We start from the raw sequence: 54568 nt of genomic DNA, 5'->3' as shown, positions 1-54568 counted from the left end.
CCGGCCGCCCGGGCGCGTTCGAGCACCGCCTGGCGTTCTCGGGCCAGGCTGGGATGGGTCAGGTTGACGCCGATGTCGATGAGTTGCATGGTGCTACCTCGCAAGCCGAGCGGGGCAGCATAGCAGAGCCTTGCTTTATGTAATAAACCAAGTAATTACAGGTGGTTATGTATGCTTGTTAATGTTTATTACCAGCTCGGGCTGGCAGATTGACGGTCGCTGTGACAACCTCCGCGCCCCTCGCGATGGAACCATCCGTCGCCGGGATGCTCTCAGTCGGCCGGGTCGTTCCTTGACCCGGCACCACCCGGAGGTCCGATGACGCGAGCGCTGCTCCTGCTGCTCTGCTGCCTGGCAGTCCTGCCGGCCCATGCGCGCCTGAGCGGCCTCGGCGGCAACCTGCCGCAGGCCACGAGCCAGCGCGACCTGGCGCAGATCCGCAAGAGCGGCGAGCTGCGCGTGCTGGTCAACCAGAGCCGCAACAGCTCCGGCGAGATCAAGGGCCAGGCCATCGGCATCGAATACCAGCGCCTGCGCGCCTTCGAGCAGTACCTCAACCGTACCGCGCGCGATGGTCGTGAGCTGCGCCTGAAACTCATCCCCAAGGCCAAGGACCAGCTGGTGGCCGCCCTGCAGAAGGGCGAGGGCGACCTGGTGGCGCCCGGTGAACTGCTCGATGCCCATCCGGGCCTCGGTATCAGCGCCAGCACGGCGATCCGCCGCGACGTACCGCTGGTGGTGGTCGGCAACCTGCGCAACCGCCACTACAAGAGGCTCGCGGACATGTCCGGGCGCAGCCTGACCCTGCCGATGGGCAGCGCCGTCGCCGATGCCCTGCGCGAGGTCAACCAGCAGCTGGCGCAACAGGGCAAGCCGCCGGTGGTGGTGGAATGGGCCGATCCCAGCCTGGCCGTCGAGGACGTGCTGGAGATGGTGCAGGCCGGCATCTACCCCTGGACGGCGGTGGAGTTGCCGATTGCCGAGCGCTGGCGCAAGGTGATGCCGCGCCTGCGCATCGAGCGCCACCTGGTGGTGGGCGCCGGGGGCGACATGAGCTGGTTCGTGCGCCGCGAGTCTCCCATGCTGCGCGCCAGCATCGACCGTTTCCTCGAGGGTTACCGCACGCCGGGCGATCAGGACTCCACCCTGCAGCGTGTCTATCGGCGCTCCTACAAGGTGCGCAATCCGTTGGCCCAGGCCGACCGGCAGCGTCTGGAGCGAGTGCGCGCGGTGTTGCAGAAGCACGGTGCGCAGCAGAACCTGGACTGGCTGCAGCTGGCGGCGGTGGCCTACAAGGAGTCCACCCTCAACCCGGCCGCGCGCGGCGCCTCCGGCGCTACCGGGCTGATGCAGATCACCCCCGCAGCGGCGCGCAGCGTCGGCGTCGGCAATATCCACGCGCTGGACAACAACGTGCTGGCCGCGACCCGCTACATGGCGTGGATTCGCCGCGAGTTCTTCTCCAGCCGGCAGATCGCCGAGAGCGAGCGCATGGCCTTCGTCCTGGCCGCTTACAACATGGGGCCGCAGCGGGTCCAGGGACTGCGCGCCGAGGCGCGGCGACGTGGGCTGAATGCCAACCAGTGGTTCTTCCAGGTGGAGCGTGTTGCGCTGGAGCAGATCGGCATGGGCGTGGTCAGCTATGTCAACAGCGTGAATAAGTACTACCTTGCTTATGACCGCGAGCGCTTTCTGCTGGAGCCCCGCAAGCAGAAGCTCAGTGTCAAAGACTGATCGAATTAATTGATTTTAATATGCGCAAAATTGCGCTTTCAATATCGCTTAATTCGAATAGTATGTGCCTCACCAACAGCACACACCCCCTCACAAGGAACTGGCACATGAACAACCTGATCAAGACCCTGATGTCCACCAACGCCGGCTATGGCATCACCCTGCTGCGTGTCGTCACCGGCCTGACCTTCGCCGCCCATGGAGCGCAGAAGCTGTTCGGCTGGTTCGGCGGCTACGGCCTGGAAGGTGTGGGCCAGTGGATGGAGAGCATCGGCATCACCCCCGGCTACCTGATGGCTCTGCTTGCCGGTAGCGCCGAGTTCTTCGGCGGCCTGGCCCTGGTGGTCGGCCTGCTGGTCCGCCCGGCGGCACTGTCCCTGCTGGTATCCATGCTGGTGGCGGTATTCGCCGTGCACTGGGCCAATGGCTTCTTCATGGCCAACAACGGCTACGAGTACGCCATGATCCTCGCCGTGATCAGCGCGGCGCTGATGGTCGAGGGCGCCGGCAAGCTGTCGCTGGATCGCCGCATCGCCGGCTGAGACGGTTGCACGGAGACAAGGCCCGCGAAAGCGGGCCTTTTTGCATTCAGGGTGTCTCCTCCCGGCTCTGCGCCAGCTGTTCAGCTGCTTCCAGGCGCAGGCGCTCGCTGTCGTCGAAGCGCTGCGCGGCCAGTTCGGCAATTGCTGCCTGTTTGTCACTTTCGCTCAAACCGTCGTTGGCCAGCACCCTGGCCTTTTCCCGACGGTAGTCGGCGAGGCGCTGGCGCCATTGCTGGCGCTGCTGGTCCAGCGCTTCCAGGCGCGCGGTGGCCTCGGCGCCGACCAGTTGCAGGCGCAGCTGCTGGATTTGCGCGGCGCTGGCGCCCTGGGCCTGCAGGGCTGCGGTCTGCTGGCGCAGCTCGGCTTGCAGCTGCGGGGCCAGCACTGCCTGTAGCTCCTCCGGCAGGCCGGCACGCAGGCGGTCGAGCGCCTCGGCCTTCTGCCGGTCGTCCAGCGTCTGGTCGTGACGGATCGCCAGGCGCTGCAGGGTGAAGCCGTTGTAGGCCTCTTCCTCGGCGAAGAAGGCCTGGTGCGTTTCGGCGCTGAACAGGCTGGCACGCAGGCTCTGCACCGCCTGCTCGCGCTGGCGCAGGGCATCCAGGCTGGCCATCTGCGGCAGGTCCTTCTCCAGTTGCACCAGTTGGCGCTTGTATTCCAGGTACTGCTCCAGCAGCGCCAGGGCCTGGCTTTCGGCCGGCTCGTCGAGCTGGCTGCGGACATAGGCCTGTAGGCGCTCGATGGTGGCTGTGAGGCTGTCCTCGCCATAGGCGCTGAGGAAGTAGTCGAAGATGCGCCGGATATCCCGCTCGATCAGCAGGTTGCCGGCCGCATCGAGGCGGAACTGGCCATCCACCTGGGTTCCGGCGAAGGAGGGTGGCAGGGGTGCGATTTCGGCAGCCAGGGGCGGTGCTGCAGGTGCGTCGTCGAGGGTTTGCTGCAGCGCTGGCGACGGCAGCGGTGCGCCAGGCGCAGTCGATAGCGCCGCTGGGCTGGGTGCTGGAGTCAGTGGGTTGAGGGCGAGGGTGACGGCGATGCCGGCCCCGATCAGCAGGGGAACGGCCAGAAGCAAGGCTTTGTTCACGGCGAGACTCGGCGGGGGAAAACATCGGGGCCCTGTGGGCCCCGATCCATGGCTCAGAGGCCGGCCAGTTTGAGGCGGTTGGCCTGCTGGCGGTACACGGTGACCGGATCGGTCTCGAACAGGCTGGTCAGGCCGAAGGTCTGGTTGACCTCGTCGAGGTGGTTCATCCGGTAGTTGTCGCGGATTACCTTGCCCAGGTGCGAGCTGCAGCGCCCGACCAGGCCGTCGTTGGGCTCGTCGAAGGTCAGCGAGCTGGCGCCCATCAGCAGGTCGCTGACGTCGAGCACATTGGTCAGCGGGCTGGTGCCGCTCCAGGAGTAGTAGCTGACGCCATTGACCTTGTAGGCACCTTCGCCGCAGGCGCTGGTCGGGATGCCCTGCGGATACTTGGCGTTGAACGCGGCGGCGCCCTGGCTGTTGAGCGATTCGAGGGCGCCCAGGGCGTTCTGCGGGCTGGTGCTGGAGCTGCCGGAGAGGAAGTTGATCAGCGCACCCAGGCCGTTGACGATGCCGGCGACTATCGCCTCACCGGCCGAGCCCGGGGGAATCTGGCGGATGAAGTCGGCGGTGTCCGAGCCCTTGTGCGGGGCGCCGACGCTGGTCACCGAGGCCACCAGGTCCGGGCGTACGGCGGCCACGTAGCGGATGGTCGGGCCGCCATGGCTGTGGCCGACCAGGTTGACCTTGCCCTTGCCGCTGATGGCGGCGATCTCTTCCACCTGCTCCAGCAGTTCCTCGCCGCGCAGCTCGGAGGTGTTGAGCTGGCTGACTTCGGTGATGTAGACGCTGGCGCCGTCGGAGCGCAGCGAGGACGGGATGCCGTACCAGTAGTCGACGCCGAGGATGCTGTCGAAGCCGAGCATGCCGTGGGTCAGGACGATCGGGTACTTGGTCTTGGTGTAGCCGGTGGAGCCGAACAGGCCGGCTTCGGCTGTGCCGGACAGCAGCAGGCTGCTGCCGATGCAGAGGGCGAGCAGGGTTTTCTTGTTATTCATGTTTTGCTCTCGAGCGAAGGGTTGGGCATTGATCCATCCTTGCATCCAGCCATCCGGCGCTTCCCGGGCCGGTACTTCAGCAGGCTCGGTGGGGCAGGATCTGTGCCAGGAACGAGGTGGATTAGAACAAAGGCTCTAAACGGGCGTTTGTGACGAAAGCCAGCGGCGGCAAGGGCTCTGCTATCACCTAGGGGATGTTACCGAGGGAAACAGGAGCGTTTCTCGACGCCCCTGTAGGACCTGGGTTGCCGCCTGCCAGTCCACTGCGCTCACTGCTCCTGCGCGCTTCCCAGTGGCCAGCGGCACAGCGCCTGGTAGCGACCGTCGAGCGAGCGGTACAGGCGTAATTCCTCGACCCGCCAGGAAAAGGTGGCGGGTATCGCGGCGCAGGGCATGCGGCTGCGGCGTGCCAGGGTCAGGTGCGGGCGATAGGGGCGCGACTCCGTGGGCAGCCCGGCCAGGGCCAGCTGCTCGTTCAGGCCGCGCACCAGTTCGAGCAGGGTCGCGGGTGGCTGGCTCGGCGCCAGATGGAGCAGGCCGCCGGGCCAGCACTGCAGGCGATCCAGGCTCAGGTCGAAGCCCAGCTGGGGCAGTGGCAGGCGTGGCGGCAGCTGCTCCAGCAGGGGCAGCATGCTGGCTGGCAGCTGGCCGAGAAAGGCCAGGGTCAGGTGCAGGTTGCCCCGTGCGGTGGGCACCCCGGAAAAGCCCTGGGCCAGGCGCCAGGTGTCCAGGCGCCTGGCAATGTGCGCCGGACAGGGTAGGGCGAAGAACAGTCTGAGGCTCGTATCCGGCATGGCTTCACCTTGACAGCACTGGGCGCCATTCCTAGGATCGCACCTCATGGCGCCGATTTAAGAGCAACTTGCGGGGCGCCGCCCGGTTGGGCGAATACCGCTAAAGCGCTGGCCGGTGTCGCCTCCCACCGCAGTCCGGCGGGACTATGAGGCCGAGACTGCACCCATGAGTTGCCCACGCACCCATCTGCATTTTTCCCCCCTGCCGCGTACGGCGGTCAATCGCCACCCGCATGTGTTGCTGGTCGGCAGTCATCAGGCGCGTCTGCTCAAGAGCCTGGAAGGCTGGCCCAAGCACTGGCCGGGCGCCCGCAACTTCCTGATCCGCTTCTCCGGCGCCGAGGCGCAGGACCTGGCGCGCCTGCCTGCCGATGCCTTCGATCTGGTGGTGGTCGGCGCCGAGGCGCGCCCGGTGAGCGGCGCGCTGATCGGAGAACTGGTGCGGGTGGCTCGCCAGGGGCTGATCAGCCTGCGCTGAAATCCGGGTAGTCGATGGCGGTGATGTAGAACGCCTGCTCGCCACCGGGCGTGTGCACGCGCACTTCGGCATCCAGCGTCTTGCCCACCAGGGCACGGGCCAGCGGCGAGTCGATGCTGATCAGCCCCTGCTTGAGATCCAGTTCGTCGGGACCGACGATGCGGTAGCGCGACTCGCCGCCATCCTCGTCCTCCAGGGTCACCCAGGCGCCGAAGTAGACCTTGCCCGGGTCGGCCGGACGGGCGTCGACCACCTTGAGGTTTTCCAGGCGCTTGGTGAGGAAGCGCACGCGGCTGTCGATCTCGCGCAGCATCTTCTTGCCGTAGATGTACTCGGCATTTTCCGAACGGTCGCCAAGGGCGGCGGCCTCGCTGACCGCCTGGGTCACCTGGGGCCGGCGCACGTGCCACAGCTCGTGCAGTTCGGCGCGCAGGCGCGCCTCGCCTTCGGGGGTGATCAGCGGGGTGCCGGCGGTGCGGGGCGGTCGATAACGGCTCATGGTGCTCGCGAAGTATTGAGGTCGGGCGATTCTACAAGCTCAGACTTCGCGCAGCACCGTCAGCGGCGAGGCGTTCAGCGCCCTGCGCGTGCCCCAGACGCCGGCGCTGCCGACCAGCAGGGCGCCGATCAGCGGCAACAGCAGCAGCCAGGGATGCGGCTGCCATTGCAGCTCCAGCGCATAGCGATACAGCAGGAAGCTGACCAGCTCGCAGCCGAGCGCCGCCAGCAGCCCGCTGCCGGCGCCGAGCAGGCCGAACTCGGCACGACGGGCGCGCAGCAACAGGCGGCGCTCGGCGCCCAGGGCGCGCAGCAGGGCACCCTGGCGCAGGCGTTCGTCGAGGGTCGCCTGCAGCCCGGCGAACAGCACCGCCAGGCCGGCGGCGAGAACGAACAGCAGCACGTATTCCACCGCCAGGCTGACCTGGGCCATGATGCTGCGCAGCTGCTCCAGCAGCGCCTCGACCTGCAGCAGGGTGACGGCCGGGAACTGGCGCGACAGCTCCACCAGCTGCCGCTCGCTGTGCGGTGGCAGGTAGAAGCTGGTCAGGTAGGTGGCGGGCAGGTCCTGGAGGGTCTGGGGTTCGAAGATCATGTAGAAGTTCGGCTGGAAGCTGTCCCAGTCCACCTCGCGCAGGCTAGCGACCCTGGCCTCGCGCTCGAGGCCGCCCACGCTGAAGGTCAGGCGGTCGCCGAGTTGCAGGCCGAGGCTCTCGGCCAGCTTGGACTCCACCGAAACGCCGGGCAGATCCCCGGGCGTGCCGGCCTGCCACCACTGGCCGGCCAGCAACTGGTTGCCCTCTGGCAGCTCGGCGGCCCAGGTCAGGCTGAGGTCGCGCTGGATGGCACGCTCGCCCTGGCTGTCCTTGCTGACGATGGACTTTACCGGCTCGCCGTTGATCAGCGTCAGGCGCCCGGCGACTATCGGGTAGAGCGGCGCCGGTTGTGGCGACAGCTCGGCGAGGCGGGCGGCGAAGGCATCCTTCTCGGCCGGCAGCACGTTGAGGGCGAAATGGTTGGGCGCCTGCTCGGGGAGCTGCTCCTGCCAGGTGTCGAGCAGTTCGCCACGCAGCAGGGCGATCAGCGCCATGGCCAGCAGGATCAGGCCGAAGGCCAGCGACTGGCCGGCGGCCGCCAGCGGATGGCGCAGCAGTTGGCCGAGGCCGAGGCGCCAGGGCAGAGCGGCACGGGCCAGCAGGCGGCGCAGGGCGTTGAGGCCGAGCAGCAGGGCGCCGCCCAGCAGCAGGGTGGCGAGCAGGCCGCCGCCGAGCAGGCCGAGGGTCAGCTTCAGGTCCAGGCTCAGGCGCCACATGATCAGGCCCAGCGCCAGCAGGGCGCCGCCATACACCAGCCAGGAGCTGGGTGGCACTGGCAGCAGGTCGCGGCGCAGCACCCGCAGCGGCGGCACGCGGCCGAGGGCGGCCAGCGGCGGCAGGGCGAAGCCGGACAGGGCCACCAGGCCGGTGGCGATCCCCGCCAGCGCCGGCAGCAGCCCGCCCGGCGGCACGCCCGGTGGCAGCAGGCCCTGCAGCAACTTGAACAGCACCAGTTGGCCGATCCAGCCGAGCAGGGCGCCGAGCAGGCTGGCGAGCAGGCCGAGCATGGCCAGTTGCAGGGCGAATAGCCCGAGGGCCTCGCGCCGCGACAGGCCCAGGCAGCGCAGCAGGGCGCTGGCATCGAAGCGGCGCGCCGCGAAGCGTGCGGCGGAGAGGGCCACGGCGACGCCGGCGAGCAGTACGGCGGCCAGGCTGGCCAGGTTCAGGTAGCGCTCGGCGCGGCCCAGGGCGCCACCGATCTGCCGGTTGCCGTCGCGGGCATCCTCCAGGCGCTGGTGGGCGGCCAGCGTCTGTTCCATCGTCTGCCGGTAGCGGGCCAGCACCTCGCCATCGCCGCGCCACAGCTCGCGGTAGCGCACCCGGCTGCCCGGTTGCACCACGCCGGTGGCATCCAGGTCGTCCAGGTGCATCAGCACGCGCGGGGTGAGGCTGTAGAAGTCGCCGGCGCGATCCGGCTCGTGGGTCAGCACGCGGGTCAGCCGCAGGCTCAGGTTGCCGACCTCGATACGGTCACCGACTTCGAGGTTCAGTGCAGCGAACAGCCGCGCTTCGGCCCAGGCCTCGCCCGGGCGCGGGCCGGGGCCGCTTTCCTCCGCCGCATAGGGTTGCGCCGCGCTCTTCAGCTCGCCGCGCAGCGGGTAGCCATCGCCGGCGGCCTTGACGCTGGCCAGCTGGATGCCCTGGTCGCCGGCGATCACGCTGGAGAATTCGACCACCCGGGCGAGCTCCAGGCCCAGGCGTCGCCCGCTCTCCACCTGCTCCGGCGTCGCCGGTGCGCTGCCATTGAGGACCAGGTCGGCGCCGAGGAATTCGGTGGCTCGCAGCAGCATGGCGCCATTGAGGCGGGCGCCGAAGTAGCCGATGGCGGTGCTGGCGGCCACCGCCACCAGCAGGGCGAAAAACAGCACGCGCAACTCGCCGGCGCGGGCGTCGCGCAGCAGTTGGCGCCAGGCCAGGACGAACAGGCGGGCGAACATCGATCAGGGCTCCACGCTGTCGACCAGGCGCCCGGCTTCCAGGCGGATCAGGCGCCGGCAGCGATGGGCCAGACGCTCGTCATGGGTGACCAGCACCAGCGTGGTGCCGCGCTCCTGGTTGAGCTCGAACAACAGGTCGCTGATGCGCTCGCCGGTGTGGCTGTCGAGGTTGCCGGTTGGCTCGTCGGCGAACAGGATCGCCGGCTCGGCGGCGAAGGCGCGCGCGATGGCCACGCGCTGCTGCTCGCCGCCGGATAGTTGCCGAGGATAGTGGCCGAAGCGCTGGCCCAGGCCGACCCGCTCCAGCAGCGAGGCGGCGCGCTGGCGGGCATCGCCGCGGCCTTCCAGCTCCAGCGGCAACATGACGTTCTCCAGCGCGTTGAGGTTGTCCAGCAACTGGAAGGACTGGAACACGAAGCCGACATGCTCGGCACGCACCCGCGCGCGGCTGTCTTCGTCGAGGGTCTGCAAGGGGTGGCCGGCCAGCTCGACCGCGCCGGCGCTGGGCAGGTCGAGGCCGGCCAGCAGGCCGAGCAGGGTCGACTTGCCCGAACCCGAGCTGCCGACGATGGCCAGGCTGTCGCCGCGCTCCAGGTCGAAGGACAGGTCGTGGAGGATGGCCAGCTCGCCTTCCGTGCTGGGAACCACTTTGCTAAGGTGCCGCGCAGATAGAATGCTTGCGCTCATGGAGAGTCCGATGCGTGCATTGTGGATGAGCGGTGCGCTGACCCTGCTGCTGTGGGCACAAGGCGCACTGGCCGGCACCGTACTGGTGGTCGGGGATAGTATCAGCGCCGCTTTCGGCCTGGATACCCGCCAGGGCTGGGTCGCCCTGTTGCAACAGCGCCTGCAGGAGGGCGGTTTCGAGCACCGGGTGGTGAACGCCTCGATCAGCGGCGACACCAGCGCAGGCGGCGCCGCACGGCTGCCGGCGCTGCTTGCGCAGCATCGACCGCAGCTGGTGATCATCGAGCTGGGCGGCAACGATGGCCTGCGTGGTCAGTCGCCCGCGCAATTGCAACAGAATCTTGCGCGCATGGTGGATGCCTCCCGCGAGGCCGGTGCCGGGGTGTTGCTGCTGGGCATGCGCCTGCCACCCAACTATGGCCAGCGTTACACCCAGGCCTTTGCCCAGGTCTATGCCGATCTGGCGATGGATAAGGAGGTGGCGCTGGTGCCCTTCTTTCTCGAGGGGGTCGGCGGGGTGGCCGGGATGATGCAGGCCGACGGCATTCACCCCACGGCCGCGGCCCAGCCGCTGATGCTGGACAACGTCTGGCCGACCCTGCAGCCGTTGCTCTGAGCCTTCCCCGAGTGCCGGCTTTCGGCTATCGTGGCGGCCCCGCCCCGGAGCCCTGAATGCCGCGTCCTGCCTGGTCCCTATACGCCTACCAACTGATCGTGCCCGACGAGCAGCTCGACCTGTTCGCCTGCCGCGAGGCGCGGGTACATCTGGTGGCGCGCCAGCTGGAACTGGGCGGTTTCGCCGATCGCACCCTGTGCGGCGGATTGCTGCCGGCACTGCCGGTGATGCGCGACGTGGATCGTGACGGCCTGCGTGACAAGCGCCTGTGTCCGTCCTGCAAGGGCGCCCTCGAGGCGCACAAGCGCGGCGAACGGCTCCTGTGGCCCGACGCCTGAACCCTCCCGGCTCGCGGGGTGTCGGTGTACAATCCCGAGTCTTTCCATCAGCCATTCTTGCCAAGGATTTAAGGATGTTGCCGCTCGCCCGTTCCCTGAGCCTCGCCAGCCTGATCGTGGCCGGCCCCGTCGCCGCCCTCGAACTCCCTCTGCCGCCCCCCGGCGAAGACATCGTCGGTCAGATCCAGGTGATCAAGGCCAAGTACGAGGATACGTTCGCCGACCTGGGAACCGCCAACGATCTGGGATATCTGGAGATGGTCGCCGCCAACCCGGGCGTCGATCCCTGGCTGCCGGGCGAGGGTGCCGAAATCATCCTGCCGACCCGCTACATCCTGCCGCCGGGGCCGCGCGAAGGTATCGTCATCAACCTGGCCGAATACCGCATGTACTACTTCCCGAAAGGGCAGAACGTGGTGCACACCTTCCCGCTGGGTATCGGCCGCGAAGGCTGGGGCTCGCCCATCGCCACCACCACCATCACCGGCAAGACGCCCAACCCGGGCTGGACTCCGCCGGCTTCGATCCGGGCCGAGCATGCCGCCGACGGCGATCCGCTGCCGGCCTACGTGCCGCCGGGGCCGGACAATCCGCTGGGCCCGTTCAAGTTCAACCTGGGCACGCCGGGCTACCTCATCCATGGTTCGAACAAGAAGTTCGGCATCGGTATGCGTGTCAGTCACGGCTGCTTCCGCATGCTCAACCACAACGTGCTGGAGCTGGCCAAGATGGCGCCGGTGGGCACCAAGGTGCGCATCATCAATGAGCCCTACAAGTTCGGCGTGAGTGGTGGCAAGGTCTATCTGGAGGCGCATGCGCCCCTGAGCGACAGCGAGGAGCCGTCCGTGGTGGACAAGCATGCTGCGGTGATCAACGCTCTGCTTAAGAACGAGCAGCTCGGCACCAGCATGCGTCTGGACTGGGAAATGGTCCGTGAGGTGGTGGCTTCCGAGGACGGCATGCCGATCGAGATCGCCCAGCCCCAGGAGGCCGTGGCCAGCCAGGACAGCGTGCCGCTGGAAATCTGACCGGCTCATTGCAGAAGCCCGCCAGGCGAGAGCCTCGCGGGCTTTTTGTTGTGCGCAATAATCGCGGGCATTAAAAAAGCCGACCCGGCGAACCGGGTCGGCTTCTTCAAAGCCTCGGCAAGTATTACTTGCGGCTGGCTTTTTCCAGCATGCGCAGAGCGCGCTCGTTGGCTTCGTCAGCGGTCTGCTGAGCCTTCTGAGCAGCAGCCAGAGCTTCGTCAGCCTTGCGGTAGGCTTCGTCAGCACGAGCCTGAGCGCGGGCAGCGGCGTCTTCGGTAGCGGTCAGACGGGCTTCGGTTTCTTTGGACATGCTGCTGCAACCGGTAGCCAGAACGGCGGCCAGGGCCAGAGCAGAGAATTTCAGAACGTTGTTCATCGTGTTCCCCTTAAGGTGGACTTTCCATGAAAAGCAATTTCCCGAGCGTGGGAAATTAGCCGGGCTACATACTACCCATTACTTTTAGTAAGTAAACCGACCTGAGGCAAGCGAAGCAAAAATTTTTTCGGTCTGTTCAAGTTCGACTCTTTTTTGTTTAAAAAACATACAGTTCGCTCTTTCAAAGAGCCTCTGGCGCGACACTTCATCTGGAACGGCAGTGCATATCGGATGCATGGTCTGGCGTCCGGGCAGTTGTTAAGATCAGTGTTGTCGTATCCGGCAGGATGCAATTCCCGGACAGTTCAAGGAAGTACGGATGTCGAAACTCATCAAGTGGGGTCTGTTGGCCGTTTTGGCCGTGGCCGTGTTGATCAAGGTCTCATTGTGGCTCTCGGTGCGTTCCATCATGAACGAGGCGATCGAGCAAATGGCGCCGATGATGCGGATGAGCTACGAGGGCATCACCTCATCCTTCGATGGCCGGGTCGGCATCGAGGGTATCCGGGTGGACATCCCCATGTTTCGCGACCAGTTCCGCATTGCCCATGCCGAACTGCAGTTCAAGGGGCTCAGGGATCTGCTGTCCTTCAAGGAGCGCCTGGAACAGGGCAAGTTCCCCGAACAGATGGCCGTCAACATCCGCGGGCTCGAACTGGATGTGCATGGCCCGTTCATGGAAATGATCCACCAGGCTCCGCAGCAGCCGGACCTGCAGACGGCCATCAGCAGTGTCGCTTGTGGCAGCTCCAGGCAGATCGGTGTCGATGAGTTGCTGGAAATGGGCTATCGCACCCTGGAAACCGATGGCCAGTTCTCCTACCTGTTCCAGCCCGGCGCGCAGAAGCTGACCTTCACCCTGAATGCCGACACCCGCGACATGGGCGACTATCGCGTCAGCTTCGCCCTGGCCAACATGTCGGAGAAGCCGGGCGACCTGCGGGTGAATCCACCACGGATTGCGTCGATCACCCTGGAGATCAATGACAACCAGTATCAGCGCAAGGTCAACGATTACTGCGCCGGCAAGCTTGGGCAGTCGGCGGAGGAGTACCTGCAGACTTCCGTCGATCATCTGGATGGAGCGCTGCGTGCACAGCGTATCGCCCTGGATCCGGCGTTGCTGGAGTCGCTCAAGGATTACTACCGCGATCCCCAGGCGTTACGCATGGAGCTGCTGCCGACCGAGGGCGTTGCCTGGAACGGTTTGCAGTTTTTCGAGCCCAAGGACGTGATCGCGATGCTGCGTCCGGTGCTGCTGATCAATCAGCAGGCGGTGGAACCTCTGGCGTTTTCCTGGGTCGATCCCCAGGCAGTCGCTGCACCTGAGCCGGACGAGCTGGTGCGTGCGCAAGAGCAAGAGCAGGAAGATGTGGGGCCGCGATACGAGTTCGTCAGTGTGGCGAGCCTACCCAGTCACGCAGGCAAGCGGCTACAGTTCATTACGCATGACGGCACCTACTATCAGGGGGTGCTGCACAAGGTGGAGAACGGCAGGGCCTTCCTGAGCGTGCAATTCGGTTCGGGATCTGCCGAGATGTTTCTTCGTCTGAAAAAGATCGATAAGGTAAGGGTTCTGCTCTAGAACCTGACGAGGAGATGAAATGAGCGAGGGGTTGTCCATCCACCATGACCAGGCGGGTCATCAGTTCGAGGCTGTCATCGACGGCCACCGCGCCTATCTGGCCTACATGGATCTGGGCAAGCAGACGCTCGACATCTATCGGACCTTCGTGCCCAACGCTCTGCGCGGGCGTGGTATCGCGGCGGCACTGACCCAGCAGGCGCTGGAGTATGCCGAGGCCATGGGCTATACGGTCATTCCGTCCTGCTCCTATGTGGAGCGCTATCTGGAGCGCCGCCAGCGCCAGCAGCTCAAGCACTGAGCGCAGGCGCACAGAAAAACGCCGGGCATTGCCCGGCGTTTTCGTCTCTGCTGCGGATCAGCCGCGCTGGCGCTTGGGCAGCACGTCCTTGAGCTTGGCATGCATGCTGCGCAGGGTCTTCTCGGTGGTGTCCCAGTCGATGCAGGCATCGGTGATGGAGACGCCGTACTTGAGATCGCCGAGGTCCTTCGGAATCGCCTGGTTGCCCCAGCCCAGGTGGCTCTCCACCATCAGGCCGACGATAGAGTTGTTGCCCTCGAGGATCTGATTGGCGACGTTCTCCATGACCAGCGGCTGCAGGGCCGGGTCCTTGTTGGAGTTGGCGTGACTGCAGTCGACCATGATGTTCGGGCGGATCTTGGCCTTGCTCAGTTCCTGTTCGCAGATGGCCACGCTCACCGAGTCGTAGTTCGGCTTGCCGTTGCCGCCGCGCAGCACCACATGGCCGTAGGCATTACCCTTGGTGGTGACGATGGAGACGCCGCCTTCCTGGTTGATGCCGAGGAAACGGTGCGGGCTGGATACCGACTGCAGGGCGTTGATCGCCACGGTCAGGCCGCCGTCGGTGCCGTTCTTGAAGCCCACGGCGGAGGACAGACCCGAGGCCATCTCGCGGTGGGTCTGGGATTCGGTGGTGCGCGCGCCGATGGCCGACCAGCTGATCAGGTCCTGCAGGTACTGCGGGGAGATCGGGTCGAGCGCCTCGGTGGCAGTCGGCAGGCCCATCTCGGCCAGGTCGCGCAGCAGCTGGCGACCGATGTGCAGACCGTCCTGGATCTTGAACGAGTCATCCAGGTAGGGGTCGTTGATCAGGCCTTTCCAGCCCACGGTGGTGCGCGGCTTCTCGAAGTACACGCGCATCACCAGGAACAGGCTGTCGGACACCTCGGCAGCCAGCACCTTGAGGCGCTCGGCGTATTCGTGGGCGGCCTTGATGTCGTGGATGGAGCAGGGGCCGACCACCACGAACAGGCGGTGATCCTTGCCGTCGAGAATGTCGCGGATCACCTGGCGGCCATGGGCGACGGTGCGCTGGGCGGCTTCGGTGAGGGGGATTTCGCGCTTGAGCTGCGCCGGGGTGATCAGGGTTTCATTGGATGAAACGTTGAGATCGTCAATCGGTAAATCAGCCATCGTGGTACTCGTCAGGTCACGGGAGCCGAGCGCCTCTTCAGGCGGAATCATGGGGCGCAGCGGGGGACAGGAACCTTAACGCGTTCCAGGCCGCCTAGACAATGGGCGAAACTCGCCGGTGCTAGTGGATTTGCGTGCTGGGGAACTCGGCGGCGTGCAGGGTGATCCATTCGCGGGCGATGGTTTCCACCTCCAGCGGCCTGCCCAGCTCCTCCTCGCGCTGGTGGCGATAGTGCTCGATCTGGCAGACCTGCTCGACCATGCGGGCGCGAAACAGGGTGTCCTCGTCGATGAAGGCGATGCCGACCAGGTAATTGTCCAGCTGCCTGCGACACCAGGCCACCACGCCCGGATAACGGGCCTGCTCGCCGAGCAGGGGGATGCGCAGCTCGACGGCGGTGCCCTTGCGGAAACCCTTGCTGGAATTGCACGCGACCCCACCCAGGCTGATATTGTTCAGCCTCTGTTTCGGCAGAAAGGCGTGCTTGCGCTGGACCAGCTCCACCGGCATGTCGCTCGGGTGACGCAGAAAACGACGCATTTCGACTACTCCGGATGCCATCCCTTTGACATCAGTCATGAACAGTATAGTCCCCAGTCTGGAACTGACCGACCTGGATGCCGACCACCGGTTGCTGGACCTGGCGGGTCGCTCCTTGCTCATATTCACTAGCATGGGCTGTGCCAGTTGCCGCTGGGCGCGCCGCGAGTTGCCCGCGATGCCACTGGCCGTCGAGCGCCTGTGCTGGGTCGATGCCGGCCATAATGGCGGCCTGGTCGAGCGCTACGGCGTCTTCCACCTGCCCAGCCTGTTTCTGATCCGCGATGGTCAGTTTCTTGGCGCACTGCACACCCCGCTGCGCCTGCCCGAGCTGGCCGCCGCACTGCTGCAGGCCCTGCGCCGTGATCCCGAGGAGCTTCCCTGATGCCAGATCAGCAACGCCCGCGCATTGGCATCATCGGCACCGGTGCCATCGGCGGTTTCTACGGCCTGATGCTGGCCAAGGCAGGGCATGACGTGCATTTCCTGCTGCGCAGCGAATACCCGGCAGTGCGGGAGCAAGGGTTGCAAATCGATAGCGCCGTGCATGGCCGTTTGCACCTGCACCCGGTGCAGGCCTGGCGCAGTGCCGCCGAGATGCCGCCCTGCGACTGGCTACTGGTAGGGGCCAAGACCACCAGCAATGCCGAAATGGCTCCGCTCATCGCCCAGGCCGCTGCCTCCGGGGCCAAGGTGGTGCTGTTGCAGAACGGCCTGGCGGTGGAGGAAGCACTGCGTCCGCTGCTGCCGGATTCGTTGCACCTGCTCGGCGGGCTCTGCTTCATCTGCGTCCACCGCGCGGCGCCGGGAGTGGTCGAGCACCAGGCCCTGGGCGCGGTGAACCTGGGCTACCACTCCGGTCCTGCGGCTTCGGCGCAAGAGCGCCAGGAGCTGGTCGAGGAGGGCGCCCGGCTGTTCCGCTCAGCCGGCGTCGAATCCACGGCCATGGCCGATCTGCAGCAGGCCCGCTGGCAAAAGCTGGTGTGGAACGTGCCCTACAACGGCCTGTCCGTGCTGTTGAATGCCGGCACCACACGGTTGATGGCCAGTGACGACAGCCGGGCGCTGATCCTTGCACTGATGCAGGAGGTGGTGCGGGGTGCTGCCGCCTGCGGCTACGTGTTGCCTGATGGCTATGCGCAGCAGCTGCTGGCGGCGACCGAGCGCATGCCGGACTATCTGCCCAGCATGTACCATGATTTCCGACACAAGCGTCCGCTGGAGCTGCAGGCCATCTACGCCGCACCTCTGGCGGCCGCAGCGGCGGCAGGCTGCGAACTGCCGAAAATGCGCCTGTTGCATCAGGCGCTGCGCTTTCTCGAGGCCAACCGAGGCGACTATGGGCAAGGGACTGGGTGACAAGCTGGTGCTGGCGATCTCCTCGCGGGCGTTGTTCGACCTGCGCGAGAGCCACCGCATCTACGAGAACGAGGGTGTCGAGGCCTACCGGCAGTACCAGATCGATCACGAGGACGAGATTCTCACCCCGGGCGATGCCTTTCCCCTGGTGGAGAAGCTGCTGAGCCTCAATGGCAACCTCGGCCAGGCCCGGGTCGAGGTGATCCTGGTGTCGCGCAACAGCGCCGACACCGGCCTGCGGGTGTTCAACTCGATCGCCCATCATGGCCTCGGCATCTCCCGCGCGGCCTTTGTCGGCGGGCGTAGCCCCTATCCCTACCTGGCCGCCTTCGGCAGCCACCTGTTCCTCTCCACCCATGCCGAGGATGTGCGCAGTGCCCTGGAGGCCGGCTTCGCTGCCGCCACCATCCTCTCCGGCGGGCCGCGGCGTGCCGCCAGTACCGAGCTGCGCATCGCCTTCGATGGCGATGCCGTGCTGTTCTCCGACGAGTCCGAGCGGGTCTACCAGCAGGGCGGGCTGGAGGCCTTCCAGCGGCACGAAAAGGATTCGGCCCGCGAGCTGCTTGGCGGCGGTCCGTTCAAGCCGTTCCTGTCCGCCCTGAATCGACTGCAGCGCGAGTTCCCCGAGGAAACCTGCCCGATCCGCACGGCGCTGGTCACCGCCCGTTCGGCGCCGGCCCATGAGCGGGTGATCCGCACCCTGCGCGAATGGGATATCCGCCTGGACGAGTCGCTGTTCCTCGGCGGTCTGGACAAGTCGGCCTTCCTCGAGGCCTTCGCCGCCGATGTGTTCTTCGACGACCAGACCGGTCACTGCGAGCGCGCCCGCGACGTGGTCGCGACCGGCCATGTGCCGCATGGGGTGAGCAACGAACTGCAGCCCTAGGCGACTTGCCCAGCGCTGCTAAGCTCAGAACAGGGCCGCTAGCAGGAAGTCAGGGAGGCCGCATGCTGCGTTCGATTCTCTACGCCACCGACCTGGGACTCTATGCCCCCTATGTGCTGCAGCATGCCCTGGCGCTGGCCCGGGCCTTCCGGGCTGAACTCCATGTGGTGCATGCGGTGGAACCGCTGGGGCTGTTCGCCGAGTCGGTGCTGCAGACCTATCTGGACGAGAAGACCCTGCAGGAGCTGCGCAGCAAGGGGCTGACCACCGTGATGGGCAGCATCGAGCAGCGCGTGCTGGAGGGCTTTCGCGACGAGATGGGCGAGGCGCAGCAGGACATGCAGATCATCCGCAGCGTGCGCGTGGCGCAGGGCGACCCGCCCCAGGTGATTCTCGACGAGGCGCGCAAGCTCGGGGTCGATCTGCTGGTCGTGGGCAGCCACAGCCATGGCGCTCACCACGATATTCCGCTGGGGCGCACGGCAGCGCGCCTGCTGCAGCTGTCCGAGACGCCGGTCTATCTGGTGCCCATGTTGCAGCACCGCTGATGGGGCTTATCGCCAATGGCTAGACGAACGGCATGCACAGCTCGAAAAATCGTCTAGTTTTAAAGACTAAACCGCTAATATGGTTATATCGCTGAGCTGGCAAATTCAGGCGGCGTCTATCTGCTTTGAGGGGATTCTATGAAGCTGCAGCAGCTGCGCTACATCTGGGAAGTGGCGCACCACGATCTGAACGTTTCCGCCACGGCGCAGAGCCTCTATACCTCGCAGCCCGGCATCAGCAAGCAGATCCGCCTGCTGGAGGACGAGCTGGGCGTCGAGGTGTTCGCCCGCAGCGGCAAGCACCTGACCCGCGTCACCCCGGCCGGCGAGCGCATCATCACCACCGCCGGCGAAATCCTGCGCAAGGTCGAAAGTATCAAACAGATCGCCCAGGAGTTCTCCAACGAGAAGAAGGGCACCCTGTCCATCGCCACCACCCACACCCAGGCGCGCTATGCCCTGCCTGCGGTGATCAGTGGCTTCATCAAGCAATACCCAGAAGTGGCCTTGCACATGCACCAGGGCACGCCGATGCAGATCGCCGAGATGGCATCCGACGGAACCGTCGACTTCGCCATTGCCACTGAGGCGCTGGAACTGTTCGGCGACCTGGTGATGATGCCCTGCTATCGCTGGAACCGCTGCGTGATCGTGCCGCAGGGCCATCCCCTGACCAAGCTGCCCAAGCTGACCCTGGAGGCCCTGGCCGAGCACCCGATCGTCACCTACGTGTTTGGCTTCACCGGGCGCTCCAAGCTGGACGAGGCCTTCAGCCATCGCGGGCTGACGCCCAAGGTGGTGTTCACCGCGGCCGATGCCGACGTGATCAAGACTTATGTGCGCCTGGGGCTGGGGGTCGGCATAGTCGCGCGCATGGCGGTGGACGCCAAGCTCGACAGCGACCTGGTGGTGCTGGACGCCAGCGAGCTGTTCGAGCCCAGCGTGACCAAGATCGGCTTCCGCCGGGGCACCTTCCTGCGCGGATTCATGTGCGACTTCATCGAGAAGTTCGCGCCGCACCTGACCCGCGATGTGCTGGCCAAGGCGGTGCAGTGCCACACCAAGGCCGAGCTCGACGAGCTGTTCGAAGGGGTCGAGCTGCCCGTCCACTGAGACGGCTGACGAAAAAAAAGCCCGGCATGTGCCGGGCTTTTTCATTCAGGCTCTGGCAATCACGTTGCCGGCGTGCAGGCCGCATTCCTTCTGGGTTTCCTCCTCCCACCACCAGCGCCCCTCGCGCTCGTGCTGGTTGGGTAGCACGGGGCGGGTGCAGGGCTCGCAGCCGATGCTTATGAAACCGCGCTCGTGCAGGCTGTTGTAGGGCAGCTCGAGCATGCGGATATAGGCCCAGACTTCCTCGCTGCTCATTTGCGCCAGCGGGTTGAACTTGTACAGCGGTTTTTCCGGCGAGGAGAAGGCCGCGTCCAGTTCCAGCACGGATACCTGGCTGCGGGTACCGGGGCTCTGGTCGCGACGTTGGCCGGTGGCCCAGGCCCTGACGCTGGCCAGCTTGCGCTTGAGCGGTTCGATCTTGCGGATGCCGCAGCACTCGCCGTGGCCGTCCTTGTAGAAGCTGAACAGTCCCTTGGCGCGCACCAGGGCCTCCAGTTTCTCGGCGTCCGGGCTCATCACCTCGATGGCGATGCCATAGTGCTCGCGCACCTGCTCGATGAAGCGATAGGTCTCCGGGTGGAGCCGGCCGGTGTCGAGGGTGAAGACCTTGACCTGCTTGTTGATCTTCCAGGCCATGTCCAGCAGCACCACATCCTCGGCGCCACTGAAGGAAATCCACAGCTCGTCGCCGAAGTGTTCGAAGGCGAGCTTGAGGATTTCCTGGGGGGATTTGTTGGCATAGGCCGCTGCCAGTTCGGCAACGTTGAAGTTCTGGCTCATCGGGCTGGCTTCCTGGTGGTCGGCGCTCGGGCGCTCTGTGGCGGGGATCTTAGCAAGAAAGCCGTTATGCGCCTAAATAACCAAATCAGAGAGTAACTGAGGTATTCAGGTATAAGCATCGCGTTGCACCCTGTCCGGTGAATCGCTAGAGTGCCGGCTTCCTTCATTCAGCCCGTTAGGAGTCTCCCGTGGAAATCGCCTGCCTCGACCTCGAAGGTGTACTGGTTCCGGAAATCTGGATCGCCTTCGCCGAAAAAACCGGCATCGACGCGCTCAAGGCCACCACTCGCGACATTCCTGACTACGACGTGCTGATGCAGCAGCGTCTGCGCATCCTCGACGAGCACGGCCTGAAGCTGCGCGACATCCAGGAAGTGATCGCCACCCTCGAGCCGCTGGAGGGCGCTGTGGAGTTCGTCGACTGGCTGCGCGAGCGTTTCCAGGTGGTGATCCTCTCCGACACCTTCTACGAGTTCTCCCAGCCGCTGATGCGTCAGCTGGGCTTTCCGACCCTGCTGTGCCACAGACTGATCACCGACGAGACCGATCGGGTGGTGAGCTATCAGCTGCGCCAGAAGGACCCCAAGCGCCAGTCGGTGATCGCCCTCAAGAGTCTGTACTACCGCGTGATCGCCGCCGGCGATTCGTACAACGACACCACCATGCTCAGCGAGGCCCATGCCGGCATCCTGTTCCATGCGCCGGACAACGTGATTCGCGAGTTCCCGCAGTTCCCGGCGGTGCACACCTACGAGGACCTCAAGCGCGAGTTTCTCAAGGCGTCCAATCGCCAGCTCAGCCTGTAAGGTTCAGCTCAATGAAAAAGGCCCGCATCTGCGGGCCTTTTTCATGGGCGCTCAGAGCGCCTCCAGCGTCTGCAGCAGCACCTTCACCTTGGTGATGGATTCCTGGTACTCGGCCTGCCAGTCGGAGTCGGCCACTATGCCGCCACCACCCCAGCAGCTGACCATGCCATCCTTGACCAACAGGCTGCGGATGGCGATGGAGCTGTCCAACTCGCCGCGCACGTCGAGATAGATCAGGGAGCCGCAGTACAGGGCGCGGCGGGTCGGCTCCAGTTCGTCGATGATCTGCATGGCGCGGATCTTCGGCGCACCAGTGATGGAACCGCCGGGGAAGCTGCCGGCGATCAGGTCCAGCGCGTCCCTGTCCGCGGCCAGTTCGCCGGTCACGGCGCTGACCAGGTGATGCACGTTGGGATAGCTCTCCAGGGCGAACAGCTGTGGCACCCTGACCGAACCGACGCGGCAGCTGCGTCCCAGGTCGTTGCGCAGCAGGTCGACGATCATCAGGTTTTCGGCGCGATCCTTGGCACTGGCCTGCAGCTCGGCGGCATTGGCTGCGTCCTCGCCTGGCGTGGCGCCACGAGCCCGGGTGCCCTTGATCGGCCGGGTTTCCACCCGTCCACGGCTGACCTGGAGGAAGCGCTCCGGTGACAGGCTGAGGATGGCGCCGCCGTCCTCCAGCGCCTGGAAGCCGGCGAAAGGCGTCGGGCAGGCCGCCCGCAGTGCCTGGTAGGCACTCCAGGCGTCGCCCTGGCAAGGCGCCTGGAAGCGCTGGGCGAAGTTGACCTGGTAGCAGTCGCCGGCCTGGATATACGCCTGGATACGCTCGATGGCGTTTCGATAAGCGTCCTGATCGAGGTCGGGGTGGAAGGGGCGCCGCAGCGAGAAGGGTTGGCCAGGTGTCGGGCTGGCGGTCTCGAACAGCTGGATCAGGCGCGCGCATTCGCTCTGTGCCAGCTGTGGGTGGAACACCAGCTGGCTGGTTTGCCGATGATGGTCGCTGATCAGGGCCCAGGCGTAGAGGCCGAAGCGGGCATCGGGCAGCGCCAGGTCGTCGACGGCCTGGCTCGGCAGTCGCTCCAGGCGGCGACCGAAGTCATAGGCCAGGTAGCCGATCAGGCCGCCGGTGAAGGGCAGCTCGCAGCTGTCCGGCGCATCGGCATGGCCCAGATCCGCCAGCCCGCCGCGCAGCCGCTGGAAGAAGGCTTCGCCGCTTTCCCCGGGGTGCGGAGAGTAGCTGGCTCGCGGCCAGGCGCTGAGCAGGTCATAGCGGCCACGTTCGGCCTGTGGGCGGCCGGCGTCCAGCAGCACCGCGCCCGGTGCCTGACGCACCAGGGCGAAATAGGCAGCCGGGTTGGCCTGGTAGGGCAGCGGGTGAAGGCGACAGAGACTCATGGGCTTCTTCGGGGCTGTGGAGCGTCCATTGTAAGGCTCAATGAAAAAGCCCGGCATCGCCGGGCCTGTTCCTGTCGCCGCAACTCAGATGTCCTTCGGCTTGACGTGACCGAACAGCTGCTGGGAGAAGCGCACGCGCTCCTCCACGCTTTCCTTCACGCCCTTCTTCTCCAGTTCGGCGATATGCGCCTCCACCGCGTGGGCGCGATGGGTCAGGCCGCAATCGTTGGCGATCTGGATGTTCAGGCCGGGGCGGGCGTTGAGCTCGAGGATCAACGGGCCCTTGTCCTGGTCCAGCACCATGTCCACGCCGATATAGCCGAGACCGCAGAGTTCATAGCAGCCGGCAGCCAGCTTCATGAAGCCGTCCCAGTTGGGCAGTTGCACGCCGTCCACCGCATTGGTGGTGTCCGGGTGCTTGCTGATTTTGTTGTTCAGCCAGGTGCCCTTGAGGGTGATGCCGGTGGCCAGGTCGACGCCCACGCCGATGGCGCCCTGGTGCAGGTTGGCCTTGCCGTTGGACTGGCGGGTCGGCAGGCGCAGCATGGCCATCACCGGGTAGCCCATCAGCACGATGATGCGGATGTCCGGCACGCCCTCGTAGCTGATGCTCTTGAAGATCGGGTCCGGGGTCACCCGGTACTCGATCAGCACGCGGTCACGGTGGCCGCCGAGAGAGTAGAGGCCGGTGAGGATGCTGGAGAGCTGGTGCTCGATGTCTTCCTGGCTGACGATCTTGCCGGACACGGTCTTGAAGCGCCCCTCGAAGCGGTCGGCGATCACCAGGATGCCGTCGCCGCCGGCGCCCTGCGCCGGCTTGATCACGAAGTCGTTGTGGCCCTCGATGATCTTCTCGAAGTTCTCGATCTCCTTTTCCGTGGAGATGATGCCGTACAGCTCCGGCACATGGATGCCGGCCTCGATGGCCCGCTCCTTGGTGATGATCTTGTCGTCGACGATCGGGTACAGGTGCCGCTTGTTGTACTTCAGCACGTAGTCCGCGTTGCGTCGGTTGATACCCATGATGCCTTTGGCTTCAAGGGCCTTCCACGTCTTCCACAGGCCGATCATGGGTTCAATCCTTCAGGAAGGCTTTGAAGCGGAACAGTTCGGTCAGGCGGTAGCCGCGGTAGCGACCCATCGCCAGCATGAAGCCCACCAGGATCAGCAGCACCGCCGGGAAGGTGAAGACGAAGTAGGTCAGCTGCTCGATGGTCATCAGGGCATGCGCCAGCGAGGCGGCGATCAGGGTGCCGACGGCGACCTTGAAGGCATGGTTGCCGCCACGCTCTTCCCAGGTGATGGACAGGCGCTCGATGGTCATGGTCAGGATCACCATCGGGAACAGGGCCACCGACAGGCCGCGCTCCAGGCCGAGCTTGTGGCTGAACAGGCTGATCACGGCGATCAGCACCACCACGAAGGTCAGCACCACCGACAGGCGAGGCAGCATCTGCAGCTTGAGGTGCTCCAGGTACGAGCGCAGCGACAGGCCGAGGGCGGTGATGATGGTGAACAGCACGATACCGAAGCCCAGCTGGGTTTCGCGGAAGGCCAGGGCGATCAGTACCGGGGTGAAGGTGCCGAGGGTCTGCAGGCCGCCGAGGTTGCGCAGGATCAGGATCACCAGCACGCCGATCGGGATCATGATCATGATCTGGTAGGTCTGCTGGGTCTGCAGCGGCAGGCCGTACAGCGAGTACTCGAGGAAGTCGACGTCGGTGTTCTCGTCAGTTAGCTTGGCCAGGCGGATGGCGTTCATCTCGCTGTTGTTGAGGGTGAAGCTGACCTGCGGCTTCTTGCCGCCTTCGATGGTCACCAGCGGCTCGTCACCGGTCCACCAGACCACGCGGTCGGTCGGCAAGCCCTGTTCACCGCTTTCCGGGTTGAAGTACAGCCAGTTCTCGCCATTGAAGCTGCGCAGCCACAGCTCCGGGCTCTGCTGGGCATCGGCGACCAGGCGAATGGTGTGCACGCGCTCCATCGGTACGTGGGCGATGGACAGCAGCAGGTCGATCACCTTGGCCTTGTTGGCGGTGGAGGCATCGCCACCGAGCAGCAGCTTGACGTTGTCGTCGTTGACGTTATTGACGCGCTTGATGGTCTCGCTGATGAAGGTCTGTACGTCCGCCGAGTGCTGGCGGATGGGGGCGAGCAGTGCTTCGGCGGCGATCTTCTCCGGGCCTTCGACCGGGATGCTGTCACGGAAGATCGGGCCCTTGGCCTTGGCCGGTTCGCCGCTGTAGCGCTTGGTCAGCACCAGGCGGTAGTAGAGGGTCTGGTTGCCGTTGGCGCGGCGGGCCGACCAGGTCAGCTTGCGGTTGCCATCGACGCGGTTGACGCTGACGCCATAGTTGTTGGAGATGAAGCTCTCGTTGAGGCTGACATAGTCCTGGTTCAGCGGCGGCACGAACATCTGCACCTTGACCGGCTCGCGCGGACTGGCCTGGAACTCGACCTTGGCGTCGATGTTCCACAGGTCATCGGTCTCGTCTTCGGTCACCGGGATGCCGAGGATGAAGATCTGATAGGCCGTGACCAGAATGCCCACCGTCACCAGGAGGGTGATAAGGACTTTCAGATGCAGGGTAAGAGAGCGCATGTGAGTTACTCGGCAGAGTTTGCGTCAGGGGTGCAGCCGGGTTTGCCGGCCGCATATTTAAGGCTGGGGTCGACCACGGCATCCAGGCGCTTCAGCGCCTCGGAGCCGATCAGCAGCGGGTATTGGAAAGCGCTGCGGTCGGTCAGGTTCACTTCGATGGTGCGCAGGGACTTGCCCATGCACACCTGCAGTTCGATCACCGGGCGGGCAGTGTAGGTCTTGCCTTCTTCCGGATCATAGTCGCCGGCGCGCCGCTTGATCTTGCTGATGCGTGCCAGCGGCCGCTCGATCGGGTGCTCGTGGGCGTCATCGATGGCCAGGTAGAAGCGCACCCAGGTTTCGCCGTCACGCTTGAAGCGCTTGATGTCGCGGGCGCTGAGGGAGGCGGTCTTGGCGCCGGTGTCCAGTTTGGCAGCGACCTCCAGGTCGAGGTCGGCAAGGTGGATGTATTCGTTCAGACCATAGACGGTCTTTTCGGCGGCGAGACTCAGGCCGGGAAGCAGGCTGCAGCAGAGGAAGATGGCGAGAGACTGGAGTCGCATAAATCCTTGGATGGTCGCATCGTCGGGGGCGGCGGCGGGGCGCAACAGCCGGCGGGTGAAGTCTAGCAGGTGCGGCCAATGGCCTGCGCCGGCTCGAGCGGTCGGCATTCTAACATGGGGTTTTTCTGCGGCGACAGCCGCTTATGAGCGTTTCTGCAGGTGAAGTGCACGATTCGATGGCAAGAACCGCTCGGGCATATTGTCGACAATGTGCCTTGACCATGGGCTTCTATGGGCGTAATTTTCGATCATCTGTGAATTGGTGTCGACAATCATGCTCGAGCATCTCGAACCCCCGGTCGCCGATCAGGCGGACTCGGAAACCCTGGCGGAGTCCGTCTTCCGGCGTATCCAGGCCGCCATCGTGTGTGGCGAGATCGCCCCGGGCAGCAAGATTTCCGAACCCGAGCTGGCGCGCATCTATGGCATCAGCCGCGGGCCGCTGCGTGAGGCGATCCATCGCCTGGAGGGGCAGCGCCTGCTGGTGCGGGTCCCCCATGTCGGCGCGCGGGTGGTCTCGCTCAGCCACGCCGAGCTGATCGAGCTGTACGAGATCCGCGAGTCGCTGGAGGGCATGGCCTGCCGTCTGGCGGCCGAACGCATGACCCAGGGGGAAATCGACGAGCTGCGCCGGGTGCTCGATCTGCATGAGCGTGATGCCGCGTTCCAGGCCGGGGTCGGCTACTACCAGCAGGAAGGCGACTTCGACTTCCACTACCGGATCATCCAGGGCAGCGGCAACAAGACCCTGGCCCAGATGCTCTGCGGCGAGCTGTATCAGCTGGTGCGCATGTACCGCCTGCAGTTCTCCGCCACGCCCAACCGGCCGCGCCAGGCCTTCGCCGAACACCACCGCATTCTCGATGCCATCGCCGAGCGTGACGGCGAACTGGCCGAGCTGCTGATGCGCCGTCACATCGGCGCTTCCAAGCGCAACATCGAGCGTCACTACCTGGATGCTCAGTCCAAGACAGCCAAACCACGAGGTGAGTCATGAGTCAGCTTTCCCCCGGCCAGCGCTTCCGCCAGGCCCTGGCCGAAGAGAAGCCCCTGCAGATCATTGGCGCGATCAACGCCAACCACGCGCTGCTGGCCAAGCGTGCCGGCTTCCGGGCCATCTACCTTTCCGGCGGCGGCGTGGCCGCAGGATCGCTCGGCCTGCCGGACCTGGGGATCAACACCCTGGATGACGTGCTCACCGACGTGCGCCGCATCACCGATGTCTGCGACCTGCCGCTGCTGGTGGACATCGACACCGGTTTCGGCCCCAGCGCCTTCAATATCGAGCGCACCATCAAGAACCTGATCAAGGCCGGCGCCGCCGCCGCCCATATCGAAGACCAGGTCGGCGCCAAGCGCTGCGGTCACCGCCCGGGCAAGGAAATCGTCTCCTGCGAGGAGATGGTCGACCGCGTCAAGGCCGCCGCCGATGCCAAGACCGACCCGAACTTCTTCCTGATCGCCCGCACCGACGCCATCCAGGCCGAGGGCGTGGACGCCGCCATCGAGCGTTGCCAGCGCTACGTGGAGGCGGGCGCCGACGGCATTTTCGCCGAGGCCGCCTACGACCTGCCGACCTACCAGCGCTTCGTCGATGCGCTGAAGGTGCCGGTGCTGGCCAACATCACCGAGTTCGGTGCAACCCCGCTGTTCACCCGCGACGAACTGGCCTCGGTCGGCGTGGCCATCCAGCTCTACCCGCTGTCGGCCTTCCGCGCCGCCAACAAGGCCGCGGAAACCGTCTATACCTCGATTCGCCAGAACGGCCACCAGAAGGATGTGATCGAGCTGATGCAGACCCGTGCCGAGCTGTACGACCGCATCGGTTACCACGCCTTCGAGCAGAAGCTCGACGCGCTGTTCGCCGCCGGCAAGAAGTAAGCGGCCCGCCCACAACAATAAGCAGTCTTGAGGAGATCGCGATGAGCGCCAGCGAAACCACCACTGCCGGCTTCAAACCGAAGAAATCCGTGGCCCTGAGCGGCACCGCCGCCGGCAACACCGCCCTGTGCACCGTCGGCCGCAGCGGCAACGACCTGCACTACCGCGGCTACGACATCCTGGATGTCGCCACCACCTGCGAGTTCGAGGAAATCGCCCACCTGCTGGTGCATGGCAAGCTGCCCAATGTCGCCGAGCTGGCCAGCTACAAGGCCAAGCTCAGGGCCCTGCGCGGCCTACCGGCTGCCCTCAAGGCCGCCCTGGAGCAGCTGCCGCCCTCCGCCCACCCGATGGATGTGATGCGCACCGGCGTGTCCGTGCTCGGCTGCCTGCAACCGGAGAAGGATGACCACAACCATCCGGGCGCCCGCGACATCGCCGACAAGCTGATGGCCTCGCTGGGTTCCATGCTGCTGTACTGGTATCACTTCAGTCACAACGGCAAGCGTATCGAGGTGGAGACCGATGACGACTCCATCGGCGGCCATTTCCTCCATCTGCTGCATGGTGAGAAGCCGCGCGAGTCCTGGGTGCGCGCCATGCACACCTCGCTGATCCTGTACGCCGAGCATGAGTTCAACGCCTCCACCTTCACCTCGCGGGTGATCGCCGGCACCGGCTCCGACATGTTCTCCTGCATCGCCGGTGGCATCGGCGCGCTGCGCGGGCCCAAGCACGGCGGCGCCAATGAAGTGGCCTTCGAGATCCAGAAGCGCTACGACGACCCGGACGAAGCCGAGGCCGATATCCGCGAGCGGGTAGGGCGCAAGGAAGTGGTGATCGGTTTCGGTCACCCGGTCTACACCGTGAGTGACCCGCGCAACAAGGTGATCAAGGAAGTGGCGCGCCAGCTCAGCGCCGAGCAGGGCAACAGCAAGATGTTCGACATCGCCGAGCGCCTGGAAAGCGTGATGTGGGAAATCAAGAAGATGTTCCCCAACCTCGACTGGTTCAGCGCCGTCAGCTACCACATGATGGGCGTACCGACCGCCATGTTCACCCCGCTGTTCGTCATCGCCCGCACCTCGGGTTGGTCTTCGCACGTCATCGAGCAGCGCATCGACGGCAAGATCATTCGCCCGAGCGCCAACTACGTCGGCCCGGAAGATCTGAAGTTCGTGCCGCTCAAGGACCGCAAATGATGAACACTCAATACCGCAAGCACCTGGCCGGCACCGCCCTGGACTATTTCGATACCCGCGAGGCGGTCGACGCCATCGCCCCCGGTGCCTACGCCAAGCTGCCGTACACCTCGCGCGTGCTGGCCGAGCAGCTGGTGCGCCGCTGCGAGCCGGAGTTGCTGAGCGATGCGCTCAAGCAGCTGATCGAGCGCAAGCGCGACCTCGATTTCCCCTGGTACCCGGCCCGTGTGGTGTGCCACGACATCCTCGGTCAGACCGCGCTGGTCGACCTGGCCGGCCTGCGTGACGCCATCGCCGAGAAGGGTGGCGATCCGTCCAAGGTCAACCCGGTGGTGCCGACCCAGCTGATCGTCGACCACTCGCTGGCCGTGGAGGCGCCGGGCTTCGACCCGGACGCCTTCGACAAGAACCGCGCCATCGAGGAGCGCCGCAACGAGGACCGTTTCCACTTCATCGAGTGGACCAAGACGGCGTTCAAGAACGTCGACGTGATCCCGGCCGGCAACGGCATCATGCACCAGATCAACCTGGAGAAGATGTCGCCGGTGATCCAGGCCCGCGGCGGCGTGGCTTTCCCGGACACCTGCGTGGGCACCGACTCGCACACCCCGCACGTCGACGCCCTGGGCGTGATCGCCATCGGCGTCGGCGGCCTGGAGGCCGAGACCGTGATGCTCGGCCATCCGTCGATGATGCGCCTGCCCGACATCGTTGGCGTCAGGCTGAGCGGCAAGCGCCAGCCCGGCATCACCGCCACCGACATCGTCCTGGCCCTGACCGAGTTTCTGCGCAAGGAGCGCGTGGTCGGCGCCTATGTCGAGTTCTTCGGCGAGGGCGCGGACAGCCTGTCGATCGGTGATCGCGCGACCATCTCCAACATGTGCCCGGAATACGGCGCCACCGCGGCGATGTTCTACATCGACCAGCAGACCATCGACTACCTCAAGCTCACCGGTCGCGAGCCGGAACAGGTCGCCCTGGTCGAGCAGTACGCCAAGACCACCGGCCTGTGGGCCACCGCCCTGGAGACGGCCGAGTACGAGCGCGTGCTCGAATTCGACCTGTCCAGCGTGGTGCGCAACATGGCCGGCCCGAGCAACCCGCACAAGCGCCTGCCGACCTCGGCGCTGCACGAGCGCGGCATCGCCGACGAGGCCAAGCTGGCGGCGGCCAAGACCGAGGAAGCCCAGGGGCTGCTGCCCGATGGCGCGGTGATCATCGCCGCCATCACCAGCTGCACCAACACCTCCAACCCGCGCAACGTGGTGGCGGCCGGCCTGCTGGCGAAGAAAGCCAATGCGCTGGGCCTGGTGCGCAAGCCCTGGGTCAAGACCTCCTTCGCGCCGGGTTCGAAAGTGGCCAAGCTGTACCTGGAGGAGGCCGGCCTGCTGAGCGAGCTGGAAAAGCTCGGCTTCGGCATCGTCGGTTACGCCTGCACCACCTGCAACGGCATGTCCGGCGCGCTGGATCCGAAGATCCAGCAGGAGATCATCGACCGCGACCTGTATGCCACCGCCGTACTCTCCGGCAACCGCAACTTTGATGGGCGCATCCACCCCTACGCCAAGCAGGCCTTCCTGGCCTCGCCGCCGCTGGTGGTGGCCTATGCCATCGCCGGTACCGTGCGTTTCGATATCGAGCAGGACGTGCTGGGTACCGACCAGAACGGCAAGCCGATCACCCTGAAGGACCTGTGGCCGAGCGACGAGGAGATCGACGCCATAGTCGCCGCCAGCGTCAAGCCGGAGCAGTTCAAGCAGGTCTATATCCCGATGTTCGACCTGGGCGCCGTCAAGGAAGCCGAGAGCCCGCTGTACGACTGGCGCCCGATGTCCACCTACATCCGCCGCCCGCCGTACTGGGAAGGCGCCCTGGCCGGCGAGCGCACCCTCAAGGGCATGCGCCCGCTGGCGATCCTGCCGGACAACATCACCACCGACCACCTGTCGCCGTCCAACGCCATCCTGGCCGACTCGGCCGCCGGCGAGTACCTGGCGAAGATGGGCCTGCCGGAGGAGGACTTCAACTCCTACGCCACCCACCGCGGCGACCACCTGACCGCCCAGCGCGCCACCTTCGCCAACCCGCAACTGGTCAACGAGATGGTGGTGGTCGACGGAGCGGTGAAGAAGGGCTCGCTGGCCCGCGTCGAGCCGGAAGGCCAGGTGATGCGCATGTGGGAAGCCATCGAAACCTACATGAACCGCAAGCAGAACCTGATCATCGTCGCCGGCGCCGACTACGGTCAGGGCAGCTCGCGTGACTGGGCGGCCAAGGGCGTGCGCCTGGCCGGCGTGGAAGTCATCGTCGCCGAAGGCTTCGAGCGCATCCACCGCACCAACCTGGTGGGCATGGGCGTGCTGCCGGTCGAGTTCAAGCCGGGCACCACCCGCCTGACCCTGGGGCTGGACGGCACCGAGACCTACGACATCGAAGGCGAGCCGTCGCCGCGCTGCGACCTGACTCTGGTAGTTAATCGCCGCGACGGTGAGGTTGTTCGGGTGCCGGTGACCTGCCGCCTGGATACCGCCGCCGAGGTGCGCGTGTACAAGGCCGGTGGCGTGCTGCAGCGCTTCGCCCAGGACTTCCTCGAGTCCACTGCCGGTTGAGGCCGGCGCTGACCCCCTCTCCCTCGGGAGAGGGGCTTCAGCCTGTAGCCCGGATGCAATCCGGGGTGCTCCAGTCCTCCCGGATTGCATCCGGGCTACCTTGACTCAGCCAGGACGAAATCATGGCTCATCAACCCCAGATCAAGATTCCCGCCACTTACATGCGTGGCGGTACCAGTAAGGGCGTGTTCTTCCGCCTGCAGGACCTGCCCGAACGCTGCCAGGTGCCGGGTCCGGCCCGTGATGCGCTGTTCATGCGGGTGATCGGCAGTCCCGATCCCTATGCCGCGCATATCGACGGCATGGGTGGCGCCACGTCCTCGACCTCCAAGTGCGTGATCCTGTCGAAAAGCAGCCAGCCGGACCACGACGTCGACTATCTCTATGGTCAGGTCTCGATCGACAAGGCCTTCGTCGACTGGAGCGGCAACTGCGGCAACCTGTCCACCGCCGCCGGTGCCTTCGCCATCCAGGCCGGGCTGGTCGATCCGGCGCGCATTCCGGACAACGGCGTGTGCGTGGTGCGCATCTGGCAGGCCAATATCCACAAGACCATCATCGCCCATGTGCCGGTGATCAATGGCCAGGTGCAGGAAACCGGCGACTTCGAGCTGGACGGGGTGACCTTCCCGGCCGCCGAGATCGTGCTGGAGTTCCTCGATCCATCCGATGATGGCGAGGAGGGCGGCTCGATGTTCCCCACCGGCAACCTGGTCGATGAGCTGGAAGTGCCCGGCGTAGGCACTTTCAAGGCAACCATGATCAGCGCCGGCATACCCACCGTGTTCGTCAATGCCGAGGACATCGGCTACCAGGGCACCGAACTGCGCGAGGCCATCAATGGCGATCCGGCGCAGCTGGCGCGCTTCGAGCAGATCCGCGTGGCCGGCGCGTTGCGCATGGGCCTGATCAAGAGCGCGGAGGAGGCGGCCACCCGCCAGCACACGCCGAAGATCGCCTTCGTGAGCAAGCCCAAGAGCTACCAGGCCTCCAGCGGCAAGCGCATCGAGGCGAACGAGGTCGACCTGCTGGTACGGGCGCTGTCCATGGGCAAGCTGCACCACGCCATGATGGGCACCTGCGCGGTTGCCATCGGCACGGCGGCGGCGGTGCCCGGTACCCTGGTCAACCTGGCGGCGGGCGGCGGCGAGCGCGAGGCGGTGCGCTTCGGTCATCCGTCCGGCACCCTGCGGGTCGGCGCCCAGGCCAGGCAGGTTGACGGTCAGTGGACGGTGACCAAGGCCATGATGTCGCGCTCGGCGCGCATCCTGATGGAAGGCTGGGTGCGGGTGCCGGGCGACGCTTTCTGAAGCGTCGTCAGCGGTTGTTGACGCCCAGCATCAGGCCGCCGGCGCCGACGAAGAAGGCGCCGGTGCCCTTGTTCAGGCGGCTGATGCCCTTGCGGCTGCGTACCAGGCGACGGATTTGCATGCCGAACAGGGCGTAGGTGAAGGTGGCGACGCAGAGTTCGGCCAATAGGTAGGTGCTGCCCAGGTAGAGAAACTGCTCGGCCGCCGGCTGATCCGGCTTGATGAACTGCGGGAAGATCGCGGCGAACAGCAGGATGGCCTTGGGGTTGCTGATGCCGATCAGGAATTCGTTGAGCATCAGGCGGGCTATCGGAGCCTTCACCGGCTGGCGTTGCAGTGGCTCCTCGTCGCTCAGCTGCAGGCCGCTGAAGCTGGTGCTGCGCCAGGTCTTGATGCCCAGGTAGACCAGGTAGGCGGCGCCGACCCACTTGATGATGGTGAAGGCGGTTTCCGAGGCCAGCAGCATGGCTCCCAGGCCGACGGCGGAGATGAACAGGAAGATGGCGAAAGCTGCCAGCCGGCCGAAGGTGGCCAGCAGGGCGGCACGGAAGCCGTAGTTGATGCCGTTGTTCAGGGCGCAGAAGTTGTTCGGCCCGGGGCCGAGCGAGATGAGTGCGGCAATCGGTGCGAACAGAACTGCATCCATCAGGGTCATGGCGGCCACCAGGCGGCTGAAGGTTATTTGAGGCGGCGTTCCACGCCTTTTTCCACCAGGATCTTGGCGGAAATCTCTTCCACCGAGAAGTGGGTGGAGTTGATGAAGGGCAGGCCCTCGCGGCGGAACAGGTTTTCCACCTCGCGCACCTCGAACTCGCACTGCGCGTAGCTGGCGTAGCGGCTGTTGGGTTTGCGCTCGTGGCGGATGGCGGTGAGCCGGTCCGGGTCGATGGTCAGGCCGAACAGCTTGTGCTTGTAAGGCTTGAGCGCGGCGGGCAGCTGCAGGCGCTCCATGTCCTCTTCGGTCAGCGGGTAGTTGGCGGCGCGGATGCCGAACTGCATGGCCATGTACAGACAGGTGGGCGTCTTGCCGCAGCGCGACACGCCGACCAGGATCAGGTCGGCCTTGTCGTAGTAATGGGTGCGGGCGCCGTCATCGTTGTCCAGGGCGAAGTTGACCGCCTCGATGCGCTCCATGTAGTTGCTGTTGCTGTCGATGGAGTGGGACTTGCCGACCGAATAGGAGGAGTGCTCGCTGAGCTCGGCCTCCAGGGGGGCGAGGAAGGTCGAGAAGATGTCGATCATGAAACCGTCGGACTTGGCCAGGATGTCGCGAATCTCCTGGTTGACCACGGTATCGAAGATGATCGGCCGGGCGCCGTCTTTCTCGGCAGCCTGGTTGATTTGCTGTACCATGGCCCGCGCTTTTTCGATGCTGTCGATATAAGGGCGCGTGAGCTTGGTGAAGCTGATGGCCTCGAATTGCGCCAGCAGGCTTTGCCCGAGGGTTTCGGCGGTGATGCCGGTGCCGTCGGAGATGAAGAAAGCGGTACGTTTCATTGATGCCGGAGGCCTTAAGTCAGGAACGATTCTTGGCTATCATAGGCCCCCTTTGCCGGGCCCGTACTGGCCGGCATTGTGACTTATTTCCTTGAGGCAAAGCCAGGCTGCGGCGGCGCTGCGGCGGCTCTGCCACATACAGTGGAGAGTTCACCTTGGTAGAGTACGTCATTTCCCTCGATAAGCTCGGCGTCCACGATGTGGAGCGTGTAGGGGGCAAGAATGCATCCCTTGGCGAGATGATCAGCAACCTCGCCGGTGCTGGCGTATCGGTGCCCGGCGGCTTCGCCACCACCGCCCAGGCCTACCGTGACTTCCTCGAACAGAGCGGTCTGAACGACCGCATCCACGCCGCCCTCGACGCGCTGGACGTGGACGACGTCAATGCCCTGGCCAAGACCGGCGCGCAGATCCGCCAGTGGGTGATGGACGCCGAGTTCCCGGCCCAGCTGGACGCCGAGATTCGCAAGGCCTTCGCCGAGATGAGCGGCGGCAACGAGCAGATGGCCGTGGCCGTGCGTTCCTCCGCCACCGCCGAAGACCTGCCGGACGCCTCCTTCGCCGGCCAGCAGGAGACCTTCCTCAACATCCGCGGCGTGGACAACGTGATCCGCGCGGCCAAGGAAGTCTTCGCCTCCCTGTTCAACGACCGCGCCATCGCCTACCGCGTGCACCAGGGCTTCGACCACAAGCTGGTCGCCCTGTCCGCCGGCGTGCAACGCATGGTGCGCTCGGAAACCGGCACCGCCGGCGTGATGTTCACCCTCGACACCGAGTCCGGCTTCCGCGACGTGGTGTTCATCACCGGCGCCTACGGCCTCGGCGAGACCGTGGTGCAGGGGGCGGTGAACCCCGACGAATTCTACGTGCACAAGCCCACCCTGGAAGCCGGTCGCCCGGCCATCCTGCGCCGCAACCTGGGCAGCAAGGCGATCAAGATGGTCTATGGCGACGAGGCCAAGGCCGGTCGATCGGTCAAGACCGTCGACGTTGACCGCGCCGACCGTGCCCGTTTCTGCATCAGCGACGCCGAAGTGGCCGAACTGGCCAAGCAGGCGCTGATCATCGAGAAGCACTACGGCCGCCCGATGGACATCGAGTGGGCCAAGGACGGCGACGACGGCAAGCTGTACATCGTCCAGGCGCGCCCGGAAACCGTGAAGAGCCGCGCCAGCGCCACCGTGATGGAGCGCTACCTGCTCAAGGAGAAGGGCAAGGTTCTGGTCGAGGGCCGCGCCATCGGCCAGCGTATCGGCGCCGGTCGCGTGCGGGTGATCCACGACGTCTCCGAGATGGACAAGGTGCAGCCGGGCGACGTGCTGGTCTCCGACATGACCGACCCGGACTGGGAGCCGGTGATGAAGCGCGCCAGCGCCATCGTCACCAATCGCGGCGGGCGTACCTGCCATGCGGCGATCATCGCCCGCGAGCTGGGCATTCCGGCCGTGGTCGGCTGCGGCAATGCCACCCAGGTGCTGCAGGATGGCCAGGGCGTGACCGTGTCCTGCGCCGAGGGCGACACCGGCTTCATCTTCGAGGGCGAACTGGGCTTCGACATCCGCAAGAACTCGGTCGACGCCATGCCCGAGCTGCCGTTCAAGATCATGATGAACGTCGGCAACCCGGACCGCGCCTTCGACTTCGCCCAGCTGCCCAACGAGGGCGTGGGCCTGGCCCGCCTGGAATTCATCATCAACCGCATGATCGGCGTGCACCCCAAGGCGCTGCTGAACTTCGCCAGCCTGCCGGCGGAGATCAAGGACAGCGTGGAGAAGCGCATCGCCGGCTACGACGACCCGGTCGGCTTCTACGTCGAGAAGCTGGTCGAGGGCATCAGCACCCTGGCCGCGGCCTTCTGGCCGAAGAAGGTCATCGTGCGCCTGTCGGACTTCAAGTCCAACGAATACGCCAACCTGATCGGCGGCAAGCTCTACGAGCCGGAAGAAGAAAACCCCATGCTCGGCTTCCGCGGCGCCTCGCGCTACATCAGCGAGAGCTTCCGTGACTGCTTCGAGCTGGAATGCCGCGCGCTGAAGAAGGTGCGCAACGAGATGGGCCTGACCAACGTCGAGATCATGGTGCCCTTCGTGCGCACCCTTGGCGAGGCGTCGCAGGTGGTCGAGCTGCTGGCCAGCAACGGCCTGGCCCGCGGGCAGAACGGCCTGAAGGTCATCATGATGTGCGAACTGCCGTCCAACGCCCTGCTGGCCGACGAGTTCCTCGAGTTCTTCGACGGCTTCTCCATCGGCTCCAACGACCTGACCCAGCTGACTCTGGGCCTGGATCGCGACTCCGGCATCGTTGCCCATCTGTTCGACGAGCGTAACCCGGCGGTGAAGAAGCTGCTGGCCAACGCCATTGCCGCCTGCAACAAGGCCGGCAAGTACATCGGCATCTGCGGCCAGGGCCCCTCGGATCACCCGGACCTGGCCAAGTGGCTGATGGAGCAGGGCATCGAGAGCGTCTCGCTGAACCCCGACTCGGTACTGGATACCTGGTTCTTCCTCGCCGAAGGCCAGTCCGCCTGAGTCATCCTCACCGGTAAAGGCGGGAGCGATCCCGCCTTTTTTATGCAAGATCGAAGATGCAAAGCAGTAGCGAATTGTTTCCCGTCGCCCTGGTCAGCGCCGAGCTGCGTGGCGATCTGAGTGAAGATGTCTATCGCCTCAAGCCCGGCAACAGCCCGGATTTCTCCGTCGAGCTGGCGCTGACCCGCCTGGGCCTGGCCGACCAGGCGCACACCGGCGTGCCGGTGATCCTGCTGCATGGCAGCTTCTCCAACCGGCGCTTCTGGTACTCGCCGCGCGGCATCGGCCTCGGTCCTTATCTGGCCCGGGCCGGTTTCGACGTGTGGATCGCCGAGATGCGTGGCCACGGCCTGTCGCCGCGTAACCAGGCGTACAAGCACAACACGGTGGCCGACTACGCCCGCTACGACCTGCCGGCCATTGCCGCCTTCGTTCGCGAGCAGAGTGGCCAGGCGCCGCACTGGGTCGGCCACTCGTTGGGCGGCACGACGCTGGCCGCGGCCCTCGGCGGCGCCTACCTGGATGCCGAGGATGCCGCCTCGGCGGCGCTGTTCGGCACGCAGATCAGCCGTATCTACTGGCCGCTCAAGGTGCCGCCGGTGGAGTGGGGGAGCCGGCTGCTGCTCAGGGGCTTCCACCATATCTCCGGCGCACGCTTCAAGCGCGGTCCCGAGGACGAGCCGATCGGCCTGGCCCTGGAGAGCCTGCGCTGGCACCGCCTGTTCGGTCGTTTCGGCGATCGCGAGCGCGACTGGTGGGCCGGCATGGCCGAAGTGCAGGTGCCGCTGCTAGCGGTGAGCGCCGTCGGCGACCTGCAGGACCCGGCCTGGGCCTGTCGCAAGCTGTTCGAACAGTTCGTCGCCGCGCCGCGCAGCTTCCTGCTGCTGGGCAAGGACAAGGGCTTCTCCAGCGACTTCGGGCATGTCGAGATGCTGGTCAGCAAGGAGGCGCAGAGCGAGGTCTGGCCGCTGGTCGAGCACTGGCTGCGGGAACTGCGGCTGCCGGCGGAAAAGCAGCAGGATTGAGCTTACAAGCGCTCTGGCATGCGGCTAAGATGTGACGAAATTCGCTGCAATGGTCACGTTTCGCCATGTTCGTTGCCCTGGAGCGCCTGATCAACCTGCAGGATGGCTATCGACGCACCTTCCAGGTCGCCAGTCGCGATCTGCTGTTGCTGGTGGTCGACGGACAGCCTCTGCTGCTGGAGAACCGTTGCCCGCATCAGGGCGCGCCGCTGCACAACGCCACGCTGAGCGGCCGGGTACTGCGCTGTGCGCGCCATGGCCTGGAGTTCGACCTGCACAGCGGCCGGTCGCTCAACGGTCGCTGTGCGCCACTGAGCCGGTTCAGCCTGGCCTATGATGGCGACCGCATCGGTATCGATATCTGAGTTTCAACCCCAAGGAGCTTTCCCATGCAATACGTCACCCCCGATCTGTGCGACGCCTATCCGGAGCTGGTGCAGGTGGTCGAGCCGATGTTCGCCAATTTCGGCGGCCGCGACTCCTTCGGCGGCGAGATCGTCACCGTCAAGTGCCACGAGGATAACTCGCTGGTGAAGTCCCAGGCCGACCAGCCGGGCAAGGGCAAGGTGCTGGTGGTCGACGGTGGCGGCTCCCTGCGTCGCGCCCTGCTGGGCGACATGATCGCCGAGAAGGCGGCGAAGAACGGCTGGGAAGGCATGGTGATCTACGGCTGCGTGCGTGACGTCGACGTGCTGGCGCAGACCGATCTGGGCGTGCAGGCCCTGGGCAGCCACCCGATGAAGACCGACAAGCGCAACATCGGCGACCTCAACATACCGGTGACCTTCGGTGGCGTGACCTTCAAGCCGGGCCACTACGTATATGCCGACAACAACGGCATCATCGTCTCCCCCGAACCGCTGCAGATGCCGGAGTAAGGCCGCGGGCTCGGAGATGTACGAGAAGGACAACCTGCAGTGGGGGCTGGTACATGCCTTCATCCTCGATGGCCAGGGTGGCGCCCGGGCCATCGAGCGCGAACGGCTCGACGCCCTGCAGCTGGCCGAGGGCGAGAGCCTCTGGCTGCACTGGGATCGTGGTCACCCGCAGACCCAGGCCTGGCTGCGCCAGGACAGCGGCCTCGGTGAGTTCAGTTGTGACCTGCTGCTGGAGGAGAACACCCGGCCGCGCCTGCTGACCTTGCCCGAGCACCAGCTGCTGTTGTTCCTGCGCGGCGTCAACCTGAACCCGGGTGCCGAGCCCGAAGACATGGTCTCGGTGCGCATCTTCGCCGATGCCCGTCGGGTCATCTCCCTGCGCCTGCGGCCACTGCGAGCCACCGAGGAGCTGATTGCCCTGCTGGAAAAGGGCCAGGGGCCGCGCGACGCTGCCGAGCTGGTGCTACAGCTGGCGCATCACATGACCGACCGGGTCGACGGGCTGATCGAGGACCTCTCCGAGCAGCTGGAAGGGCAGGAGGAGCGCCTCGACAGCGATGCGCGCTTCATGCCCGACCATGGCCTGGTGCTGCACGTGCGCCGTCGCGCCGCCGGCCTGCGGCGCTTCCTGGCGCCGCAGCGCGACATCTTCGCCCAGCTGACGCGTAACGGTTTCGGTGACGGCGACCAGTGGAACGAGCTGAACAACCGCCTGACCCGCTACCTGGAAGAGCTGGAGATGGTGCGCGAGCGGGTGGGGCTGGTGCTGGAGTCCGAGCACCGGCGGATGAACGAGAAGATGAACCGGGCCATGTACCTGCTCGGGGTGACCACGGTGTTCTTCCTGCCGATGAGCTTTCTCACCGGGCTGCTCGGCATCAACGTCGGCGGCATTCCCGGCGCCGACAGCGAGTATGGCTTCCTGCTGATCTGCGCCATCCTGTCCAGCGTCGGCGCCCTGCAATGGTGGTTGTTCCGCCGCTGGCGCTGGCTCTAGATGTGACCCGTGGCCGGCTCGCCACGTCTAGGCAACAAATCCGTGCGAGGTACGCATGTACGATCCCTTTGAAGAGTCCCTGCGCGACCTGTTGAAGTCCGCGCCAGCGGAGCATGACGACGATGCGACCCTCGGGCGCGTGCTCAAGACGGCCAACCGCCAGGTTGGCGTCGGCGATCTGTTCGGTCTCATGGGCCGTGGCCTGGAGGCTCTGATGATCGCACTCAACAATGGCTCGGCCCATGTGATGCCGGTATCCCGCTCCACCGCCCGTTCTGCAGACAAGGCTGACTGAATATGGAACTCGATCCCTGGACCCAAGCTCTGGTTGCGGCCATGACCACCCTCTGGAGCAAGATCGCGGGCTTCATCCCCAACCTGTTCGTGGCGCTGATCCTCGGCCTGCTCGGTTTCGTGGTGGCCAAGCTGCTCGACACCCTGATCTCCAAGCTGCTGGCCAAGCTCGGGCTGGACCGTCTGATGAACGGCACCGGACTGACCAAGTTGATGGCGCGGGTCGGCATCCAGGTGTCGGTCTCGACCCTGATCGGCAAGATCATCTACTGGTTCGTGCTGCTGATCTTCCTGGTCTCGGCCGCCGAGTCGCTGGGCCTGCAGCGGGTTTCCGCGACCCTGGACGTGTTGGCCCTGTACCTGCCCAAGGTGTTCGGTGCCGCCCTGGTGCTACTCGCCGGCGTGCTGCTGGCGCAGCTGGTCAGCAGCCTGGTACGCGGCGCCGCCGAAGGCGTGGGCCTGGACTATGCCGCCGGCCTGGGGCGCATCGCCCAGGGCCTGGTGATCATCATCAGCATCTCGGTGGCCATCGGTCAGCTGGAGGTGAAGACCGACCTGCTGAACAACGTCATCGCCATCGTGCTGATTTCCGTGGGCCTGGCCGTGGCCCTGGCCCTCGGCCTGGGTAGCCGCGAGATTGCCGGACAGATCCTGGCCGGCATCTATGTGCGCGAACTCTACGAGGTCGGGCAACAAGTGAAGATCGGTGAGGTCGAAGGCCAGATCGAGGAGATCGGCACGGTGAAGACCGTTCTGCTCACCGAGGAGGGCGAGCTGGTTTCGCTGGCCAACCGTACCCTGCTCGAGCAGCGCGTCAGCAGCCGCTGATCCGTCAATCCCTGCTAATGTATGCGACCAGCGCAGCCCGCGTTGCGGGCTGGCGCTGTCATCTGACCTGACCGGCACGAGTCGTTTTGAACAAGGCCCAATCGCTCCCCACGCGGTATGACCCACGCGAGCTCTCGGATGAAGAGCTGGTGCAGCGCGCCCATGTCGAGCTGTTCCACGTTACCCGCGCCTATGAAGAGTTGATGCGCCGTTACCAGCGTACACTGTTCAATGTCTGTGCTCGTTACCTTGGCAATGATCGCGACGCCGATGATGTTTGCCAGGAAGTGATGTTGAAAGTGCTGTACGGTCTGAAGAACTTCGAGGGCAAGTCGAAGTTCAAGACATGGCTATATAGCATCACTTATAACGAGTGCATTACCCAGTATCGCAAAGAGCGGCGCAAGCGCCGTTTGCTCGATGCACTGAGCCTCGATCCGCTCGAGGAAGCCTCCGATGAGAAGGCCCCCAAGCTGGAAGAGAAGGGCGGCCTGGATCGCTGGCTGGTGCATGTCAATCCGATCGATCGGGAAATTCTGGTATTGCGCTTCGTTGCCGAACTGGAGTTCCAGGAAATTGCCGACATCATGCACATGGGCCTGAGTGCTACCAAGATGCGCTATAAGCGCGCGCTCGATCGTCTGCGCGAAAAGTTTGGCAGCCCGGCGGAAACTTAATCTGCGACAAACAATCTCACACGCGGCGCTGTGTATTTTTGTTACACTGCGCGCCAAGTTGTTCCCGGCCTGAAGGTGGGCAACTCATAACCGCATTATTGATGGGGATTTACGGATGAAACTGAAAAACACCTTGGGCGTCGTCATCGGTTCGCTGGTGGCTGCCACTTCTCTGAACGTGCTGGCTCAAGGCCAAGGCGCCGTTGAAATCGAAGGCTTCGCCAAGAAGCAGTACTTCGACAGCGCCCGCGATTTCGACAACAACGGCAACCTGTTCGGCGGCTCCATCGGTTACTTCCTGACCGACGACGTCGAACTGCGCCTGGGCTACGACGAAGTGCACAACGCCCGTGCCGAAGATGGCCGCAACATCAAGGGCTCCAACACTGCCCTGGATGCCCTGTACCACTTCAACGCCCCGGGTGACAGCCTGCGTCCGTACATCTCCGCCGGCTTCTCCGACCAGAGCATCGGGCAGAACGGCCGCGGTGGCCGCAACGGTTCCACCTTCGCCAACCTGGGCGGTGGTGCCAAGCTGTACTTCACCGAGAACTTCTACGCCCGTGCCGGCGTCGAGGCTCAGTACAACATCGACCAGGGCGACACCGAGTGGGCCCCGAGCATCGGTATCGGCCTGAACTTCGGTGGTGGCTCCAAGCCGGCCCCGGTAGCCGAGCCGGTAGCCGAGCCGGTTGTTGAAGAAGTCGCGCCGACTCCGGAGCCGGCCGAAACCGTTCGCGTCGAGCTGGACGTGAAGTTCGACTTCGACAAGGCCAAGGTCAAGGAAGAAAGCTACGGCGACATCAAGAACCTGGCCGACTTCATGAACCAGTACCCGCAGACCAGCACCACCGTTGAAGGCCACACCGACTCCGTCGGCACCGACGCCTACAACCAGAAGCTGTCCGAGCGCCGTGCCGGTGCCGTTCGCGAAGTCCTGGTCAACCAGTACGGCGTGAGCGCCGAGCGCGTGGGTTCGGTCGGCTACGGCGAGTCCCGCCCGGTTGCCGACAACGCCACCGAAGCTGGCCGCGCGGTGAACCGTCGCGTGGAAGCTGCCGTGGAAGCCCAGGCCAAGTAACAGGCCCAGGCGCTAAGCAAGAAACCCGGCCCCGGCCGGGTTTTTTGTTGCCTGCGATTTGTCATGCCGGCGTCATCAGATCGCCATGCCCCTGCGTTGCAATCGATGCAAACGACGAGGGCCGGGCTATGCGACTGTGCGTGATCGGGGCGGGGTATGTGGGGCTGGTGACGGCATGCTGCTTCGCCGAAATGGGCAACCGGGTGGTCTGCGTCGAGCGCGACCCGTTTCGCGTGGCGCGCCTGCAGCGCGGCGAGGTGCCGATCTACGAACCCGGCCTGGAGCCCCTGCTGCGGGCCCATCTGGCCAGCGGCCAACTGAGCTTCACCAGCGAACTGGCCGAGGGCCTGGCAGGCGCCGAGATCGTGTTCATCGCCGTCGGCACGCCGACCGGCGAGGATGGCTCGGCCGACCTCAGTCATGTGCTGGCGGTGGCCGACCAGCTTGGCCTCCAGCTGACGGCCCCTTGCCTGGTGGTCGACAAGTCCACCGTACCGGTCGGCACGGCCGAACGGGTGGCCCAGCGCATCCAGCGTGGCCTGAGCGCCCGCGGGCTGCGCGTGCGCGTGCGGGTTGCGAGCAATCCCGAGTTCCTCAAGGAAGGCAGCGCCGTCGAGGACTTCATGCGCCCGGACCGCGTGGTGCTGGGCTGCGACGAAGGAGAGAGCGCCGAGCAGCTGCGCCGGCTCTACGCTCCTTTCCTGCGCAACCATGAGCGGGTGCTGCTGATGGGCGTGCGCGCGGCCGAGTTCACCAAGTACGCGGCCAATGCCTTCCTCGCCACCAAGATCTCCTTCATGAACGAGATGGCCGGGATCTGCGCGCGCCTCGGCGTGGATATCGAGGACGTGCGCCGCGGCATCGGCAGCGACAAGCGTATCGGCACCCACTTCATCTATGCCGGCTGCGGCTACGGCGGCTCGTGCTTTCCCAAGGACGTGCGCGCGCTGATCCGTACGGCCGAACTGGAGGGCTTCGAGCCCGGCATCCTGCGGGCCGTGGAGGCGCGCAATGCGCTGCAGAAGACTTTGCTGTTCCAGGCCCTGCGCGAGCACTTCAACGGTCATCTGCAGGGGCGGGTGGTGGCGCTCTGGGGGCTGGCCTTCAAGCCAGGCACCGACGACCTGCGCGAGGCGCCCAGCCTGGTGCTGCTCGATGCCCTGCTGGCGGCCGGCGCGCGGGTGCAGGCCTGCGATCCGGTGGCCTGCGGCGCGCTGGCCGGGCGCTACGCCGAGGCGCTGGAGAGCGGCCAGCTGCGCCTGGGCGAATCGCCTTACGCGGCGGTAGAGGGGGCCGACGCCCTGGTCCTGGTGACCGAGTGGAAACAGTTCCGCCAGCCGGACTTCGCGCGCATCCGCGGGGCCATGCGCATGCCGGTGCTGTTCGACGGGCGCAATATCTACGAGCCGGCAGAAATCGCCGCCCTGGGCTTTCTCTACCGTGGCATCGGCCGGCCGCAGGCGGGGCATTGTAAGGCCAGCGCCGCCTGATTAGACTGCGCGGCAATTCAGCCCCTCGCAGTACCAAGGATTGCCATGATCAAGAAATGTCTGTTTCCGGCTGCCGGCTACGGCACCCGCTTCCTGCCGGCCACCAAGGCCATGCCCAAGGAGATGCTGCCGGTGGTCAACAAGCCGCTGATCCAGTACGGCGTCGAGGAAGCCCTGGAAGCGGGCTTGAGCGAGATTGCCATGGTCACCGGCCGCGGCAAGCGCGCCCTGGAAGACCACTTCGACATCAGCTACGAGCTGGAGCATCAGATCCAAGGCACCGACAAGGAGAAGTACCTGGTCGGCATCCGCCGCCTGATCGACGAGTGCAGCTTCTCCTACACCCGCCAGGTCGAGATGAAGGGCCTGGGCCACGCCATCCTCAGCGGTCGCCCGCTGATCGGTGACGAGCCGTTCGCCGTGGTGCTGGCCGACGACCTGTGCTTCAACCTCGAAGGCGACGGTGTGCTGCAGCAGATGGTCAAGCTGTACAACCAGTTCCGCTGCTCCATCGTCGCCATCCAGGAAGTGCCGAAGGAAGAGACCTCCAAGTACGGCGTGATCGCCGGCGAGATGATCCGCGACGATATCTACCGGGTGAACAGCATGGTCGAGAAGCCCAAGCCGGAGGACGCCCCGTCCAACCTGGCGATCATCGGCCGCTACATCCTCACCCCGGACATCTTCGAGCTGATCGAGCAGACCGAGCCGGGCAAGGGCGGCGAGATCCAGATCACCGACGCGCTGATGAAGCAGGCCCAGGACGGCTGCGTGATCGCCTACAAGTTCAAGGGCAAGCGCTTCGACTGCGGTGGCGCCGAGGGCTACATCGAGGCGACCAACTTCTGCTACGAGAACCTGTACAAGACCGGCCGGGCCTACTGAGCCTGACCGTCTGCCACGAGGCCACCTGCGGGTGGCCTCGTCGTTTCGGGCTTTTCTATCAAGGAATGGGCATTGCCTGCGAACCCGGCCCCAGTGGCTGGCCGTAGCTGAACTCGACGTAGTTGCCGGCCGGGTCGCGCAGGCCGCAGTAGTAGCCGACCGGGTAGGGCTCGTCGCGCGGCGCCCAGATCAGGCAGCCGGCTGCGGCGGCGCGGGCGGCGACGGCGTCCACTGCCGCGCGGCTGTCGAGGGCGAAGCCGAAGTGGCTGTAGTCGTCGGCGGCCAGGTTGCGGTCGCTGCCGCCGGGCATGATGACGAAGATGAACTCGTGTTCCTTGCCCGGCTCGGCCATCCAGACGATGCGCGAGCCCTTGCCGGCGCGCTCATGGATCACCTGCAGGGCGCAGAAGTCGCGGTAGAAGGCGATGCAGGCGTCCAAGTCGGGCACATGCAGGGCGATATGGGTGAGGGTGGGGCGCATGGCTAATCCTCCGCAGTCGCTTTCAGCATACACGCGAGCCTTCTCCGGTATGCTTGCGCGATTGCAAGGAGACCCGTCCATGACCCATGACTTCGACCTGTTCGTGATCGGCGCCGGCTCCGGTGGCGTGCGCGCCGCCCGTTTCGCCGCCGGCTTCGGTGCCCGCGTGGCGGTGGCTGAGAGTCGCTACCTGGGCGGCACCTGCGTCAACGTCGGCTGCGTGCCGAAGAAGCTGCTGATCTATGGCGCGCACTTCGCCGAGGACTTCGAGCAAGCCGCCGGCTTCGGCTGGAGCCTGGGCGAGGCAGACTTCGACTGGCCGACCCTGATCGCCAACAAGAACCGCGAGATCCAGCGCCTCAACGGCATCTACCGCAACCTGCTGGTCGGCAGTGGCGTCAGCCTGCTGGAAGGCCACGCGCGCATCCTCGACCCGCACTGCGTCGAAGTGAACGGCCAGCGCTACAGCGCCAGGCACATCCTCATCGCCACCGGCGGCTGGCCGCAGATTCCCGAGATTCCTGGCAAGGAGCTGGCCATCAGCTCCAACGAGGCCTTTCATCTGCAGCAACTGCCGCGCCGCGTGCTGGTGGTCGGCGGCGGCTACATCGCCGTCGAATTTGCCTCGATCTTCCACGGCCTCGGCGCGCAGACCTCGCTGCTCTATCGCGGCGAGCTGTTCCTGCGCGGTTTCGACGGCGCGGTGCGCCGCCACCTGCGCGAGGAACTGGAGAAGAAGGGCCTCGACCTGCAGTTCAACAGCGATATCGCGCGCATCGAGCGCCAGGCCGACGGCAGCCTGCTGGCCACCCTGCGCGACGGCCGCCGGCTGGAAACCGACTGCGTGTTCTACGCCACCGGCCGCAGGCCCATGCTGGACAACCTGGGCCTGGAAAACACCGGCGTCGAGCTGGACGAGCGCGGCTTCATCCGCGTCGACGAGCAGTACCAGACCGCCGAGCCGTCGATCCTCGCCCTGGGCGACGTGATCGGCCGGGTGCAGCTGACCCCCGTGGCTCTGGCCGAGGGCATGGCCGTGGCGCGCCGGCTGTTCCGCCCCGAGGAATACCGTCCGGTGGATTACCGCAACATTCCCACCGCCGTGTTCAGCCTGCCGAACATCGCCACCGTCGGCCTTACCGAGGAACAGGCGCGGGCCGAGTGCTATGCGGTGAAGGTCTTCGAGAGCCGCTTCCGGCCGATGAAGCTGACCCTCACCGAATGCCAGGAGCGCACCCTGATGAAGCTGGTGGTGGATGCCGACACCGACCGCGTACTGGGCTGCCACATGGTCGGCCCGGAGGCGGGCGAGATCATCCAGGGCCTGGCGGTGGCGATCAAGGCCGGTGCCACCAAGCGCGTGTTCGACGACACCCTGGGCATCCATCCGACGGCGGCCGAGGAGTTCGTCACCCTGCGCACGCCGGTGGGAGCCTGATGCCGGCACGGCGGGCCTTGAGGTAAACTCCGCGGCCCGCCACCGTCCGTGAACTCCGCCATGCAGCAGCTTTTCTACCTCTCCGACCTGTTCGGCGTCGCCGTCTTCGCCATCACCGGCGCCCTGATGGCCGGGCGCAAGTCCATGGACCTGTTCGGCGTGCTGGTCATCGCCATCATCACCGCCCTCGGCGGCGGCACCCTGCGCGACCTGATTCTCGACAACCATCCGGTCAGCTGGATCCGCAACGACACCTACATCCTCATCGCCTCCATCGCCGCGGTCGGCACCGTGCTCTGGGTGCGCCTGACCCAGCCGATCCACGAGCGCGGCCTGCTGATCGCCGACGCCTTCGGCCTGGCCGTATTCACCGTGATCGGCACCGAAGTGGCGCTGCAGCACAACGTGCCCTACAGCACCGCGGTGATCATGGGCGTGATGACCGGCGTGGCCGGTGGGGTGATGCGCGACGTGATCTGCAACGAGATACCGCTGATCTTCCAGAAGGAAATATACGCCACCGCCTGTATCCTCGGCTCGCTGGTGTTCATCGGCCTGCGCGAGCTGGATACCCCGCACTGGCTGGACACCGGCATCGCCATGCTGGTGGTGCTGCTGACCCGCCTGGCGGCGATCCGCTGGCACCTGTCGCTGCCGCGTTTCCATTTGCTGGACCGCGACTGAGCAATTTTCCCGGCTTTCACCCAGACTATTCGGCAACTGCGAGGCGAGGTGGCCAATGGAACCGATGCTGGATGAGCGCGGCAAGCTGCCGCCACTGGAACGACTGATCGCCTGCCACGAGTGCGACCTGCTGATGCTCCATCCGCACCTGGACGAGGAGCAGAAGGCCTGCTGCCCGCGCTGTGGCTACGAGATGCTGGTACGCCGCGCGCACATGCGCCGGCGCGCCCTGGCCCTGGTGCTGACCGCGCTGATCCTGTTCGTGCCGGCCAACTTCCTGCCCATCATGAGCCTCAACCTGCTCGGCCAGAATGCCGTGGATACGGTGTGGAGCGCGGTCGTCGGCATGTATCACACGGATATGCAGGGCGTTGCCGTGGTGGTGTTCCTGTGCAGCATGCTGATCCCGCTGCTCAAGCTGCTGTGCCAGCTGTTCGTCCTGCTCAGCCTGCCCAGGCCAGCCTGGCGGCCCTATGCCATCGGCTACTATCGCCTCTATCACCACCTGCGCGAGTGGGGGATGCTGGAGGTCTACCTGTTCGGCATCATCGTCTCCATCGTCAAGCTGATCGACATGGCCGAACTGCACCTGGGCATCGGCCTGGCCTGCTTCATCGCCCTGATGCTGGCGCAGATCTGGCTGGAAGTGACCATGTCGCCGCACCAGGTGTGGGAAGCCCTGGACGGCGCGGAGGATGAACATGCGCGCGCTTGATGCCGGCATCATCGTCTGCGACGAATGCCACAAGCTGGAATACCTGCGTGAAGGCGAGGAGCAGCACTGCGGCCGTTGCGGCGCCCGCCTGCACGCCCGCCGGCCCAACAGCATTGCGCGCACCTGGGCGCTGCTGATCACCGCCGCCATCCTCTACATCCCGGCCAACCTGCTGCCGATCATGACCGTCAGTTTCCTCGGCAAGGGCATGCCCTCGACCATCATGGGCGGCGTCATCGAGCTGATCCAGGCCGACATGCTGCCGATCGCCCTGGTGGTGTTCGTCGCCAGTATCTTGGTGCCCACCTTCAAGCTGGTCGGCATCGCCCTGCTGCTTTACTCGGTGCAGCGCCACCAGCCGATGTCGGCGCGCCAGCGCATCCTCATGTACCGCTTCATCGAATGGATCGGGCGCTGGTCGATGCTCGACATCTTCGTCATCGCCATCCTGGTGGCGCTGGTCAACTTCGGCAACCTGGCGACCATCTCCGCCGACCTCGGCGCCGCCGCCTTCGCCACCGTGGTGATCCTGACCATGCTGGCGGCGGTGACCTTCGACCCACGCCTGATCTGGGACAACACCGACACCGAGCAGGAAGAGACCGTCAGCCCGCAGGCCAGCCAGGGCTGAGCGCTGTGCGGACCCCTCAGTCGGGGCGCTGCGCCTTCTTCCAGTCGTCGGTCAGCAGGCCGGCGAAGCCCCAGTCCTCCTCGGCGATTTCCTGAATCACCACATGGGTGTGTTCGGGCTTCTTGCCCAGGACGCGCACCAGCGAATCGGTGATGTCCTTGACCAGCTGCGCCTTCTGCTCGCGGCTGGCGCCTCGGGTGATCTGCACATTGACGTAGGGCATGGGGAATGGCTCCGGGGCAAGGAGGGTGGCGTGGCCACCCTGTTTCATAGCGGCGTGGGCCCAGCCGAGAGCCACTGCCGAATGGATTCCGGGGCTGCGGGCGCATTGAGCTCGCGCTTCTTTCCTGCGAAGGACTGGTAGAGCGCTTGATGCCGACGCAGCCCGTACTCATCGTCGCGAGTTGCGTAGGTCCGAACCCAGGCGATGAGGTTGTCCAGGTTGGCATCCTGTTCCTGGCGCGTGGAGAACTTCTCGGGCTCCCAGGGCCGGGCACGGCAATGTGCGATGCAGGTATCGATGCCCGGATTGAGAAAGATCAGTGCCTCGCACTCATTCACTACGGCCGCGATGATGTCCGCATAGCAGCCCTCGATGATCCAGCTGCTATGCGCGGCAATAAACTCCCGCACCTCGGCAATGCTGTCTTCCAGCGAGCGCCGCTGCGCCCCCTCGAGAAAGGCCACTTGATCCAGGGACAGCCGCGCGGCCGGACTATGGACCTGTAAGTGATGGGCCAGGGTGCTTTTTCCGGCACCGGCGTTACCCAGGAGAATGACTTTCATGGTTCGATCTCGCTGCTTTGGATCAGTCGTGCAGTTCCGCTAGATCGCGATACAGCTCCAGCGCCTGGGGGTTGGCCAGGGCGTCGGTGTTCTTCACCGGCTTGCCATGCACCACGTTGCGCACCGCCAGCTCGACGATCTTGCCGCTGATGGTACGCGGGATGTCGGCCACGGCGACGATCTTGGCCGGCACATGGCGTGGGGTGGTGTTGGCGCGGATCACCTGGCAGATGCGCTGCTTGAGCTCGTCGTTCAGCGTCACGCCTTCACGCAGGCGTACGAACAGCACCACGCGCACGTCGCCGTCCCAGTCCTGGCCGATGGCAATGGACTCCAGCACTTGCTCGATCTTCTCCACCTGGCGGTAGATCTCGGCGGTACCGATGCGCACGCCGCCGGGGTTGAGCACGGCGTCGGAGCGGCCGTGGATCACCAGGCCGCCGTGCTCGGTCTGCTCGGCGTAGTCGCCGTGGGCCCACACGCCAGGGAAAGTCTCGAAGTAGGCGCCGTGGAACTTGGCGCCGCCTTCGTCGTTCCAGAAGCCCACCGGCATGGAGGGGAAGTGGCGGGCGCAGACCAGCTCGCCTTTCTCGCCAATGACCGGCTGGCCGGCCTCGTTCCACACCTGCACATCCATGCCCAGGCCCTTGCATTGCAGCTCGCCGCGCCAGACCGGCAGGGTCGGGTTGCCGAGGGCGAAGCAGGAGACGATGTCGGTGCCGCCGGAGATGGAGGACAGGCAGAGGTCCGCCTTGATGTCGCGGTAGACGTATTCGAAGCTCTCGTGGGCCAGCGGCGAGCCGGTGGAGAGGATGGCCTTCAGCCGGCTCAGTTCGTGCGTCTCGCGCGGCTTGGCGCCGGCCTTTTCCAGGGCGGCGATGAACTTGGCGCTGGTGCCGAAGATACTGATGTTCTCGGCGTCGATCAGGTCGATCAGGCGCTCGGCCGTGGGATGGAATGGCGATCCATCGAACAGCACCAGGGTGGCGCCCAGGGCTAACCCTGAGACCAGCCAGTTCCACATCATCCAGCCGCAGGTGGTGTAGTAGAACAGGGTGTCGTTGGCCGTCAGGTCCGTATGCAGGCCGAGTTCCTTGACGTGCTGCAGCAGGGTGCCGCCGACGCCATGGACGATGCACTTGGGCACGCCCGTGGTGCCGCTGGAGTAGAGGATGTACAGCGGCTGTTCGAAGGGCACCGGGGTGAAGCCGGGCTCGCCGCCGGCCTGGTAGAAGTCTTGCCACAGGCTGACACGGGCGGCGGTGCGGAAGTCGCTCGCCTGGGCTTCGAGGCGGGAGTAGGGCACCACCACCAGTTGCTGCAGCGAGGGCAGGCGTTCGAGGATTTCGTTGAGCTTGGTGGTCAGGTCAAGGTTCTTGCCAGCGTAGCGGTAGCCGGCGGCGGCGATCAGCACCTTGGGTTCGATCTGGCCGAAGCGGTCGATCACGCCCTGGGTGCCGAAGTCCGGCGAGCAGGACGACCAGGTTGCGCCGAGGCTGGCGGTGGCGAGCATGCCGACCACCGTCTGCCAGGTGTTGGGCATGAAGGCGGCGACGCGATCGCCAACCCCGACACCGGCGGCCTTGAGGCTCTGTTGCAGGCCGGCGACATGGGCGGCCAGCTCGGCGTAGGAGAGCTGCTCGCGCGAGCCGTCCTCGCCGATGGCGACCAGCGCCGGTTGGCCATCGCGGCGACGCAGCAGGTGTTCGGCGAAGTTCAGGGTGGCGCCGGGGAACCAGTGCGCGCTGGGCATGGCCGCACCCTCGCGCAGCAGCGCCTCGGGCTGGCGCGTGAAGCGCACCTCGAAGAAGTCGACGATGGCCTGCCAGAACGCCTCGCGCTGCGCCACGCTCCAGGCGTGCAGGGCCGGGTAGTCGGCCAGTTGCAGCCCATGGCGCTGGTTGATGAAGCGACGGAACGCGTCCATGCGGGTGGCGGCGATGCGTTCGGCAGACGGTGTCCAGAGCGGTTGTTGCATCTCTATTCCTCGGTGGTTCTTGTCGCGCACAGCCTAAAGAGTTGATCGCTGCCCGCTACAGGCTGTGCCGCGGGGCTGCGCGATCCCCCGCAATGCCTCCGTGGCGTGGCTGCTACGGGGCGGTGCTTGCGGCATTCGGCCTGCGTTGCGGGCTTTACAGCCTGTCAGGAAAAGCTGACAGGGCCTCGGGCCGATCATTCGTTCAGCGCTGTTGCTGGGCCAGCCGGGCCTTGGCCACGCGCGAGCCGTTGTCGCGGCCGAGCACCTGGCAGATGCGTGCGCCGGCGTCGATCAGCTTGTCCAGGTCGATGCCGGTTTGGATGCCCATGCCCTGCAGCAGGTAGAGCACGTCCTCGGTGGCGACGTTGCCGGTGGCGCCCTTGGCGTAGGGGCAGCCGCCCAGGCCGGCAACCGAGCTGTCGAACACGGCGATGCCTTCCAAAAGGCTCGCGTAGATATTGGCCAGGGCCTGGCCGTAGGTGTCGTGGAAGTGCCCGGCCAGCTTGTCGCGCGGAATCTCGCGGCCGACCACCTCGAACAGGTGGCGGGTCTTGCCGGCGGTGCCGGTGCCGATGGTGTCGCCCAGCGAAACCTCGTAGCAGCCCATGGCGAACAGCTCACGCGCCACGGCGGCGACTTGCTCCGGCGCCACTTCACCTTCGTAGGGGCAACCGAGTACGCAGGAGACATAGCCGCGCACTGTTATGCCGTGGGCCTTGGCCGCCTCCATCACCGGCACGAAGCGCTGCAGGCTCTCGGCGATGGAGCAGTTGATGTTCTTCTGCGAGAAGGCCTCGCTGGCGGCGGCGAATACCGCTACTTCCTTCACGCCGGCCCCGACCGCGGCCTCGAAGCCCTTGAGGTTGGGGGTGAGGGCGCCATAGACCACGCCGGGCTTCTGCACGATGCCGGAGAACACCTCGGCGCTGCCAGCCATCTGCGGCACCCACTTGGGCGAGACGAAGCTGCCCACCTCGATATAGCTGAGGCCGGCGGCGCTCAGGTCGTCGGTCAAGCGTACCTTGTCGGCCACGCTGATCGGCTGTTTCTCGTTCTGCAGGCCGTCGCGCGGGCCGACCTCGACCAGGCGGACATGTTGCGGCAGGTTCATCGCGTTCTCTCTCGCTTCGTGGGTGGCCTTCAGGCCTCTTCCAGCTCTACCAGGGCGGCGCCTTCGCCGACCATGTCGCCCTCGGCGCAGTACAGTGCCTTGACCGTGCCGGCGTGGGGCGCGCGGATGCTGTGCTCCATCTTCATGGCCTCCAGCACCACCAGGGCGGCGCCAGCCTCCACGGCCTGGCCGGGTTCGACCAGCACGCGCACGATACTGCCGTTCATCGGTGCCGTCAGCCCGCCGTGCTGGGCGTGGCTGGCCTCGGCCTCGGCGATCGGGTCGACCTTGCGCACCTCGTGCAGGCGGCCCTGCCATTCCAGATACAGCGTATCGCCGCGGCGGATGGCGCGGTGGGCAAGGCGCAGGCCGTCCTGTTCTATCCACAGTTGTTCGCCCAGCAGCTTCGACTGCAGCGCGCTGCGCAGGTGTACGGTCTGGCGCTGCTCGCCGCAGCTCAGCTGCAGGTCGGTCTCGCTGGCCAGGCCGGCGCGCCAGCCGAGGTTGCCGCTCCACGGTGAGTGATAATCCTCGTGGCTGCGGCGCGGCGCTTCGCTGTGCAACCAGGCTTCGCCGGCCAGTTGCCAGAACTCGGTGGGCAGCTCGGCCACGGTCGGCAGCAGTTGTTCCTGGTGACGGGCGATAAAGCCAGTATCCAGTTCCGCGTTGGCGAAGGCCGGGTGGGCCAGCACGCGGCGCAGGAACGGCAGGTTGCTGGCAAAGCCACCGACGGCGGTTTCCTCCAGCATGGCCAGCAGGCGCTGGCGGGCCTGCTCGCGGTCCTCGCCCCAGGCGATCAGCTTGGCCAACATCGGGTCGTAGAAGGGCGAAACGATGTCGCCCTCGGCCACGCCGCTGTCCACCCGTCGGCCTGGGCCTGCGGCCGGTTCGCGATACAGCTTCAGGTCGCCGGAGGCGGGCAGGAAGTCGTTATCGGTGTCCTCGGCGTACAGGCGCACCTCGATGGCGTGGCCATTGAGCGGCACCTGATCCTGGCTGATCGGCAGCGCCTCGCCACGGGCCACGCGGATCTGCCAGGCCACCAGGTCGAGGCCTGTAATGGCTTCGGTAACCGGGTGTTCCACCTGCAGGCGGGTGTTCATTTCCATAAAGAAGAACTGGCCGCGGGCGTCCAGCAGAAACTCCACGGTGCCGGCGCCGACATAGCCGATGGCCTGGGCGGCCTTGACCGCCGCCTCGCCCATGGCCCGGCGCAGCTCGGGCGAGAGGCCCGGGGCCGGCGCTTCCTCGACCACCTTCTGGTGGCGCCGCTGGATCGAGCAGTCACGCTCGTTGAGGTACAGGCAGTTGCCATGGCTGTCGGCGAACACCTGGATCTCCACGTGGCGCGGCTGCAGCACGTATTTCTCCACCAGCATGCGCGAGTCGCCGAAGGCGGACTGGGCCTCGCGCTGGGCGGATTCCAGGGTCTCGGCCAATTCGGCTTCGCGCTCGACCACCTTCATGCCCTTGCCACCACCGCCGGCGGCGGCCTTGAGCAGCACCGGATAGCCGATGCGTGCAGCGGCGACGCGGAAGGTCTCCACGTCCTGGGCCTCGCCGTGGTAGCCGGGCACCAGCGGCACGCCGGCGTCTTCCATTAGTGCCTTGGCCGCGGACTTGCTGCCCATGGCGTCGATGGCGGAGGCGGGCGGGCCGAGGAACACCAGGCCGGCGGCCTCGATGGCGCGGGCGAAGCCGGCATTCTCGGAGAGGAATCCGTAGCCCGGGTGGATGGCCTGGGCGCCGCTGGCCTTGGCCGCGGCGATGATCTTGTCGATCAGCAGGTAGCTGTCGGCTGGCTTGGCGCCGCCGAGGTTCACCGCCATGTCGGCTTCGCGCACATGGCGGGCGCCTGCGTCGATGGCGCTGTGCACGGCCACGGTCTTCAGGCCCAGGGCCTTGGCGGTGCGCATCACCCGGCAGGCGATCTCGCCACGGTTGGCCACCAGCAGGGTGTCGATGTGCGTGCGGCTCATGCTTGCGGCTCCTGCCAGGCGGGCGTGCGTTTTTCCAGGAAGGCGTTGAGCCCCTCCTGGCCTTCGGGGCTGACGCGGATGCGGGCGATGGCGTTCTCGGTGTAGCGGCGCAGGGGCGGGCTGAGCACGCCGCTGGCCACTTCGCGCAGCAGGTCCTTGCTGGCCTGCATGGCCTGCGGGCTGTTGAGCAGCAGGTTGGCCACCCAGGCCTCGACCTGGGCGTCCAGCTCGGCGGCCGGGTAGGCCTCGGCCAGCAGGCCCAGCTCGCGGGCGCGGTTGCCGGAGAAGCGT

General features: G+C 65.7%; 58 protein-coding genes (2 of these 58 only partly in view). 34 read left to right on the top strand and 24 right to left on the bottom strand.

The genetic code is table 11. From position 1 onward, the window contains the following. Window positions 1-89, bottom strand: partial view of a TatD family hydrolase gene (locus DMO17_RS14425; RefSeq protein ID WP_110683189.1) — the start only. The gene continues 715 nt to the left of window position 1, outside the view; the window shows 89 of its 804 coding nt (coding positions 1-89); the start codon lies at window positions 87-89; its stop codon lies beyond the left edge, outside the window. A gap of 229 nt (window positions 90-318) precedes the next feature. On the opposite strand from DMO17_RS14425, the gene DMO17_RS14420 reads away from it, so the two are divergent. Continuing rightward, window positions 319-1734 carry an MltF family protein gene (locus DMO17_RS14420; RefSeq protein ID WP_110683188.1) on the top strand — a complete coding sequence of 472 codons (1416 nt, stop codon included), beginning with the start codon at window positions 319-321 and terminating at the stop codon, window positions 1732-1734. Window positions 1735-1841: 107 nt separating this feature from the next. Next, complete coding sequence (locus DMO17_RS14415; protein WP_110683187.1) at window positions 1842-2276, top strand: DoxX family protein; 435 nt, start codon at window positions 1842-1844, stop codon at window positions 2274-2276. Window positions 2277-2322: 46 nt separating this feature from the next. Here DMO17_RS14415 and DMO17_RS14410 read toward each other — a convergent pair whose 3' ends face one another. The 3 genes from DMO17_RS14410 to thpR form a co-directional block, all read right to left on the bottom strand. Continuing rightward, complete coding sequence (locus tag DMO17_RS14410; RefSeq protein ID WP_110683186.1) at window positions 2323-3357, bottom strand: lipase secretion chaperone; 1035 nt, start codon at window positions 3355-3357, stop codon at window positions 2323-2325. A 53-nt stretch (window positions 3358-3410) separates the two neighbouring features. After that, on the bottom strand, window positions 3411-4352 hold the full coding sequence (locus tag DMO17_RS14405) for a triacylglycerol lipase (protein ID WP_110683185.1): 942 nt from the start codon (window positions 4350-4352) through the stop codon (window positions 3411-3413). A 269-nt stretch (window positions 4353-4621) separates the two neighbouring features. Next, window positions 4622-5146 (bottom strand): RNA 2',3'-cyclic phosphodiesterase, encoded by a 525-nt coding sequence (gene thpR / locus DMO17_RS14400; RefSeq protein ID WP_181418791.1) that lies wholly within the window; start codon window positions 5144-5146, stop codon window positions 4622-4624. A 166-nt stretch (window positions 5147-5312) separates the two neighbouring features. Between thpR and DMO17_RS14395 the strand changes: the two genes are divergently transcribed. Further along, window positions 5313-5624, top strand: a complete 312-nt coding sequence (locus tag DMO17_RS14395) for a class I SAM-dependent methyltransferase (RefSeq protein WP_110683183.1) — start codon at window positions 5313-5315, stop codon at window positions 5622-5624. Here the strand turns inward: DMO17_RS14395 and greB are convergent. The 3 genes from greB to DMO17_RS14380 are packed head-to-tail and all read right to left on the bottom strand — an operon-like array spanning window position 5611 to window position 9342. Further along, window positions 5611-6123, bottom strand: a complete 513-nt coding sequence (gene greB, locus DMO17_RS14390; RefSeq protein WP_110683182.1) for a transcription elongation factor GreB — start codon at window positions 6121-6123, stop codon at window positions 5611-5613. The genes DMO17_RS14395 and greB overlap by 14 nt on opposite strands. 39 nt (window positions 6124-6162) lie before the next feature. Beyond that, window positions 6163-8655, bottom strand: a complete 2493-nt coding sequence (locus DMO17_RS14385; protein WP_110683181.1) for an ABC transporter permease — start codon at window positions 8653-8655, stop codon at window positions 6163-6165. A 3-nt stretch (window positions 8656-8658) separates the two neighbouring features. Continuing rightward, a complete protein-coding gene (locus DMO17_RS14380) occupies window positions 8659-9342 on the bottom strand; it encodes an ABC transporter ATP-binding protein (protein ID WP_110683180.1) in 684 nt (227 codons plus the stop codon). A gap of 10 nt (window positions 9343-9352) precedes the next feature. On the opposite strand from DMO17_RS14380, the gene DMO17_RS14375 reads away from it, so the two are divergent. From DMO17_RS14375 to DMO17_RS14365, 3 genes are all read left to right on the top strand, one after another. Next, on the top strand, window positions 9353-9958 hold the full coding sequence (locus DMO17_RS14375) for an arylesterase (protein ID WP_181418790.1): 606 nt from the start codon (window positions 9353-9355) through the stop codon (window positions 9956-9958). 56 nt (window positions 9959-10014) lie between these two features. Continuing rightward, window positions 10015-10296 (top strand): hypothetical protein, encoded by a 282-nt coding sequence (locus DMO17_RS14370; RefSeq protein WP_110683178.1) that lies wholly within the window; start codon window positions 10015-10017, stop codon window positions 10294-10296. Between the two features lie 74 nt (window positions 10297-10370). Then, window positions 10371-11324: a L,D-transpeptidase family protein gene (locus DMO17_RS14365; protein ID WP_110683177.1), complete on the top strand. Its 954-nt coding sequence runs from the start codon at window positions 10371-10373 to the stop codon at window positions 11322-11324. Window positions 11325-11448: 124 nt separating this feature from the next. On the opposite strand, the gene oprI is transcribed toward DMO17_RS14365, so the two are convergent. Beyond that, window positions 11449-11700, bottom strand: coding sequence for an outer membrane lipoprotei OprI (oprI, locus tag DMO17_RS14360; RefSeq protein WP_003239826.1), 252 nt, complete (start codon window positions 11698-11700; stop codon window positions 11449-11451). 319 nt (window positions 11701-12019) lie between these two features. On the opposite strand from oprI, the gene DMO17_RS14355 reads away from it, so the two are divergent. After that, window positions 12020-13285, top strand: a complete 1266-nt coding sequence (locus tag DMO17_RS14355; RefSeq protein WP_110683176.1) for a hypothetical protein — start codon at window positions 12020-12022, stop codon at window positions 13283-13285. A gap of 19 nt (window positions 13286-13304) precedes the next feature. Next, on the top strand, window positions 13305-13586 hold the full coding sequence (locus DMO17_RS14350) for a GNAT family N-acetyltransferase (RefSeq protein WP_110683175.1): 282 nt from the start codon (window positions 13305-13307) through the stop codon (window positions 13584-13586). Window positions 13587-13643: 57 nt separating this feature from the next. Here DMO17_RS14350 and DMO17_RS14345 read toward each other — a convergent pair whose 3' ends face one another. Both DMO17_RS14345 and DMO17_RS14340 read right to left on the bottom strand, forming a co-directional pair. Then, entirely contained in the window at window positions 13644-14720 is a 1077-nt protein-coding gene (locus DMO17_RS14345) for a 3-deoxy-7-phosphoheptulonate synthase (protein WP_110683174.1), read from the bottom strand. Between the two features lie 121 nt (window positions 14721-14841). Further along, on the bottom strand, window positions 14842-15261 hold the full coding sequence (locus DMO17_RS14340) for a PilZ domain-containing protein (RefSeq protein ID WP_110683173.1): 420 nt from the start codon (window positions 15259-15261) through the stop codon (window positions 14842-14844). Window positions 15262-15298: 37 nt separating this feature from the next. Here DMO17_RS14340 and DMO17_RS14335 point away from each other — a divergent pair, with 37 nt between their 5' ends. From DMO17_RS14335 to cysB, 5 genes are all read left to right on the top strand, one after another. Continuing rightward, window positions 15299-15646 (top strand): YbbN family protein, encoded by a 348-nt coding sequence (locus tag DMO17_RS14335; protein ID WP_110683172.1) that lies wholly within the window; start codon window positions 15299-15301, stop codon window positions 15644-15646. Then, complete coding sequence (locus DMO17_RS14330; RefSeq protein WP_110683171.1) at window positions 15646-16620, top strand: putative 2-dehydropantoate 2-reductase; 975 nt, start codon at window positions 15646-15648, stop codon at window positions 16618-16620. Before DMO17_RS14335 ends, DMO17_RS14330 begins: the two co-directional genes overlap by 1 nt. Next, entirely contained in the window at window positions 16601-17506 is a 906-nt protein-coding gene (locus DMO17_RS14325; RefSeq protein WP_110683170.1) for a 5'-nucleotidase, read from the top strand. The genes DMO17_RS14330 and DMO17_RS14325 overlap by 20 nt, the downstream gene beginning before the upstream one ends. A gap of 62 nt (window positions 17507-17568) precedes the next feature. Continuing rightward, window positions 17569-18054, top strand: a complete 486-nt coding sequence (locus DMO17_RS14320; protein WP_110683169.1) for a universal stress protein — start codon at window positions 17569-17571, stop codon at window positions 18052-18054. A gap of 138 nt (window positions 18055-18192) precedes the next feature. Further along, complete coding sequence (gene cysB / locus DMO17_RS14315; protein WP_110683168.1) at window positions 18193-19167, top strand: HTH-type transcriptional regulator CysB; 975 nt, start codon at window positions 18193-18195, stop codon at window positions 19165-19167. Window positions 19168-19212: 45 nt separating this feature from the next. Here cysB and DMO17_RS14310 read toward each other — a convergent pair whose 3' ends face one another. Continuing rightward, window positions 19213-19995: a phosphoadenylyl-sulfate reductase gene (locus DMO17_RS14310; RefSeq protein ID WP_258371557.1), complete on the bottom strand. Its 783-nt coding sequence runs from the start codon at window positions 19993-19995 to the stop codon at window positions 19213-19215. Between the two features lie 140 nt (window positions 19996-20135). On the opposite strand from DMO17_RS14310, the gene thrH reads away from it, so the two are divergent. Continuing rightward, window positions 20136-20753 (top strand): bifunctional phosphoserine phosphatase/homoserine phosphotransferase ThrH, encoded by a 618-nt coding sequence (gene thrH / locus DMO17_RS14305; RefSeq protein WP_110683166.1) that lies wholly within the window; start codon window positions 20136-20138, stop codon window positions 20751-20753. A gap of 51 nt (window positions 20754-20804) precedes the next feature. On the opposite strand, the gene pabB is transcribed toward thrH, so the two are convergent. The 4 genes from pabB to rloA form a co-directional block, all read right to left on the bottom strand. Continuing rightward, complete coding sequence (gene pabB, locus DMO17_RS14300) at window positions 20805-22148, bottom strand: aminodeoxychorismate synthase component I (protein ID WP_110683165.1); 1344 nt, start codon at window positions 22146-22148, stop codon at window positions 20805-20807. Window positions 22149-22232: 84 nt separating this feature from the next. Next, entirely contained in the window at window positions 22233-23219 is a 987-nt protein-coding gene (locus tag DMO17_RS14295) for an alpha-L-glutamate ligase-like protein (RefSeq protein ID WP_110683164.1), read from the bottom strand. Window positions 23220-23223: 4 nt separating this feature from the next. Beyond that, window positions 23224-24750, bottom strand: a complete 1527-nt coding sequence (rloB, locus tag DMO17_RS14290; RefSeq protein ID WP_110683163.1) for an osmotic stress tolerance membrane protein RloB — start codon at window positions 24748-24750, stop codon at window positions 23224-23226. A 5-nt stretch (window positions 24751-24755) separates the two neighbouring features. Next, window positions 24756-25292 carry a retropepsin-like aspartic peptidase RloA gene (rloA, locus tag DMO17_RS14285; RefSeq protein ID WP_110683162.1) on the bottom strand — a complete coding sequence of 179 codons (537 nt, stop codon included), beginning with the start codon at window positions 25290-25292 and terminating at the stop codon, window positions 24756-24758. A 274-nt stretch (window positions 25293-25566) separates the two neighbouring features. Between rloA and DMO17_RS14280 the strand changes: the two genes are divergently transcribed. The 5 genes from DMO17_RS14280 (at window position 25567) to prpF (ending at window position 32294) form a co-directional block, all read left to right on the top strand. Continuing rightward, window positions 25567-26289 carry a GntR family transcriptional regulator gene (locus tag DMO17_RS14280; RefSeq protein ID WP_110683161.1) on the top strand — a complete coding sequence of 241 codons (723 nt, stop codon included), beginning with the start codon at window positions 25567-25569 and terminating at the stop codon, window positions 26287-26289. Further along, on the top strand, window positions 26286-27173 hold the full coding sequence (gene prpB, locus DMO17_RS14275) for a methylisocitrate lyase (protein WP_110683160.1): 888 nt from the start codon (window positions 26286-26288) through the stop codon (window positions 27171-27173). The genes DMO17_RS14280 and prpB overlap by 4 nt, the downstream gene beginning before the upstream one ends. A gap of 41 nt (window positions 27174-27214) precedes the next feature. Then, window positions 27215-28375, top strand: coding sequence for a bifunctional 2-methylcitrate synthase/citrate synthase (gene prpC / locus DMO17_RS14270; RefSeq protein ID WP_110683159.1), 1161 nt, complete (start codon window positions 27215-27217; stop codon window positions 28373-28375). Next, window positions 28375-30984 carry a Fe/S-dependent 2-methylisocitrate dehydratase AcnD gene (gene acnD, locus DMO17_RS14265; protein WP_110683158.1) on the top strand — a complete coding sequence of 870 codons (2610 nt, stop codon included), beginning with the start codon at window positions 28375-28377 and terminating at the stop codon, window positions 30982-30984. Before prpC ends, acnD begins: the two co-directional genes overlap by 1 nt. Before the next feature lie 122 nt (window positions 30985-31106). Beyond that, a complete protein-coding gene (prpF, locus tag DMO17_RS14260) occupies window positions 31107-32294 on the top strand; it encodes a 2-methylaconitate cis-trans isomerase PrpF (RefSeq protein ID WP_110683157.1) in 1188 nt (395 codons plus the stop codon). Between the two features lie 7 nt (window positions 32295-32301). Here the strand turns inward: prpF and DMO17_RS14255 are convergent, their stop codons facing one another. Both DMO17_RS14255 and ppsR read right to left on the bottom strand, forming a co-directional pair. Further along, entirely contained in the window at window positions 32302-32949 is a 648-nt protein-coding gene (locus DMO17_RS14255) for a LysE family translocator (RefSeq protein ID WP_220034079.1), read from the bottom strand. Between the two features lie 23 nt (window positions 32950-32972). Continuing rightward, window positions 32973-33791 (bottom strand): posphoenolpyruvate synthetase regulatory kinase/phosphorylase PpsR, encoded by an 819-nt coding sequence (ppsR, locus tag DMO17_RS14250; RefSeq protein WP_110683156.1) that lies wholly within the window; start codon window positions 33789-33791, stop codon window positions 32973-32975. Between the two features lie 155 nt (window positions 33792-33946). On the opposite strand from ppsR, the gene ppsA reads away from it, so the two are divergent. The 11 genes from ppsA to galU all read left to right on the top strand — a co-directional run bounded on the left by ppsA (window position 33947) and on the right by galU (window position 44474). Continuing rightward, window positions 33947-36319, top strand: coding sequence for a phosphoenolpyruvate synthase (ppsA, locus tag DMO17_RS14245; RefSeq protein WP_110683155.1), 2373 nt, complete (start codon window positions 33947-33949; stop codon window positions 36317-36319). A gap of 56 nt (window positions 36320-36375) precedes the next feature. Continuing rightward, window positions 36376-37344 carry an alpha/beta fold hydrolase gene (locus tag DMO17_RS14240; protein ID WP_110683154.1) on the top strand — a complete coding sequence of 323 codons (969 nt, stop codon included), beginning with the start codon at window positions 36376-36378 and terminating at the stop codon, window positions 37342-37344. 65 nt (window positions 37345-37409) lie between these two features. Continuing rightward, window positions 37410-37709 carry a Rieske (2Fe-2S) protein gene (locus DMO17_RS14235; RefSeq protein WP_110683153.1) on the top strand — a complete coding sequence of 100 codons (300 nt, stop codon included), beginning with the start codon at window positions 37410-37412 and terminating at the stop codon, window positions 37707-37709. A 24-nt stretch (window positions 37710-37733) separates the two neighbouring features. Next, a complete protein-coding gene (gene rraA, locus DMO17_RS14230; RefSeq protein WP_110683152.1) occupies window positions 37734-38222 on the top strand; it encodes a ribonuclease E activity regulator RraA in 489 nt (162 codons plus the stop codon). Window positions 38223-38238: 16 nt separating this feature from the next. Then, entirely contained in the window at window positions 38239-39219 is a 981-nt protein-coding gene (locus DMO17_RS14225) for a zinc transporter ZntB (protein ID WP_110683151.1), read from the top strand. Between the two features lie 55 nt (window positions 39220-39274). Then, window positions 39275-39514 (top strand): CrfX protein, encoded by a 240-nt coding sequence (locus DMO17_RS14220; RefSeq protein WP_110683150.1) that lies wholly within the window; start codon window positions 39275-39277, stop codon window positions 39512-39514. A gap of 2 nt (window positions 39515-39516) precedes the next feature. Next, a complete protein-coding gene (locus DMO17_RS14215) occupies window positions 39517-40341 on the top strand; it encodes a mechanosensitive ion channel family protein (RefSeq protein WP_110683149.1) in 825 nt (274 codons plus the stop codon). A gap of 86 nt (window positions 40342-40427) precedes the next feature. Further along, the gene (gene sigX / locus DMO17_RS14210; RefSeq protein ID WP_110683148.1) at window positions 40428-41018 is read left to right on the top strand and encodes an RNA polymerase sigma factor SigX; all 591 of its coding nucleotides are present in this window, start codon (window positions 40428-40430) and stop codon (window positions 41016-41018) included. A 115-nt stretch (window positions 41019-41133) separates the two neighbouring features. Beyond that, window positions 41134-42099: an OmpA family protein gene (locus DMO17_RS14205; protein ID WP_110683147.1), complete on the top strand. Its 966-nt coding sequence runs from the start codon at window positions 41134-41136 to the stop codon at window positions 42097-42099. A gap of 128 nt (window positions 42100-42227) precedes the next feature. Continuing rightward, window positions 42228-43589, top strand: coding sequence for a UDP-glucose dehydrogenase family protein (locus tag DMO17_RS14200; protein ID WP_110683146.1), 1362 nt, complete (start codon window positions 42228-42230; stop codon window positions 43587-43589). A gap of 45 nt (window positions 43590-43634) precedes the next feature. Then, window positions 43635-44474, top strand: a complete 840-nt coding sequence (gene galU / locus DMO17_RS14195; RefSeq protein WP_110683145.1) for a UTP--glucose-1-phosphate uridylyltransferase GalU — start codon at window positions 43635-43637, stop codon at window positions 44472-44474. Between the two features lie 58 nt (window positions 44475-44532). Here the strand turns inward: galU and DMO17_RS14190 are convergent, their stop codons facing one another. Continuing rightward, window positions 44533-44955, bottom strand: a complete 423-nt coding sequence (locus DMO17_RS14190; protein WP_110683144.1) for a VOC family protein — start codon at window positions 44953-44955, stop codon at window positions 44533-44535. A gap of 79 nt (window positions 44956-45034) precedes the next feature. Here DMO17_RS14190 and gorA point away from each other — a divergent pair, with 79 nt between their 5' ends. Genes gorA through DMO17_RS14170 form a run of 4 tightly spaced genes read left to right on the top strand, consistent with a single transcriptional unit; the run spans window position 45035 to window position 48423 of the window. Beyond that, window positions 45035-46393, top strand: coding sequence for a glutathione-disulfide reductase (gene gorA, locus DMO17_RS14185; protein ID WP_110683143.1), 1359 nt, complete (start codon window positions 45035-45037; stop codon window positions 46391-46393). Between the two features lie 60 nt (window positions 46394-46453). Then, window positions 46454-47077, top strand: coding sequence for a trimeric intracellular cation channel family protein (locus DMO17_RS14180; protein ID WP_110683142.1), 624 nt, complete (start codon window positions 46454-46456; stop codon window positions 47075-47077). Window positions 47078-47132: 55 nt separating this feature from the next. Beyond that, window positions 47133-47792, top strand: a complete 660-nt coding sequence (locus DMO17_RS14175) for a paraquat-inducible protein A (protein ID WP_110683141.1) — start codon at window positions 47133-47135, stop codon at window positions 47790-47792. Continuing rightward, the gene (locus tag DMO17_RS14170; protein ID WP_110683140.1) at window positions 47779-48423 is read left to right on the top strand and encodes a paraquat-inducible protein A; all 645 of its coding nucleotides are present in this window, start codon (window positions 47779-47781) and stop codon (window positions 48421-48423) included. Before DMO17_RS14175 ends, DMO17_RS14170 begins: the two co-directional genes overlap by 14 nt. Window positions 48424-48439: 16 nt before the next feature. On the opposite strand, the gene DMO17_RS14165 is transcribed toward DMO17_RS14170, so the two are convergent. From DMO17_RS14165 to DMO17_RS14140, 6 genes are all read right to left on the bottom strand, one after another. Beyond that, window positions 48440-48646, bottom strand: coding sequence for a tautomerase family protein (locus DMO17_RS14165; protein WP_110683139.1), 207 nt, complete (start codon window positions 48644-48646; stop codon window positions 48440-48442). 44 nt (window positions 48647-48690) lie between these two features. Then, entirely contained in the window at window positions 48691-49209 is a 519-nt protein-coding gene (locus DMO17_RS14160; RefSeq protein WP_110683138.1) for a P-loop NTPase family protein, read from the bottom strand. A gap of 22 nt (window positions 49210-49231) precedes the next feature. Further along, window positions 49232-51187: an acetoacetate--CoA ligase gene (locus DMO17_RS14155; RefSeq protein ID WP_110683137.1), complete on the bottom strand. Its 1956-nt coding sequence runs from the start codon at window positions 51185-51187 to the stop codon at window positions 49232-49234. A gap of 202 nt (window positions 51188-51389) precedes the next feature. Next, entirely contained in the window at window positions 51390-52298 is a 909-nt protein-coding gene (locus DMO17_RS14150) for a hydroxymethylglutaryl-CoA lyase (protein ID WP_110683136.1), read from the bottom strand. A 29-nt stretch (window positions 52299-52327) separates the two neighbouring features. After that, a complete protein-coding gene (locus DMO17_RS14145) occupies window positions 52328-54277 on the bottom strand; it encodes an acetyl/propionyl/methylcrotonyl-CoA carboxylase subunit alpha (protein ID WP_110683135.1) in 1950 nt (649 codons plus the stop codon). Next, window positions 54274-54568: the 3' end of a gamma-carboxygeranoyl-CoA hydratase gene (locus tag DMO17_RS14140; protein ID WP_110683134.1), read on the bottom strand. The gene runs 506 nt beyond the window's last position; only the last 295 of its 801 coding nucleotides appear in the window; the start codon falls outside the window, past its right edge — the gene reads right to left on this strand; it ends in the stop codon at window positions 54274-54276. Before DMO17_RS14140 ends, DMO17_RS14145 begins: the two co-directional genes overlap by 4 nt.

Source organism: Aquipseudomonas alcaligenes (assembly GCF_003205495.1).
In the GTDB taxonomy this organism is placed as follows: domain Bacteria; phylum Pseudomonadota; class Gammaproteobacteria; order Pseudomonadales; family Pseudomonadaceae; genus Aquipseudomonas; species Aquipseudomonas alcaligenes_B.
The sequence above is the reverse complement of the archived record's forward strand: the minus strand, read 5'-3'. Positions and strand labels throughout refer to the sequence as shown.

Excerpts from the sequence above, each read along its gene's own strand:
- DMO17_RS14420 (WP_110683188.1), top strand. The coding sequence starts at position 319 with ATGACGCGAGCGCTGCTCCTGCTGCTCTGCTGCCTGGCAGTCCTGCCG.
- DMO17_RS14415 (WP_110683187.1), top strand. The coding sequence starts at position 1,842 with ATGAACAACCTGATCAAGACCCTGATGTCCACCAACGCCGGCTATGGC.
- DMO17_RS14405 (WP_110683185.1), bottom strand. The coding sequence starts at position 4,352 with ATGAATAACAAGAAAACCCTGCTCGCCCTCTGCATCGGCAGCAGCCTG.
- thpR (WP_181418791.1), bottom strand. The coding sequence starts at position 5,146 with ATGCCGGATACGAGCCTCAGACTGTTCTTCGCCCTACCCTGTCCGGCG.
- DMO17_RS14395 (WP_110683183.1), top strand. The coding sequence starts at position 5,313 with ATGAGTTGCCCACGCACCCATCTGCATTTTTCCCCCCTGCCGCGTACG.
- greB (WP_110683182.1), bottom strand. The coding sequence starts at position 6,123 with ATGAGCCGTTATCGACCGCCCCGCACCGCCGGCACCCCGCTGATCACC.
- DMO17_RS14385 (WP_110683181.1), bottom strand. The coding sequence starts at position 8,655 with ATGTTCGCCCGCCTGTTCGTCCTGGCCTGGCGCCAACTGCTGCGCGAC.
- DMO17_RS14380 (WP_110683180.1), bottom strand. The coding sequence starts at position 9,342 with ATGAGCGCAAGCATTCTATCTGCGCGGCACCTTAGCAAAGTGGTTCCC.
- DMO17_RS14375 (WP_181418790.1), top strand. The coding sequence starts at position 9,353 with ATGCGTGCATTGTGGATGAGCGGTGCGCTGACCCTGCTGCTGTGGGCA.
- DMO17_RS14370 (WP_110683178.1), top strand. The coding sequence starts at position 10,015 with ATGCCGCGTCCTGCCTGGTCCCTATACGCCTACCAACTGATCGTGCCC.
- DMO17_RS14365 (WP_110683177.1), top strand. The coding sequence starts at position 10,371 with ATGTTGCCGCTCGCCCGTTCCCTGAGCCTCGCCAGCCTGATCGTGGCC.
- oprI (WP_003239826.1), bottom strand. The coding sequence starts at position 11,700 with ATGAACAACGTTCTGAAATTCTCTGCTCTGGCCCTGGCCGCCGTTCTG.
- DMO17_RS14355 (WP_110683176.1), top strand. The coding sequence starts at position 12,020 with ATGTCGAAACTCATCAAGTGGGGTCTGTTGGCCGTTTTGGCCGTGGCC.
- DMO17_RS14350 (WP_110683175.1), top strand. The coding sequence starts at position 13,305 with ATGAGCGAGGGGTTGTCCATCCACCATGACCAGGCGGGTCATCAGTTC.
- DMO17_RS14345 (WP_110683174.1), bottom strand. The coding sequence starts at position 14,720 with ATGGCTGATTTACCGATTGACGATCTCAACGTTTCATCCAATGAAACC.
- DMO17_RS14340 (WP_110683173.1), bottom strand. The coding sequence starts at position 15,261 with ATGCGTCGTTTTCTGCGTCACCCGAGCGACATGCCGGTGGAGCTGGTC.
- DMO17_RS14335 (WP_110683172.1), top strand. The coding sequence starts at position 15,299 with ATGAACAGTATAGTCCCCAGTCTGGAACTGACCGACCTGGATGCCGAC.
- DMO17_RS14330 (WP_110683171.1), top strand. The coding sequence starts at position 15,646 with ATGCCAGATCAGCAACGCCCGCGCATTGGCATCATCGGCACCGGTGCC.
- DMO17_RS14325 (WP_110683170.1), top strand. The coding sequence starts at position 16,601 with ATGGGCAAGGGACTGGGTGACAAGCTGGTGCTGGCGATCTCCTCGCGG.
- DMO17_RS14320 (WP_110683169.1), top strand. The coding sequence starts at position 17,569 with ATGCTGCGTTCGATTCTCTACGCCACCGACCTGGGACTCTATGCCCCC.
- cysB (WP_110683168.1), top strand. The coding sequence starts at position 18,193 with ATGAAGCTGCAGCAGCTGCGCTACATCTGGGAAGTGGCGCACCACGAT.
- pabB (WP_110683165.1), bottom strand. The coding sequence starts at position 22,148 with ATGAGTCTCTGTCGCCTTCACCCGCTGCCCTACCAGGCCAACCCGGCT.
- DMO17_RS14295 (WP_110683164.1), bottom strand. The coding sequence starts at position 23,219 with ATGATCGGCCTGTGGAAGACGTGGAAGGCCCTTGAAGCCAAAGGCATC.
- rloB (WP_110683163.1), bottom strand. The coding sequence starts at position 24,750 with ATGCGCTCTCTTACCCTGCATCTGAAAGTCCTTATCACCCTCCTGGTG.
- rloA (WP_110683162.1), bottom strand. The coding sequence starts at position 25,292 with ATGCGACTCCAGTCTCTCGCCATCTTCCTCTGCTGCAGCCTGCTTCCC.
- DMO17_RS14280 (WP_110683161.1), top strand. The coding sequence starts at position 25,567 with ATGCTCGAGCATCTCGAACCCCCGGTCGCCGATCAGGCGGACTCGGAA.
- prpB (WP_110683160.1), top strand. The coding sequence starts at position 26,286 with ATGAGTCAGCTTTCCCCCGGCCAGCGCTTCCGCCAGGCCCTGGCCGAA.
- prpC (WP_110683159.1), top strand. The coding sequence starts at position 27,215 with ATGAGCGCCAGCGAAACCACCACTGCCGGCTTCAAACCGAAGAAATCC.
- acnD (WP_110683158.1), top strand. The coding sequence starts at position 28,375 with ATGAACACTCAATACCGCAAGCACCTGGCCGGCACCGCCCTGGACTAT.
- prpF (WP_110683157.1), top strand. The coding sequence starts at position 31,107 with ATGGCTCATCAACCCCAGATCAAGATTCCCGCCACTTACATGCGTGGC.
- DMO17_RS14255 (WP_220034079.1), bottom strand. The coding sequence starts at position 32,949 with ATGACCCTGATGGATGCAGTTCTGTTCGCACCGATTGCCGCACTCATC.
- ppsR (WP_110683156.1), bottom strand. The coding sequence starts at position 33,791 with ATGAAACGTACCGCTTTCTTCATCTCCGACGGCACCGGCATCACCGCC.
- DMO17_RS14240 (WP_110683154.1), top strand. The coding sequence starts at position 36,376 with ATGCAAAGCAGTAGCGAATTGTTTCCCGTCGCCCTGGTCAGCGCCGAG.
- DMO17_RS14235 (WP_110683153.1), top strand. The coding sequence starts at position 37,410 with ATGTTCGTTGCCCTGGAGCGCCTGATCAACCTGCAGGATGGCTATCGA.
- rraA (WP_110683152.1), top strand. The coding sequence starts at position 37,734 with ATGCAATACGTCACCCCCGATCTGTGCGACGCCTATCCGGAGCTGGTG.
- DMO17_RS14225 (WP_110683151.1), top strand. The coding sequence starts at position 38,239 with ATGTACGAGAAGGACAACCTGCAGTGGGGGCTGGTACATGCCTTCATC.
- DMO17_RS14220 (WP_110683150.1), top strand. The coding sequence starts at position 39,275 with ATGTACGATCCCTTTGAAGAGTCCCTGCGCGACCTGTTGAAGTCCGCG.
- DMO17_RS14215 (WP_110683149.1), top strand. The coding sequence starts at position 39,517 with ATGGAACTCGATCCCTGGACCCAAGCTCTGGTTGCGGCCATGACCACC.
- DMO17_RS14205 (WP_110683147.1), top strand. The coding sequence starts at position 41,134 with ATGAAACTGAAAAACACCTTGGGCGTCGTCATCGGTTCGCTGGTGGCT.
- DMO17_RS14200 (WP_110683146.1), top strand. The coding sequence starts at position 42,228 with ATGCGACTGTGCGTGATCGGGGCGGGGTATGTGGGGCTGGTGACGGCA.
- galU (WP_110683145.1), top strand. The coding sequence starts at position 43,635 with ATGATCAAGAAATGTCTGTTTCCGGCTGCCGGCTACGGCACCCGCTTC.
- DMO17_RS14190 (WP_110683144.1), bottom strand. The coding sequence starts at position 44,955 with ATGCGCCCCACCCTCACCCATATCGCCCTGCATGTGCCCGACTTGGAC.
- gorA (WP_110683143.1), top strand. The coding sequence starts at position 45,035 with ATGACCCATGACTTCGACCTGTTCGTGATCGGCGCCGGCTCCGGTGGC.
- DMO17_RS14180 (WP_110683142.1), top strand. The coding sequence starts at position 46,454 with ATGCAGCAGCTTTTCTACCTCTCCGACCTGTTCGGCGTCGCCGTCTTC.
- DMO17_RS14175 (WP_110683141.1), top strand. The coding sequence starts at position 47,133 with ATGGAACCGATGCTGGATGAGCGCGGCAAGCTGCCGCCACTGGAACGA.
- DMO17_RS14170 (WP_110683140.1), top strand. The coding sequence starts at position 47,779 with ATGCGCGCGCTTGATGCCGGCATCATCGTCTGCGACGAATGCCACAAG.
- DMO17_RS14165 (WP_110683139.1), bottom strand. The coding sequence starts at position 48,646 with ATGCCCTACGTCAATGTGCAGATCACCCGAGGCGCCAGCCGCGAGCAG.
- DMO17_RS14160 (WP_110683138.1), bottom strand. The coding sequence starts at position 49,209 with ATGAAAGTCATTCTCCTGGGTAACGCCGGTGCCGGAAAAAGCACCCTG.
- DMO17_RS14155 (WP_110683137.1), bottom strand. The coding sequence starts at position 51,187 with ATGCAACAACCGCTCTGGACACCGTCTGCCGAACGCATCGCCGCCACC.
- DMO17_RS14150 (WP_110683136.1), bottom strand. The coding sequence starts at position 52,298 with ATGAACCTGCCGCAACATGTCCGCCTGGTCGAGGTCGGCCCGCGCGAC.
- DMO17_RS14145 (WP_110683135.1), bottom strand. The coding sequence starts at position 54,277 with ATGAGCCGCACGCACATCGACACCCTGCTGGTGGCCAACCGTGGCGAG.